Here is a 48,796-nt window from a genome sequence, read left to right as displayed (position 1 = left end):
CGCGGTGCCCCGTGGACCGCGGTTTCACCGCTTTGCGGGGTGGGTGGGGCGGGCCGGGCGGCGCGCCCCACCCGGGCATCAGCTCGCGTTCACGTCGACGCAGGCGTAGAACGCGTTCGCGGTGTCGCCGATGTTCCAGATGGCCAGCACCGTCTGCCTGCCGGACGACGGCAGGATAACAAAAATCCAAAATTAGTCGGCCGGTTGCTGGTTGTTGAATTTTAAGGTGTCGATGCGCTGGCCGCCCACGTAGTACTCGTAGTTGGCCGTGCGGTGCCGCGCGGTGAAGACCCAGGTGAACGTGACCGTGCGGCCGGTGTTGCTGACCCGCCAGCCCTTGTTGTTGTCGTTCAGCTCGGCGAACCCGGCGACGCCGCCGTTGCAGCTGCGCAGGCCCTTCGGGCCCTCGACGCTCTGCGGCTCCCACTGGATGGAGCCGCAGGACACCGTCTTGGCGGCGCACTGGGCCTGGCGGCTGGGCGGGGACGAGATGTAGCCGTGGGCGAAAGCGGGTGCCGACGGCAGGGCGACGGACACCAGCGGCGCGGCGAGAACACCTGCCGCCACCGCTGCGATCCTACGGCGGAGTGACATGGGGACTCCTCTGGTCGGATGGGCGGAAACGCTTGTGGCGAACGCCAACCCGATAGCGCGTGGGTGGAGTGCAGGGCGTTCACCCAAACGCGGCGGCCGGTCTAGACCATACTCTGTGTGATTGGCCGGTGACAACTACTGGCTCGACGGGCGGGTTCGGGAAGCCCGCCACATCGTGTGCTCCCGGCTCACCGCCTCCTCCGCGTCCGCGACCTCGCCGGCCCACCCCGCCTCGTCGTCGACCAGCTCCAACCGGCCGCGCACGATCGCCAGCTCGTTGGCCGCGAACGTGTAGGCCCGCGCCAGCGTCGACAGCTGCCGCAGGCTCACCCAGGCCGTGCCGGCCGCGATCACCGCCGCCACCACGCCCGCCAGGTCGAACCGCACCAGGCCCAGCGCCTTGGCCAGCGCCGCGCAGATGCCCGCCACCTCGATGGTCAGCAGGCCGGCCCGCCACCACCCGGCCTGCCGCTCGTTGCGCGCCGCCCGCGCCGCGTACCAGCGCTGCTGGTCGGCGATGCGCGACTCCAGGTAGGCGGCCTTGCGGGTGGCCAGCGGCGCCGCCCGCAGCGCCCGCATCGCCTCGGTCACCACCGGTCGCCCCGAGGGCCGGATGCTCGTCTTCGGCGCGTCCTCCAGCAGCTTGTGCAGCTGCTCGATGAACCGGCGCTCGGTCGCCTGCTCGTCGCCCGCCCTGGCGAACGGCTTGCCGCCCGCGCTGAACTTCCACGCCAGGCTCTTCGCCGACTCCGCCAACGCGCGCCCGTCGTACCAGCGGTCCTCCGGCCGCGCGGACTTCAGGTTCAGCTCGGTGACGGTCACCGCGGCCAGCGCGATCGCCGTGCCGATCGCGGCCACGTCGAACCGGCCGAAGGGCAGCTGGGCCGCCCCGGTCGCCGCGGCCAGCACGGCGAGCAGCAGCCGCAGCCGCACCGCCCGGACGTAGCGCCGCTGGCCGTCCAGCGACGCGCTGTCCGCGGCCTCGAACAGCCCCGGCAGGTCCTCGTCCCGCAAACCCCTCGCGGTCATCCGGCGAACACCCCTTCGACGTGCGCGCGCAGGTCACCCGGGTCGAGGACGGTGGTCAGCGCCGAACCGGCCAGGGCGGCGGCCCGCCCGCCCGCGCCCGCCGCGATCTCGTCGGCCGTGCGCCCGGTGCCGCGCAGCACCACCAGCGGCCGGTCGCGGCGCACGCTGTGCTCGGCGTCCTCCCACGCCACCGCGCCGCCGTTGGCCAGCACGGTCAGCGACGGCGCGGCCCCCGCGACCACCCCGGCCAGGTCCGCCAACCACGGCGCCTCGTCACCCCACCGGCGCCCCGGCACCAGCACCAGGCCCGTGTGGTTCGGCTCCGGCACCGCCGAACCGGCCAGTTCCTCCACGACCACGCCGACCAGCGGGAACCGCCCGCCCGCCGCCGCCCGCGCCCGCCCGGCGGCCCGCATCACGCCGCTGTCCGTGCCGCCGTCCAGCACGACCGCGCCGCACGCGTCCAGCACCGGCACGAGGTCGCGCAGCACCCGCTCCAACCCCGCCACCCGCGACCGGTCCATGAGGTCCGCGCCGCCCACCACCACCAGCACCGGCCGCCCGGACGGCAGGCCGAGCCCGCCCAGTTCCGACCTCGACGAGACCCGCGTCGTCTCCATGATCGACGACCGTACCGGCGCGCGCCCGCCCCGCGAGCCGGTTCCGGAACCCCGGTCCCGCGGGGTGGACCTGTTGGCCGTCATCGGAATATCCGGCTGGCCGCTGCCGGACATGTGCGGGTTCGGGCATCATGGAATCGGGCGGAATCGGGGAGGCGGTCGACATGGCTGTGGAAACACCTGGAGAACTGTCCTCGGACTTGTTGGACCTGACCGCGACGTCGTTGTTCGAGATGAGATCGCTGCACGACCCCGCGCTGGACCTGGCGGTGCGTCGGACGTTGGACCGGTTCCGGTCGGGCGACTTCGGCGATTCCGTCCAGGAACAGGTCAACTTCAGCAGGTAGGCGCGTGAACTCCGTCGGGGCCGGCACGCACCGCTTGCCGCGCTTCGTGTTCGAAGAGGTCTGCGCCGGTGCGGTGTCCGCCGCCGGAATGGCAATTTTGCGGACAACCCAGTACAGCGTTCGCCGGTTGCGCCTGCGCGCTTTCCTGGAAGCCGCTTCCGAGGTCACCGCCAGGCTCGGCCCTTTCGCCGACCTGGACCACGCGTGGACGGTGCTCGCGGAGGCCGAGCAGGTCTCCCCGGAGGTGGTCGAGGACGTCCTCATGCACCACTCCGTGGGCGTGTGGCTGAGCCGGGCGCTGCGCCAGGTGCTGGGCGCCGCGGTGGACGCCACGCCGCTGTGGTCCGAGGCGGGCTGGTTCCACTCCGTGGCGGCCGCCGCGGCTGTCCGGAGTGGACTGACCTGCGCGGTGGAGGTGCCGGTGGTGCACGGTGCGGTGGCGCTGCCGACGGTGGGCGTCCACCGGCTGGCGCAGCGCTTCCCCGTCGGGCACGCCACGCTGCGCAGCTCGCCCGCCGGAACGGTGCTGGAGGCCGCCGGGCGGGTCGCCGCGGTCCACTGGCGGTCGGCCCCGCGGCAGCGGAGCACCTCCCGCGGCAGCACCCTGGAAGTCCTCCTGGACGACCTCGACCCCTACCGGGAGTTCGGGGAACCCGTGCCGCCGGCCCCGCTGGACGCGGTCGAGCGAGCCGAGTGGGGCAAGTTGCTCGGTGAGGCGTGGGACCTGTTGACCGCGCGGCTCCCCGGTCCGGCGGAGGAGTTGTCGGCCGGGTTGTCGGCGGTGGTACCGCTGGAGGCCCGCCGGGAGGTCTTCGCCGCGTCCTCGTCCTCGGCGTTCGGCGCGATCGCCATGTCGCCCAAGCGCTCCGCGGTCGAGTTCGGCGAAGCGCTGGTGCACGAGTTGCAGCACTCCAAGGTCAACGCGCTGCTCGACGTGGTCAAGCTGCACGTCGACGGCGGCGAACCCGTGCACTACGCGCCGTGGCGCGATGACCCGCGACCCCTCGAAGCGCTCTTGCACGGCGTCTACGCCTTCGTCAGCGTCGCCGAGTACTGGGACGCGCAGGGCGACGACCTGCCCGCGCCCCTGGTCCGGCCCGCCGAGTTCCACCGCGCGCACCGGGCCCGGCAGGTCGGGATCGCGGTGGCCGGCCTGCGCGGCGCGGCCGGGTTGACCGACCTGGGGCGCGAGTTCGTCGCGGCGGTGGCCGTGCGGCTGGCCTCGTGCGACTCGACCGCGCGCACGCCCGAGGTCGCCGCGGCGGTCGAGGGCATCACCGGCGAACACGCGATCACCTGGCGGCTGCGGCACGCCCGGCCCGCGGCCGGCGTGGTCGAGGCGGCCGTCGCCGCCTGGCTCGACCGCGGCGAGGCGCCGGCCGACCTCGGCGGGAGCCGCGTGGTCCCCGGCAGGGGCTCCGGCGAATCGCTGCTGGCGGCCCTGCTCAGGTTGCGCGCCCTCGACCCGGCCGAGTACGACCGCGTCACGCGTCGGCGCAGCCCGGAGTTCGCCCACCTGAAGGGTGATCGCCGCACGGCCGTCGACGGGTACGCCGCCAGGCTGCGCGTCGCGCCCCACGACACCGCGGCCTGGGCGGGCCTGGGGCTCGTGCTGGGTTCCGCCGCGCTGCGCCGCGCGCCCGAGGTGGTCCGCGCCACCTACCGCGGCGTGGCCGCGCGCACCGGTTCCGCGCCGGCCCCGCGGGAACTGGTGGCCTGGTTCGACCGGGGTGCCCGCGGGGGCCTCACCGCCGCGTCATGACCACCGCGAGCCGGTGGGCGGACGGCCGATCCACAGCCACGCGTCGCCGCGGTAGTTCCTCGAGGTCACGTGGTGGCGCGTGAACGCGGGGGTGGGCGCGTCCACCGCCAACGAGTACAGCGGATCCGTCACCAGCACGGCCAGGTCGACGTCCGGGTTGTCCTCCATCGCGGCCCGCAGGACGTCGCTGTCGAGCAACCGGCCCAGGGTGGTCGCGGTGGGGCCGGAGAACCCGAGGGCGCCGAGCTTGGCCGGGCCCAGCGCCACCGCCATGCGCAGCCGGAGCCTGTCCGCGTAGACCTCGTTGTCCGCGTGCAGCAGGTCCCTCCAGGTCAGGAGGATCAGGGACAGGGCCCGGGAGACGTCCAAGCCGTCGGCGAGGAAGACCAGCACCCCGTCGCCGGTTCCCCAGTGGTCGACGGCGGCGGTGTCGGGACCGATGCGGCCCACCACGGAACCGGTGAGCCTGAGCACCCGTTCCTGCACCAGGTCGCGGAACCGCTCACGGCGCTCGCTGTAACCGACCACGTCGACGCCGAACCCCACCCGCAAGGGGCCGGACACCCTCTCGACGGCGGCCTGGGGCTCGCCGACGCCGCCCACCCCGTGCGACGCCTGGGGCAACGCGGCGGAGGGGTGCGACTTGCCCGACCGTCGGCGCGGCCGGGCGGGGGGTTCGCCGCGTCCGACGAAGTCGGGGTCGCGCGGCGGCACGTGGCCCCGCACCGGGGGTCGTGCGGCGTCGGGAGCGGTCACGTCGTCTCCTTCGGGCGGTGGGGGCCGGGCTCGGCTGTTCGGGAGCCGCGGCGACGGGATCGGAGCCCGGTGTCCGGGGCGTTCTCCTCGCGCACCGACGAGCCCGTCGGCCGAGCCGGTCGCGTCGGCTCGGCCGCGGGTCCGGTGTCGCGGCTCGATCGGTGGTTCGGTGCTGTGCCCGCGGGGTCGGAGGCCCGGTTCGACCGGGCCCTCCGCCGACCGGGGCTACAGCTGCATCGTGTCGGTGTCGCAGTTCGCCCGGACGTACTGGGTGGCCGCGATGGTGGCCGGGTGCTCCTCGCCGAACACCCGGCGGAAACCGTCGACCGTGCGGGCGTGCCGCAGCGCGGCCTCGCCCTCGTCCCCGAGGCTGCGCAGGTCCAGCGACAGGTTCAGCGCGATCGCGAGCGTCGTCGGGTGCTCCTCGCCGAGCTTCCGCGCCGCGCGGTCCAGGTTCTCCCGGTCCAGGTCCGCCGCCGCGTCGAAGTCGCCCGCCGCCGCCAGGTCGCTGGCCAGGTTGGCGGCCGCCACCAGGCTGTACGGGTGGTCGGCGTCGAACACGGAGACGAGCTTGTCGTACGTCCGGCGGTCCACGTCGAGGGCTTCGGCCACGTCGCCGCGCAGGCGCAGGGTGACGCCCATGTTGATGGCCGCGACCAGGGTGTACGGGTGGTTGGGGCCCCAGCTGCGCTCGAACGCCTCGAAGCTCTCGCGCGCCAGCCGGAGGGAGCCGTCGAGGTCGTCGAGGTGGCGCAGGTCGGTGGACAGGTTCATCATCGCGGTGATGGTGTCGACGTGCTCCTGGCCGTGCCGGCGGCGGTAGTGCTCGACGCACCGCTCGGAGAGCTCCTTGGCCCGCAGGTGCTCGCCGGCCTTCCGCAGCGCCACCGACAGGTTCCGCATCGCGCCCAGCACCTGGGGGTGCTCCTCGCCGACCGCCTGCTGCTGCCGGGTCAGGCGTTCCTCCTGCAACCTGGCGGCTTCCGTGTACCGGCCCAGCTCGCGGAGGTCCATGAAGAGGCTGTTGTACGACGAGAACGTGAGCCGGTGGTTGGCGCCCAGCACCTGGTTCCGCCGACCGAGGGTCATCTCGTCGATCTCGTGGGCCTTCCGGTAGTCGCCCATGAGGCGGAACGAGCTGGCTAGGTTGTTGGCGTAGTTCAGGGTCGTCGGGTCGTCCTCGCCGAGGATCGTGACGGCGCGGTCGTACACCTGCTGCCGCATGTCCAGCTCCGCCGCGAACCGGCCCTGCGCCCGCCGGTCCAGCGCGATGGTGTCCAGCATGTTGAGCATGGCCTCGTGCTCGTCACCGAGGATCTTCCGGAACTCCTCGAAGGTCCGCTCGTTGACCTGCGCGGCCTCGTCGTTCAGGCCGAGGCGGCGCAGGGAGATCCCGTACCGCCGGGTCATCTCCAGCGTGTCGAACTCCCGCTCGCCCAGCGCCTGCCGCCAGTCCTCCGAGGTCTGCTTGGCCAGGTCGTGCGCCCCGCCGAAGTCGCCGACGTTGGTCAGGTAGCGCACCAGGTTCAGCATCAGCTGGCGCACCCAGCGGTCCGAGCACCGCGACGCGTTGGAGGCGAGGGCGTGGGGGAGCAGCTCGGCGTAGCGGGGCCAGTTGTCGGAGTTCTCCGGGTCGCCGGGGTCGCCGTTGACCAGCAGGACGTGCACCGAGTGGCGCATGCGGTCCTGCTCGTCCTTGTCGAGCTGGTTCTTGAGCACCGCCTGGACCAGTCGGTGCAGCTGGAGGGCGTTGGCGCGGTGGTCGATCTTGGCGAGGCTGTAGCGGCTGATCTCGCGGACCGCGCGGCTGAGCCGGATGGGGTCGCGCAGCGCGGCGGCCAGCGCCTCGGGCACGGGCGCCTCGCGCACGCCGCGGAACAGCTGCTGCGAGATCGGGTCCGGCCCGAAGAAGGCGCACACCTGGAGCAGTTGGAGCGCGGCGCGGTGGTCGTTCTTCAGGCGGTTGAGGGGCACGTTCCACGCCGCCGCGACCGGGAGCTGGTCCTCGCCGGTGGTGCCGGTCTCCAGCAGCTCGGTGCGGTTCTGCTCCAGCAGCTCCAGGTACTCCGACACCTGCATCCCGGTCTGGGCGCGCCAGGCGGCGGCCTGCTCCACGGCCAGCGGCAGGTCGCCGAGGGCTTCGGCCAGCGCGTCGGCCTCGGCGTCGTCCAGGTCGCCGCCGCGGCGGTGGAGCAGCTCGACGCTCTCCTCGCGGGTGAACAGGTCCACCTCGACGGGCCGGGCGTAGCCGCCCCACTCGGAGTTGCGGGAGGTGACCACGATGTGGCCGACGCCCGCGGGGAAGTAGCGGCGCACGTCCTGGGGCCGGTCGGCGTTGTCGAACACCAGCAGCCACCGCGCGTAGGGCTCGCCGCGGCGCAGGGACTCCAGCACGGCGGGCACCGCGGTCTCGGCGGAACCCGCGACCGCCACGCCGAGCCGCTTGGCCAGCTCGACGAAGCTCTGCTTGATCTGCTCCTGCCGTTCGGCCGAGATCCACCAGATCACGTCGTACTCGGAGGCGTGGCGGTAGATGTACTCGACGACGGTCTGGGACTTGCCGACGCCGCCCATGCCGTGCAGCGCCTCGGGCAGCACGGCCGTGGGCCCGGTCTCGCCCAACCGCTGCTGGAGCCGGCGGAGCAGCTCGCCCCGGCCGACGAAGTCGGGGTTGCGCAGCGGCACGGGCCCCCACACCTGGGGCTGTGTGGTGCCGGCCCGCCGCTCGCCCGTGAACAGGGGGGTACCGGGAGCGGTCACGTCGTCTCCTTCGGGCGGCGGCGACCCAGCCCCGCGGTCCAGGGGCTGGGCGTCGATGATCTTCAAATCTGGCTCCGGGTCGGTTCGGGTGTGCGGGCTCCCGCCGTCCGGGCCCCGGCCCTGCCGCAGCGACCTGCGGATGCGTTGCGACCTCTTGGCGTAAGGGCCGGACAGGGCCTTGAACACCGCCTCCTGCACGCGCAGGTAGGGCAGGTTCTCGGAGGAGGCATCGAGTTCCCGGGTCTGTTCGGGGTCGTCGAGCGCCAGGCGGAAGACTCGGAGGGCCTCGTTGCGGTCGCCCGCGTACTCGTCCAGCACGCGGGCGACGCGGGCGGTGTCCGCGCGGCGCGAGTGCGCCAGCAACTCCTCCCGGACGCCGGCGTGGAACTCGTACGCGACGGCGTCGCCGTCGCCGTCGGCGCCGGGCAGCCTGGACATCAGGCCGCCGAGCATCACCTCGGCCAGGGTCGAGAGGGTGGAGCCGGGCAGCAGGACGCGCTGCACCAGGCCCATCAGCCGCGGGCTCAGCGGGGTCGCGGCGAGGAGCCCGGCGAGCTGGAAGCCGTCGGTGGAGGCGTGGGTGCGGAACCGCAGCACGCTCTCGGCGGCGCCGAGCGGTTCGTCGGGCTCGGGCTCGGGCGCGGGTCCGGTGCGCGGGCCGACGAGGGCGGCGGTGGTCTCGACCCACTCCGAGCCGGGCGCGGTGAGCAGGCGCGCCCAGCCGGACATCCACTCCGCCGAGAGGCCCAGCACCGGCACGGGCGTGGCGTCGGTGCGCGCGCCGGCGATGCGCAGCCGGGCGTTGGGCGCGCCCGGGGCCGGTGCGGACAGCCTCAGCCGGCGGGTGGGCAGGCCGCCCCAGGACCACAGTCGTTGCGCGAGGGTCTGCACCACGGCGACGGGCATGCGGCAGCCCCAGTGGTGCAGGACGTGGCCCGCCGCGCCGGCGTGCCACGCCCGGCCGACGGTGTCGGTGAGCACCACGACGATCCGCGTCCCGGCCGGTTCGACCAGGTACTGCCACGGGTGCTCCGCGCCGCCCTCCGAGCGCAGCGTCACGTCCCGCGGGTCGGACCGGGAGCTGTCCAGGACGTAGGTCCGCACGTCGCGGAACGCGCCCTGGCGCTCCAGCAGCCGCCGGAACTCGCGGACGGTCTGCTGCCAGAGCTCCGCGGCCACGGTCGTGTCGACCACCAGGGCCATGTCGAAGCGCCGCCACGGCGCGGCGCGCCACTCGGGCAGCCACAGGCCGTCGCGGGCCGCGCGCACCGCGGTGGCCTCCTCGTCCAGCAGGCGCGCGCGGGGCGAGGGCTGCCTGCGCCCCAGCGGTCGCAGGGCGCGGCTGATCCGGCGGCGTTCGGGCAGGGCGGGCACGGTGGGCCAGGCCGAGACCGCGCCGACCGACCCGTTCGCGTCCGGTCCGCGGTGGGCGCGGGCCACCGTGGTCGGGGTCGGGGTCCAGCCCCGGGTGTCCGCCGGCTCGGGCGGGGGGTGGTCGACCCCGGGTTCCGAGGGCTCCGCGGGTTCCCCGGGCCCCTCGGGCTCCTCGGGCTCTTCCGGGGGCGGCGGGTCGCGGTGGTCGGTCCCCGGCGGCGGTCCGGGCTCCGGGGGCGCGGCCGGCGGGTCGGCCGGGCGCAGGGCGCCCGCGAGCCACAGCGAATCGCGGACCTCGCGCAGCGTCAGGTCCGCGGTGCGCAGTCGCCGCACGCGCTGCTCGGCCGCGTCGAGGTGCTGGAGGAGCACCTCGACCAAGGCGGGGTCGCCCGGTCGCGTCATCCAGCCTCCGTGAGCGGGTGCCAGATGGCCTTGAGCAGCTCGGCCCAGTCCTCGTCGGGCTGGTAGGCGCCCGAGGTGGCCAGGTGCACGGCGTTGAGCAGCTGGTCGGCGGACACGGTGCCGACCTGGTCCCGGTGGGCGAGGAAGTCGGAGATCAGGCGGGCCAGGTCCACGCCGTGGGTGTCGCGGAAGTGCACGGCGACCATCTCGCCGAGCTGCTCGCGACCGGGCTGGGCGACGTGCAGGCGCAGGCAGCGGCGCAGGAAGGCGGGCGGGAACTCGCGCTCGCCGTTGCTGGTGATGATCACGATCGGGAACTCGCGGCAGCGCACGGTGCCGTGGCCGATGGCGGCGGTGTGGCCGCGGTCGGCGGTCAGCACCCGCACCTCGGGCTGGTGCTTGGCGTAGCGGACCAGCTCCGGGATCTCGTACTCGCCTTCCTCGAAGACATTGAGCAGGTCGTTGGGGAGGTCGATGTCGCCCTTGTCGAGTTCGTCGATGAGCAGGACCCGGGGCAGGTCGTAGGGGAGCAGGGCGGTGCCCAGCGGGCCGAGGTGGACGTAGTCGCCGATCCCGGACTCCGGGTCGCCCGCGCCCACGGCCTGCACGCGCGCGATGGCGTCGTAGAGGTACAGGCCCTCCTTGAGGGTGGCGCGGCTGGTGATCGGCCAGCGCAGCACCGGGCCCAGCCCCAGCTCGCGGGCGACCAGGTACGCCAGGGACGACTTGCCCGTGCCGGGCGCGCCGGTGACCAGCAGGGGGCGGCGCAGCCGGATGGCCGCGTTGACCATCGCCACCTCGTCCGGGTTCGGGGTGCGGCGGATCGAGCGCACCCCGCCCACCCGGCGGTCGCCCTCGCCGCCGTCGTCGTCGGGTCTGGTCGCGTCGCCCCGACCGGTGAACGTCCGCCAGGGCGGGGGTGGTGGCAGGTCGTCGATCGGACCCCGTGCCACTTCACCGGTGCCGTGGTAGACGTGACCACCGTTCATGCGACCGCAACCCCGCTCTCCGCCGGAGGCCCCGGTTGACCGGGCACGACGAGCCGCGTGGGGTCGTCGTACAGGACCGTGAGAGCCTCTCCGACGTGACGCCGCGCGGGGCCTTCCGCGAACGCCGTGGTCCGCGCGAGGCGAACGCGTTCGAGCAGGTGGTTCTCGTCCTCGTCGTGCAGGAGCGCCTCGACCAGGTCGCCGAACTCGGGCGAGGAGCAGTCGTGGCGGTGCCACAGGATCAGCGGGACGCCGGCCTTCACCCCGGCGGCCACCGCGTCCTGCCCCACGGACTCGGGCCGGGGCGGCGCGGACAGCACCATCGACACCAGCTCCCGCTCCCGGCTGAACAGCGACAGCAGCTCGCGCAACCCGTCGCCGCCCGTGGCGCCGCGGCACGCCGAGCCGCGCGCGATCCGCCGCGCCTGCTCCAGCTGGCGGGCCAGCCGCTCCCACCGCTCGTGCCACTCGCGGTGGTAGCGCCGGGTGGTCATGCGCTCCAGGCTGCGCACGACCACCGGGTACTTGCAGCCGATCGGCTGGACCAGGTGGGGGTCGTTCTCCCACGGCCACTGGTCCACGTCGAGGTTCAGGTTCTCGTAGTCGAGCACGAACTCGACCCGGATGTCCGGCCGGTACCGGCCCCAGTCGTCCTCGACCTGCTCGACCAGCACCGCGACCTGCCGCTTGACCTGCGCCAGCGGGCCGGTGACGTCGCGGCCGGGCAGCGGCGCCCACTGCTGCGGGTTGCCGAGCTGCCGCCACGACGAGAGCCGGTAGCGGTCCCCGGTCGGGCCCTCCGAGCTGATCCGCACCACCAGGTAGGCGGGCGAGCCCGGCGGCGGGGTCAGCGCCTCGGCCCGCTCCGAGCGCAGCCCCTCGCGCACGGCGACCAGCTCGTCGGCCAGGCCGATCGCGTGGGCCTGGGCGTAGGTCCAGCGCTGGAGCTCGATCGACAGCTCGGTGCGGACCCTGGTGGCCAGGTGCTCCAGGAACACGAGGGGGCGCGGCAGCCCGTCCGAGCCGGCGTTGAGGGTCTCCAGCACCCGGAAGACCTCGATGCAGCTCATCGGGCCGTAGAGGTTGGGCGCGGAAGGGCCGGCGACCACCCGGTACAGGTCGGGCACGTCGGGGTCGGTGACGCCGGCCAGCAGGCGGAACAGCGCCGCGCGCTCCGAGGTCGGGAACAGGTCCAGCGGGGTCAGCTCGGCCACGAACCGGCGCAATTCGGCCATGGCCCGCGAATCCTGTTCGAAGCGACTTACTATGCGAACGAGGGCCGATAGGCGTTCCGGGCTCCGCAGGCACACCTCGGCGAGGCTGAACAGGTGACCGACGGTGTTGGCGTGTTCGTCCACCACCAGGGTTTCCCGCAATTCTGCGGACATCATCCGGATCACCAGGTTGCGCCCCGCGCGATCGGCCAGCGCGGGCACGCGGTTCAGCACGTCGACAAGAGGTATCAGCAACCTCCTGCCGTCGCCATCGTCCGCATGGACCATCGGAGGTACCCCGTTCGTGCAGTGAGCGCCCAGAGTCCAACCTCCTCCTGAATCCTGAATCGCGCGAGCTTCGTTACCGATTCATGGCCACTGCGTTCAGTCGAAAGTGTCAGTAGTCCTGCAATAGCGACGTAAGTAGTACCATTGATGTGGAATCCTCGCTTTCCAGGACCCTCAATGCGCGGAGCAGCGCGTTCAGCCCGTCGCGGTGCTCCAGGCAGCGGTGGAGCAGGGCGCCCACGTGCAGTGCCGCGTTCGGGTGGTGTTCCACGCCGTTCGCCAGGCCCGGCGGCAGCAGGTCCAGCACCAGCCGCCGCCCGTCCGCGTCGCGCAGCGACGGCACCGCCATCAGCGCGTGGAACAGGGCGTCGACGTCCGGCACGCGGTCGGCCAGCAGCCACACCGGCTCGTCCAGCCCGGGTACCCGCACCACGCGGTGGTCACCGGACCGGGCGACGGGGTGGGAGCGCAGGCAGCGCTCGGTGACCGCGATGACGGCCGGTCGCCCGCCGCGCCACGCGTCGGAGGCGAGCACGGCCAGCGCGGTGGGCACGTCGTGGGCCAGCGCCACGCGCAGCCGCAGGTCCACGCCGGCGTCCCGGGCGTACCGGCGCACGGCGTCGGCCAGCCGCACCGGCAGGCGGTCGACGGGCAGGTGGGGCGGCGGCACCAGGAGCGCGGCGGGGTGGTCCGAGGCCCACGCCGGCCCGTCCAGGACGGCGCGCAGCAGCCCGAGGCCGGCCTCCCGCAGCCCGGCCGGTGCCGTGCCCACGGCGGCGACCACCACGCCCCGAGCATGGGGGCGTGGTGGCACGCGGTCAACGCGGTCCTAGAACTCCAGCCCGGTCAGCACCAGCACGCGCTGCTCGGTCAGGTCCTCCATCGCCGCGCGCACGCCCTCCCGGCCGCTGCCCGACTCCTTGACGCCCCCGTAGGGCATCTGGTCGGCGCGGAAGCTGGGCACGTCGCCGACGATCACCCCGCCCACCGCCAGGCGGGCCGAGGCCCGGAACGCCAGGCGCACGTCGTGGGTGAACACCCCGGCCTGCAACCCGAAGCGCGAGGCGTTGACCCGGTCGAACGCCTCCTCGGTCGAGTCCACGGCCTCCAGCACCACCACGGGCCCGAAGACCTCCTCGTCCACGACCCGGCACCCCGGCGGCACGTCGGCCAGCACCGTGGGCTCGAACGCGGTCCCGTCGCGGCGGCCGCCGGTTAGCACCCTCGCCCCGGCCGCCACCGCCTCGTCCACCCACTCCTGGACCCGGCGCGCGGCGGCCTCGTTGATGAGCGGCCCCACGTCGGTGGCCGGGTCGGCGGGGTCGCCGACGCCGAGCTTGCGCACGTGCGCCACCACGGCCTGCTCCAACGCCGGGTAGACCTCCCGGTGGGCGTACACGCGCTGCACCGAGATGCACGACTGCCCGCCCTGGTACATGGCGAACGTGGCGATCCGCGAGGCGGCGAAGTCCAGGTCGGTCCAGTCCGGGCACACCACCGCCGCCGCGTTGCCGCCCAGCTCCAGCACCACGTGCTTGCGCGGCACCCGTTCCTGGATCGAGTAGCCCACCGGACCCGAACCGGTGAACGACACCACCGGCAGCCGGGGGTCCTCGGCCAGCGCCCCCGCGGCCTCGTTGGGCACCGGCAGGACCGACCACGACCCGGCCGGCAGGTCGGTCCCGGCCAGCAGCTCGCCGAGCAGCAGCGCCACCAGCGGCGTCGCGGGCGCGGGCTTGACCACGATCGGCGCGCCGACCGCCAGCGCCGGCGCGACCTTGTGCGCCACCAGGTTGAGCGGGAAGTTGAACGGCGCGATGCCCAGCACCGGGCCGCGCGGCACCCGTCGCACCAGCGCCAACCTGCCCGCGGCCGCCGGGTCGGTGTCCAGCCGCTGCAGCTCGCCCGAGAACCGCCGCGCCTCCTCGGCCGCCCACCGGAACACCGACACCGCCCGCGAGACCTCGACCCGAGCCCACTTCGCCGGCTTGCCCGACTCGGCGGTGATCAGCGCCGCGACCTCGTCGGCCCGTTCGGCCAGCCGGCGCGACACGTGGTCCAGCGCCGCCGCGCGGGCGTGCGCGGGCAGCACGGCGAACTCGCCGGCCACCGCGTGCGCGGCCGCCACCGCCCGTTCCACGTCCTCCGCCGAGGCGTTCGACGTCACCCCCGCCACCCCGCCGTCGTGCGGGGTGCGGACCTCCACCAGGTCCTCGCTCGTCGCGGGCTGCCCCGCGACCCAGTACGGCACGGTCACTCCACGGCTCCTTCCAGCACGTCCAGGCCCTCGGCCAACAGCTCGTCCGGGATGGTCAGCGGCGGCAGCAGGCGGATCACGTTCCCCCGCGTGCCGCAGGTCAGCACCACCACGCCGGCCGCGTGGCAGCGCGCCGCGACCCGACCCGCCACCTCGGCCGACGCCAGCTCGACGGCCAGCATCGCGCCCCGGCCGCGGGCCTGCGCCACGCCCGGCAGCGCGGCCAGGCGGGGCAGCGCGACGGCCTCGATGCGCCGGGCGGCGGCGTTGAGGTCCAGCTCGCGCATGGTGTCGATGGCGCCCAGCGCGGCGGCGCAGGCGATCGGGTTGCCGCCGTAGGTGCCGCCCAACCCGCCCGCGTGCACGGCGTCCATGACCTCGGCGCGCCCGGTGACGGCCGACAGGGGGAGGCCGCCCGCGATGCCCTTCGCCGTGGCCACCAGGTCCGGCACCACGCCCTCGTGCTCGCACGCGAACCACGACCCGGTCCGGCAGAACCCGGTCTGGATCTCGTCGGCGACCAGCAGCACCCCGTGCGCCCGGCACCACGCCGCCAGCTCCGGCAGGAACCCCGGCGCGGGCACGACGAACCCGCCCTCGCCCTGGATCGGCTCGACCACCACGCACGCCACCTCGTCCGGCCGTTCGACCGCCGCCACCGCGCGCCGCGCCGCCTCCGCCCCGTCCAGCCCGTCGTGCAGCGGGTAGGAGCCGGGCACCCGCCGCACCGCCGGCGCGAACGGCCCGAAGCCGTGCTTGTAGGGCATCTCCTTGGCGGTCAACGCCATCGTCAGGTTGGTGCGGCCGTGGTAGGCGTGGTCGAACACCACCACCCCGGGCCGGCCGGTGGCGTACCGCGCGACCTTCACGGCGTTCTCCACCGCCTCCGCGCCGGAGTTCAGCAGCACCGAGCGCTTGTCGTGCGAGCCCGGCGTCAACTCCGCCAACCGCTCGCACACCTCCACGTACCCCTCGTACGGGGTGACCATGAAACACGTGTGGGTGAACCGGTCCACCTGGTCGTGCACCGCCGCCGCCACCCGCGGCGCGGGGTTGCCCACCCCGGTCACCGCGATGCCCGAAGCCAGGTCGATCAACCGGTTGCCGTCCACGTCCACCAGCAGGCCGGGCTCGGCGTGGTCGACGAACACCGGCAGCGTCGAACCCACGCCCGCCGCCACGGCGGCCTTGCGGCGCTCGCCCCACTCTCGCGAGCGGGGGCCGGGGATCTCGGTGCGCAGTCGTGCCATGGCTCCAGGATCGTGCTCCCGGGGCGAGGGCGACAGTAGCCAGACTGGCCAACGCGTTGTACACAGTGTCCATGTCGTTGACGGTGGGCGCGCTGGCCCGCAAGGTCGGCCTGCCGGTGCTGGTCGACGCCGGGCTGGACCGGCCGGTGGCGTGGGTGCACAGCACCGAGCTGACCGACCCGACGCCGTTCCTGGAGGGCGGCGAGCTGCTGCTGACCACCGGCATCGCGCTCGGCCGGCACGGGGACTACGCGCGCCGGCTCGTCGCGGCGGGCGTGGTCGGCTTGGGGTTCGGCACCGGCCTGAGCCACGACGAGGTGCCGGCGGACCTGGTCGCGGCGGCGCGCGAGGCGGGGTTGGCGCTGCTGGAGGTGCCCAGGGCCACGCCGTTCATCGCGATCACCAAGGCGGTGGCCGCCGACGCGCACGCCGCCCTCACCCGGACCAACGAGGCGCAGCACGCGCTGACCCGCGCCGCCGTCACGGGGGGTCCCGCCGGCGTGGTGCGGCGGCTCGCCCGGCTGCTCGACGGCGCCGCGGCCCTGCTGGACGAGGCGGGCGCGCCCGTCCACGCCGCCGGCGACCCCGGCGTGCCCGACCTCGTCGAGCAGGCACGCCTGCTGGGCGCGTCCGGCGGACCGGCCGGCGCCGCGTGGCGGGTGGGGGAGCGGCACGCCGCGATGCAGGTGCTCGGGCGGCGCGGGTTCCTGGCCGTGCTGGCGCCGGGGCCGCTGGAGGCGGGCGTGGTCAACACCGCCGCGTCGCTGCTCACCCTGGCGCTGGCGCGGTCCGACGAGGTGGACCGGGCGCACCGGGAGCTGCGGGCCGAGCGGTTCCGGCTGCTGCTGGCGGGGGAGGCGGTGGCCGGGCTGCCCGAAGCGCCGTTCCGGGTGTTCCTGCCCCTCGCGCCGGTGCCCGACCCGCCGGGGTTCTGGGCCGAGGTCGACGGGCGGCTGGTCGTGCTCGCCCACGACCTCGACGTCCCGGCCGCCGCGTCGAGCCCGGTGGACGCGGCGGGCGTCGCGCGCGGCCACCGGGAGGCGCTGCGGGCGCTGGAGGAGGGCGTGACCAGGTTCGAGGAGGTGGCCGCCGCGCGGCTGCTGGCGCCCGACGCGGCCGAGCACGCCGAAGCCCTGCTGGCGCCGCTGGACGAGGTGCAGCGCGAGACGGTGCGGGTGTGGCTGTCGTGCCACGGCCAGTTCGACCCGGCCGCCACCAGGCTGGGGGTGCACCGGCACACCGTGCGCAACCGCTTGCGGCGCGTGGAGGAGCTGCTCGGGCGCTCGCTGGAACCTGCAGGGACGCGCGCGGAACTCTGGCTCGCCCTGTACGCCGCGCCTTAGGCTCGGCCGACACCGCCACGACCATCCCTGATGACGAGGGGGATACATTGGCGCGCTCACGTCTGCTCGCCCACTCGGCCGGTGCCCTGATCACCACCGCCGTGCTGCTCACCGCCGTGTTCACCAGCCCCGCCGCCGCCTGCAGCTGCGTGCCCAGCACCGAGGGCGAGCGGTTCCAGCGCGCGACCCACGTGTTCACCGGCACGGTGGTCGCCTCCGCGGTCGAGGAGAACGACCCGTCCACCGTCGGCGACGACAGGTACCGCTACCGCGTCCAGGTCGGCGTGGAGCACAAGGGCGACGTGCCGCCCATGGTGGACGTGCTGACCTCGATCCACGGCGGCACCTGCGGCATCACCCTGTCCGCGAACGCGGAGTACCTGGTGTTCGCCACGGGGGACTCGTCCGACGCGCGCGTCGAGACGGGTTACTGCAGCGGCACCCGCCCGGCCTCCGGTGGGCCACCGGTGACCACCCTGCCGACCGGGTCGACCACCACGACGCCCTGCGCGACGCCCGTGCCGTGACGGGCCGTTCGTCCAGGGGCCGAACTCACTCGAACGGACCTTCGAAATTCCGAAGATCGGGTGGTTTGTGACAGAAATATTGCGGGTAGGTGTCGCCGACAAGACGGGCGGGGTGACCACCGCGGCATGAGACCGGGTACCTTCCGGCGTCCGGCCGGCTTCGTCAACGCAGCGGAGGGACGACCTGGATGTGGGAAGGTGACTTGACCGGAAAGGTCGTCGGCAGCAGGTACGAGCTGGGCGACCTCTACGGCTCGGGCGGCATGGCCGAGGTGTACCGGGCGTTCGACACGCGGCTCGACCGCAAGGTCGCGATCAAGTTCTTCCAGGGCGAGGCCACCCCCGAGGACCGCATCCGGCTCGAGCGCGAGGCGGAGGTGCTGGGCGCCCTGCGCTGCCCGGGCCTGGTCGAGGTCTACGACACCGGCGTCCACCGGGGGCGGCCCTACTTCGTGATGCAGCCGGTCGAGGGCGGCACGCTGCGCCGCCGCATGCGCGAGCCGCTGGCGCCCTCGGTGGTGGCCCACCTGGGCGCGCAGGTCGCCGAGGTGCTGGCCCACGTGCACGCCAACGGCGTGGTGCACCGCGACGTCAAGCCCTCCAACATCCTGCTCGACACCGGCGGCAGGCGCGCCTACCTGGCCGACTTCGGCCTGGCGCTCCAGGCGCAGGTCACCCGGGTCACCCGCTCGGGCGTCCTGGTCGGCACCGCCGGCTACCTGTCCCCCGAGCAGGTCCGCGGCGCGGACGTGTCACCCGCCGCCGACGTCTACGCCCTGGGCCTGGTCCTGCTCGAATGCCTCACCGGCAAACCCGAGTACCCCGGCGGCGACACCGAGGCCGCCCTCGCCCGCCTGCACCGCGAACCCCGCGTCCCGGCCGACCTGCCCGGCGCGTTCACCACCGTGCTGGCCGCCATGACCGCCACCGATCCCGGGCGGCGCCCCTCCGCCGCCGAGTGCGCCCGGCTGCTCACCACCGCCGAACGCGCCGCGACCGGCCTGCCGCCGCTCGCCGAGCCGGCCGCGGTGGCGGCGAGACCCGAGCCCGCCCCGGCGCGCCGTCCGGGTGGTGTCGTGCTGCTGGGTGGCGCGGCGGCGGCCGCGGCGGCGCTGGTCCTGCTGACCGTGCTCAACCCGGGCTCCTCGACGACCGGTCCCGGCGGGAGCACCGGCGGACCCGCCGCGGAGGTCCCGTCCGGCGCGCCGCCCGCCACCACCGCCAGACCGGTCGTCGACCTCACCACCGCCGGCGCGCCGCCACCCGCGGGGCAGGACACGGTGACGGTGGTGCGGGAGGCCGCGGCGCCGTCGTCGGTGGGACGGGACCAACCGCAGCAGGACCAGACCCAGCCGGACCAGACCCAGCCGCAGCAGACCCAAACGCAGCAGACGCAGCCGCAACAGACCCAGCCGCAGCAGACGCAAACGCAGCAGAACTCGCCGCAACGCAGCCTCCCGCAGCAGGCGCAGCAGCCGGCCGACCCGAGCAAGGGCAGGAGCGGCAGGGGCTGACCGGTTCCCCGGGGGTCAGCGCAGGGCGGGCAGCAGCTCGCCCTTGGCGAAGTCCAGGAACTCGCGCTGGTGGTCGCCGCCGATCTGGACCAGGGCCAGGTCGGTGAACCCGGCGTCGCGGAACTTCGCCACCGCCTCCACGATCGGCCCCACCTCGGGGCCGCACGGGATCTGCTCGGCCACGTCCTCCGGCCGCACGAACTGCGTGGCGCCCGCGAACCCGGCCGTGCCGGGCAGCTCCGAGTTGACCTTCCAGCCGCCCGCGAACCAGCGGAACTGCTCGTGCGCCCGCTCGACGGCCTTGTCCCGGTCGGTGTCCCAGCACACCGGGAGCTGCCCGATCTTGCGCGACGAGCCGCCCTCGCCCTGGAAGACGTCCCACTCGCGGCACAGCGCCGCCTCCGGCTCGGTGGACACCATCGCGTCGGCCAGCGGCGCGAACGTGCGCACCGACTGGTTGCCCGACACCGCCACCGCGATCGGCACCCGCTGCTCGGGCAGGTCCCACAGCTTCGCGGAATCCACCCGGAAGTGTTCGCCGGAGTAGTTCACGTACCCGCCGTCGAACAGCGTCGAGATGATCTCCACGGCCTCCTTCAGTAGCTCGTGCCGCACGTTCACCGGAGGCCAGCCGCGACCCACCACGTGCTCGTTGAGGTTCTCGCCCGCGCCGAGCCCCAGCGTGAACCGGCCGCCCGACAGCAGTTGCACGGTCGCGGCCTTCTGCGCCACCACGGCCGGGTGGTAGCGCACCGTCGGGCAGGTCACGTAGGTCATCAGCTCCACCCGCTCGGTGGCCTGGGTGACCGCGCCCAGCACGCTCCACGCGTACGGCGCGTGACCCTGCTCGTCCAGCCACGGCGAGTAGTGGTCGCTCATGACCTCGAAGTCGAACCCCGCGCCCTCGGCGAGCGCCGCGTGCTCCACCAGTTGGCGTGGCCCGGCCTGCTCGGTCATCAGGGTGTAGCCGATCCGCACGATCGTCCTCCTACGCCATCGGCAGGTCGGTGAGGTCCGCCCGCAACTGGTCGAGTTCCTCGTAGACTGCCGACGCGCCGCGTTCCCGCAACTCGGCCTCGCCGAAACCGCCCGTGCGGAGGCCCACCACCGGCAGCCCCGCGCGCAGGGCGGCGTCGCAGTCCCACACGGAGTCGCCGATCATCACGGCCCGGCCGCCGTCGCGGTCCACCTGCCGCAGCGCGACCTCGACGAGGTCCGGCGCGGGCTTGCTCTCCTCCACGTCGTCCGACGACGTGGAGGGCACGTCCACCGCGTCGATGAGCTTGAGGTAGTGGTCCACGTGGTGGCGCTTGCCGGAGCTGGCCAGCACCACCGCGAAGTCCTGCTCCAGCGCCGCCGCCACCAGCCGGTGCGCGCCCTCCAGCGGCCGGACCTCGGCCAGCATCGGCTCGAACGCCGCCTCCCACGCGGTCCGCAGGTCGTCGCCGTGGTCGCGCTCGACGTGCTCGCCGGCCACGGCGGCGACCAGCTTGTCGCCACCCATGCCGATGGCGCGGTGCAGGCGCCAGGTCGGCACGGTGATGTCGAAGCGGCGGAACGCGCGGAACCAGGCCACGGCGTGGTGGTAGCTGGTGTCCACCAGCGTGCCGTCCACGTCGAGGACGAGCGTGTTGGTCATGGGCCGTGGTTAGCCCGGTCGGACGACCGGCAAACCGCCGGCGATCAGCCCAGGAACTCCTCGATCAGCCTGGCCCACTCGCGGGGCGCCTCCAGCGCCGGCGCGTGGCCGCTGTCCAGTTCCGCCCACTTCGCGCCGGGGACCAGGTCGGCCAGCGCGCGGGTGGAGCTGGGCGAGATCAGCCGGTCGTGCTTGGTGCCGATGACCAGGGTGGGCACGTGCACGCGCGGCAGCTCGTCGGTCAGGTCGGTGCGCAGCACCAGGTCGACCTGCTCGGGGCTGCCCGGCGGGATGGTCATGGCGACCAGCTCCAGGAACCCGGACTCCTGCTCGGCGGTCATCCGCCGGTGGAACGGCTCGCCCAGCACGGTCGACATCAGGTAGCGGGCCAGCGCGGTGCGGTCGCCCGCCCCCAGCAGCCTGGACCACTCCCGCAGCCGGGCCCGCGTCTCCTCGTCGGCGCGCGCGAACCCGGCGGTGAGCACGAGGGCCGTGACGCGTTCGGGGTACCGCAGCGCCGCGCGCACCGCGACCGCGCACCCCAGGGAGAAACCGACGATCGCGAACCGCTCGTCACCCTCGGCGGAGGCCACGAGCAGGTCGGCCAGGTCGTCGAGCTCCAGCGGCCCGGTGGCCCGGGGCGTGCTGCCGGAACCGGGGAAGTCCACCGCGTGCACCTTGCGCTTGCGGGACAGCTGGGGGATGAGCGGGCTGAAGTTCGCGCGGACGGCGCCGCCGGCGCCGTGGGCCAACAGGAGCGAGGGGGGAGTCACGTCCCCGATTCTGCCGGGCGAGCACCCCTCGTCGCCGCAGATCCCGGCGAACCCCGTCCCAACGGGCACTCCACCGCGTGTCGTACGCCCGAACCCCTCGTGTCGTACCCCCACCCCGCGCGAGTCGTACGCCCAGGTAGCGCGTGTCGTACGCCCGGGCCGCGCGAGTCGTGCGCTCCGGTCGCGCGAGTCATGCGCCCAGGACCCCTGAGTTCAACGCCCGGGACCCCTGAACCCGACACCCGGGGGACCCCGGGCCGAGGTCGGGGGTGGTCTACGGGGCATCAACCGATCGGTTGACCAGGAGTCCCACCCGCCGTGTGATCCACCGGGCGGCCCGGTCGGCGAGCCTTGGCCCATGGCGATCATCGAGGTGGTCGACCTCGTGAAGAGGTACGACCGGAAAGTCGCGGTGGACGGGGTGTCGTTCACCGTCGACGAGGGGGAGATCTTCGGGATCCTCGGTCCCAACGGGGCGGGCAAGACCACGACCGTCGAGTGCGTCGAGGGGTTGCGCTCGCCGGACGGGGGCACCATCCGCGTGGACGGGCTCGACCCCCGGCGCGACCGGGCCGAGCTGCGCACCAGGCTGGGCGTGCAGCTCCAGCAGAGCGAACTGCCCGACCGCATCCGGGTCGGCGAGGCGCTGGACCTGTACTCGTCGTTCCACCGGGACCCGGCCGACTGGCGGGAGCTGCTGGAACGCCTCGGCCTGGGCGACCGCGCCCGCACCGAGTACCGGCACCTCTCCGGCGGCCAGAAGCAGCGCGTCTCCATCGCGCTCGCGCTGATCGGCAAGCCGAGGGTGGCCGTGCTCGACGAGCTGACCACCGGCCTGGACCCGCAGGCCCGCCGCGACACGTGGAGCCTGGTCGAGCAGGTCCGCGACTCCGGCGTCACGGTCGTGCTGGTCACGCACTTCATGGAGGAGGCCGAGCGCCTCTGCGACCGGTTGGCCCTGATCGACGCGGGCCGGCTCGTCGCCGTGGACAGCCCGGCCGGCCTGGTGTCCCGCGTGAGCGACGAGCAGACGGTCCGGTTCCGGCCCGCCGGCCCGCTGGACCTCGACCTCCTGCGGGAGCTGCCCGAGGTGTCCCGCGTCGAGCGGCACGGTCCGCGGGTCGTCGTCACCGGCGAGGGCAACCTGCTGCACGCCGTCACGTCGGTCCTCGCCCGCAGCCACGTCGTCGCCGCCGACCTGCGCATCGAGCAGGTGGGCCTGGACGACGCCTTCATCCGCCTCACCGGCCGCGCGCTCACGGAGTGAAACCAGAGATGCTGAAGATCGTCCAGATCGAGTGGAAGCTGTTCCTGCGCGACCCGGTCACGGTCGTGTTCGCCATCTTCTTCCCGACCATCCTGCTGCTGGTCCTCGGCGCGATCCCGGCGCTGCGCACCCCCGACCCCCAGTTCGACAACCTCCGGTTCGTCGACGCCTACGTGTCCACGCTGGTGGTGATCGCGCTGGCGTTCCTGGGCCTGAACAAGCTGCCCTCCACCGTGGCCACCTACCGGGAGAAGGGCGTGCTGCGCCGCTTCTCCACCACGCCCGTCAGCCCGAGCCGCCTGCTGCTCGCCCAACTGGTGGTCAACCTGATCGCCGGCGCGCTGTCGATCGCGCTGCTCATGACCGCGTGCCGGGTCGTGTTCGCCATCGACCTGCCGCACCACGCGCTGGGCTTCCTGGTGACGTGCCTGCTCGGCATGCTCTCGCTGTCCGCGCTGGGCCTGCTGGTGGCCGCGTGGGCGCCGACGGCCCGGTCCGCGGGCGGCTGGGCGACCGTGGCGTTCATGCTGGTCATGTTCTTCGGCGGCGCCTACCTGCCGCGGTTCCTCATGCCCGACTTCCTGGCGCGCGTCGGCGAGTACCTGCCGCCCGGCGTGGAGGCGTTGCAGCAGTCGTGGCTGGGCGCCGCGCCGGACCCCGTGCACCTCGGTGTCCTGGCCCTGGTCACGGTGGTGGCGGGTACCGTCGCGGCGAAGTCCTTCCGCTGGGAGTAGCGATGACCGACAAGCTCGAAGTGTGGGAGCACCGCCTACAAGCGGCGGAGCACGCCATCCCGTACCTCGTGCTCGCGCTGCCGACGCTCATGTACGTGCTGATCATCCCGGACCCGCCGGTGACGAAGGCGGTGAACGTCGGCATCGCGGCCGTCGCGGCCCTGTGGATGCTCTGGTGGTTCACGCTGCACCCGGGGTGGCGCGGTCGGCACGGCCTGATGGCGGTGTTCTACGTCGGGGTCCTGGTGGCCTACGCCGTGCTGGGGCTGCGGCACTCCATCTTCGGGTTCTACTCGTTCGCCGGCTACATCTACGCGTTCGCCGTCCTGCCGGGCCGCTGGAAGTTCGCGGGCGTGGTCGCCACCGGTGTGCTGGCGGCGACCTCGCTGAACGGCGGCCTGCCCGCGCCGGACCCGGTGTCCGTCGGCGTCTACCTGGCGATCGTGTTCGTCATCGTCACGATCGCGAGCACCTTCACCCTGCTCGGGCACTTCACCGACGAGCAGTCCCGGCGCCGCAAGGAGATGGTCGCCGACATGGCGGCGATGATGGAGGAGAACGCGGGCCTGCACGCCCAGCTGCTCATCCAGGCCCACGAGGCGGGCGTGCTGGACGAGCGGCACCGGTTGGCGCGGGAGATCCACGACACCCTCGCCCAGGGGTTCGCCGGCATCATCACGCAGCTCCAGGCCGACGAGAACCCGCCCCGGCACGTCGAGACGGCGTTGCGGCTGGCCAGGGAGAACCTGGCCGAGGCGCGCCGCTCCGTGCACGCCCTGCGCCCGCCCGCGCTGGTGGACGCGAACCTGCCCGACGCGCTGGCCGAGGTCGTGACCGGGTGGACGGACCAGACCGGTGTCGCGGCTACCGTCGCCACGACGGGGCCGGCGCGGCCCCTGCACCCGGAGGTGGAGGTGACGTTGCTGCGGGCCGCGCAGGAGGCGCTGTCCAACGTCGCCAAGCACGCGGGCGCGTCGCGGGTCGGTTTGACCCTGTCGTACATGGAGGACGTGGTGACGCTGGACGTGCGGGACGACGGGGCCGGGTTCGACCCCGCCCGCGAGACGGACGGCTTCGGCCTGGTCGGCATGCGCCAGCGCGTGTCCCGCCTGGCGGGCGCGCTGGTGGTGGAGTCCGAGCCGGGCGGCGGCACGGCGGTGTCGGCGTCGGTGCCCGCGATACCGGCGTCGGCGGCCCCGGCGCCCCCGTCCCCGCCGGTCTCCCCGGCTCCGGCCGAGGTGGCCCGGTGATCCGCGTGGTGGTGGTGGACGACCACCCGGTGGTGCGGGACGGGTTGCGCGGGATGCTCGCCACCGCCGGTGACGTCGAGGTGGTGGGCGAGGCGGCGGACGGCGCGGAGGCGGTGGCCGTGGTGCGCGCCGTGCGGCCGGACGTGGTCCTGATGGACCTGCGGATGCCCGGGGTGGACGGCGTGACCGCGATCGAGCGGCTGCGGGGCTCCTCGGCGCGCGTGCTGGTGCTCACCACCTACGACACGGACAGCGACGTGCTGCCCGCGATCAAGGCGGGTGCGACGGGGTACCTGCTCAAGGACACGCCGCGCGACGAGCTGTTCCGGGCGGTGCGCTCGGCGGCGCGGGGCGAGGCGGTGCTGTCGCCCTCGGTGGCGACCCGGCTGGTGGGCCAGGTGCGGCAGCCCGCGGCGGAGCCGCTGAGCGACCGCGAGGTCGAGGTGCTGGGCCTGATCGCGCGCGGCTGCACCAACCGGGAGGCGGCGGCGAAGCTGTTCATCAGCGAGGCGACCGTGAAGACGCACCTGGTGCACGTCTACGCCAAGCTGGGGGTGAAGGACCGCGCCGCCGCGGTCGCGGTCGCCTACGAGCGGGGGCTGCTGGGCGCCTAGCCGGCTGGGTTGTCCACAGCCCAGCCACTCGAACGGGGGACGTTTCGGGCCTCTCGCCGGTCACCGCGGCGAAGTTGTCCACAGCCCCGGCGGAAGTCGTTGTGCCCCCTGGACGACCGGCGCAACCTGGCCCCATGAACACCGCTCCCCCCACCACCCGCTCCCCGCGCCGCGACCACCTCGACGTGCGCCCGCGATCAGTAGTCGACGCGGTCCACCCGGGACAGCCACGCCTTGAACGGCGCGTCGTCCGCGCCCGTGGGGACTCGGCGCACCGGCAGGTCCCAGGAGTCGCGCGGCCTCTCGAACAGCTCGTGGAACTCGAGGTCGTCGAACCCGGCCGCGGCGGCGTCGTGCCGGTCCGCGGCGTAGACGACCCGGTCCACCCGCGCCCACAGGGCGGCCGAGAGGCACAGCGGGCACGGCTCGCACGAGGACACCAGGACGCAGCCGGTGAGCCGGAAGTCGCCGATCGCCCGGCAGGCCGCGCGGATCGCCACCACCTCGGCGTGGGCGGTCGGGTCGAGCGCGGTCGTCACCTGGTTGGTCCCGGTGGCGACCACGGCGCCGTCGCGGACGACGACCGCGCCGAACGGGCCGCCGCCCGCCGCGACGTTGCGGGTGGCCAGCTCGACGGACTCGCGCAGCCAGGCCTGGTCGGGGGAGGTGGTCGTGGTCATGGGTGCGGTGCCTCTCGGCGCGGGCGGGTTCGCCGCGGGTCGGTGGGTCGGGTCGTGCGCCCGGCGCCGTGGCGGCGCCTGGGCGAGCTGGTCCGGTGGCTGCTCGGGTCGTGCGCGTCACGGCGCGGGTGGTCAGGTGCCGGTGATGTGCTCCGGTCGCACGGGCACGCGGGGCAGGTCCCGGCCGGTGGCCGCGCGGACGGCGGCGACGATGGCCGGGGTGGAGGAGATCGTGGGCGGCTCGCCGACGCCCCGCACGCCGTAGGGCGCGTGGGGGTCGGCCAGCTCCAGCACGTCGATGGTCATCGGCGGCATGTCCAGCACGGTCGGGATGAGGTAGTCGGTGAACGACGGGTTGCGCACCCGGCCGCCCTCGGTCTGGATCTCCTCCATCACCGCCAGCCCCAGGCCCTGCGCCGAACCGCCCTGGATCTGGCCGAGGACGGCCTGGGGGTTGAGCGCCCGGCCCACGTCCTGGGCGCAGGCCAGCTCGACCACCTTCACCAGGCCCAGCTCGGTGTCCACGTCGACCACGGCCCGGTGCGCCGCGAACCCGTACTGCACGTGCGCGTTGCCCTGCCCGGTCACCGGGTCGATCGGCTCGGTGGCCCGGTGCCGCCACTCCGCGGTCTCCTCGACCACCTCGTCGCCGAGCAGCGCGGCCAGGTCGAGCGACGCGGGGTCGCGGCCGCCCGCCAGCTCGGCCAGCCGCACCCGCACCGCCGCGCAGGCCGCCTTCACCGCGCCGCCGGTCACGTAGGTCTGGCGGGACGCCGACGTGGAGCCGCCGTTGCCGATGCCGGTGTCCATGGGCAGGATCGTCACCCGCTCCACGCCCAGCTCGGTGCGCACGATCTGCTGCACGATCGTCACCAGGCCCTGGCCGACCTCGACCGCGGCGGTGTGCGCCAGCGCGACCGGTTCGCCGTTGATCACCTGGAGCCGGACCCGCGCGGTGGAGTAGTCGTCGAAGCCCTCGGAGAAGCAGATGTTCTTGATGCCGACCGCGTAGCCGACACCGCGCACCACGCCCTCGCCGTGCGTGGTGTTGGAGACGCCGCCGGGCATGTCGCGCAGGTCGACCGCGGCGGGCTTCGCGGGGAGCGGCTTGTCCCTGACCAGCTCCAGCAGCCGCGCCACCGGTGCGGCGGAGTCGACCACCTGGCCGGTCGGCATCACCGAGCCCTCGCTCATCGCGTTGGCGATCCGCAGGTCCACCGGGTCCACGCCGAGGGCGGCGGCGAGCTTGTCCATCTGGGACTCGTAGGCGAAACCGGCCTGCACCGCGCCGAACCCGCGCATCGCGCCGCACGGCGGGTTGTTGGTGTAGACGCCCCAGCAGTCCACGGTCACGTTGGGCACCTCGTACGGGCCGATGCCGAGCGTCGCCGCGTTCGCCACCACGGCGCCGGTGCTGGACGCGTACGCGCCGCCGTCGAGGTGGATCCGCGCCTTGACGTACACCAGCTTGCCGGTGCGGTCCGCGCCGTGCTCGTAGTGCAGGACCGCGGGGTGCCGGTGCACGTGCCCGTAGAACGACTCCTCGCGGTTGTAGACCATCTTGGTCGGCTTGCCGGTGTGCAGCGCGAGCAGGCACGCGTGCACCTGCATCGACAGGTCCTCGCGCCCGCCGAACGCGCCGCCGACACCGGAGAGGGTCAGCCGCACCTTCTCCAGCGGCAGGCCGAGCGCCGCCGCGACCTGGGCCTGGTCGACGTGCAGCCACTGGGTGGCGATGTAGAGGTCCACGCCGCCGTCCTCGGCGGGCACGGCCAGGCCCGACTCGGGGCCGAGGAACGCCTGGTCCTGCATCCCGACCTCGTAGCGGCCGGTGACCACGACCTCGGCGCGCGCGTCCTGGTCGCCGCGCCGGATCGGCACGTGCCGCACGAGGTTTCCGCCGGGGTGCAGCGGGGTGTCGTCGACCGCGGTCTCCATGTCCACTACGGGCTCCAGGACCTCGTAGTCGACCTCGATGCGCTCCATGGCGCGCCGCGCGGTCTCGGGGTGGTCGGCGCCCACGAGCGCGACCGGTTCACCCTGGTAGCGCACGACGTCCTCGGCCAGCACCGGCTGGTCCTTGTGCTCGAGGCCGTAGAGGTTCAGCCCCGGCACGTCCTGGTGCGTCAGCACGGCGTACACGCCGGGCACCCGCAGCGCCGCCGTGATGTCGACCGACCGGATCCTGGCGTGCGGGTGGGGACTGCGCAGCGTCGCGCCCCAGATCATGTCCTCGTGCCACAGGTCCGAGGCGTAGGCGAACTCGCCGCGGACCTTGAGGTTCCCATCGGGCCGCTGCGGGCTGGCCCCGATGCCACCGGCCACGGAGGAGGTCAGTTCGGCGGGCGTCAGGCTCATCGCGTCCTACCGTCCTTCCTGGTGCGCACCGGCGCTCTCGTCCTTGCCCTGCGGCACTCCTGCCACCCCGCGCGCCCGGGCACCGCACCGCGCCGGCCCTGCCGACGCGCCCGCGATGGCGGACGACCCGAACGCGCTCCCCGGCCCGTCCTCCCACCCGCGTGCCAGCGAGCCGCCGAGCCGCTGCCCCGCCACGAGCCAAGGCATGTCAGTCGGCTGGGTGACCGCCTGCCGCGCGACCAGCCACGGCGTACCCGACCGTTGGGTGACCGCCTGCCCCACCACCAGCCACGGCACGACCGATCGTCGTGTGGCCGCCGGTCCTGCCATCGGGCGCTGCGCGATCAGCCGCCGACCGACCAGCCGCCTCGCCACCAGCAGCCCGGTGACCACCCGCCTAACTACCGGCCGGCTTGCTACCAGCCACCCTGCCACCGGCCGACTCGTCACCAACCGCGCTCTCACCGGGCAGCCTCCTTCAACCGTCCGGCAGCGGCTCGCAGGTCACGCGCGAGTTCGGTCTCCGAGGCGGTGCGCAGCTCTCCGTCGTCCACCACGGTCCGGCCGCCCACGAGCAGGAGCCTGAGCTTCGGCAACGGCCCCAGGACCAGGGCGGCGACCGGGTCGTCGATGCCCGCGTGGTCGAGGCCGTCGAGCCGCCACACAGCGAGGTCGGCGAGCTTGCCGGGTTCGATCGAGCCGATCTCGTCGTCCCGGCCGAGGCACCGCGCGCCGCCCGCCGTGCCCAGCCGCAGCGCCTCGCGGGCGTCCAGCGCCCGGGGGCCGCCGCGCTGGCGGGCTTGCAGGAGCGCCTGGTGCAGTTCCTCGACCATGCCGCAGGACTCGTTGGAGGCGGCGCCGTCCACGCCCAGGCCGACCGGCGCGCCGGCGTCGAGCAGGTCGCGGACCGGGGCGATGCCGGTGCCCAGGCGGCCGTTGGAGGTGGGGCAGTGCGCCGAGCCGGTGCCGGTGGCGCCCAGCCGCTTCACCGCGTCGGGCGACAGGTGCACGGTGTGCGCGAGCCACACGTCGTCACCGAGCCAGCCGAGGCGTTCGGCGTACTCGGTGGGCGTGCAGCCGAACTCGGCCAGGCACTGCTCCTCCTCGTCGGTGGTCTCGGCGAGGTGGGTGTGCAGGCGGACGCCCTTGGCGCGGGCCAGTTCGGCGGCGCCGGTCATCAGCTCCCGGCTGACCGAGAACGGCGAGCACGGGCCGACCGCGACGCGGACCAGCGCGTCGGGCGCGGGGTCGTGGTGGTCGTTGACGGCGCGCTCGGTGGCGATGAGCGCGGCCTCGGTCTCCTCGACCAGGTTGTCCGGCGGCAGGCCGCCCTGCGACCGGCCGCGGTCCATGGAGCCGCGCACGGCGTGCAGGCGGACCCCGACGCGGCGGGCGGCGGTCACCAGCGCCTCGAACTGGTCCCCGCCCTCGCGGGGGAAGACGTAGTGGTGGTCGGCGGCGGTCGTGCACCCGGTGATCGCGAGCTTGGCCAGGCCCGCGGCCGCCGCGGCGTGCGTGATGCCGGCGTCCAGGCCGCGCCACACCGGGTACAGCGCGGTCAACCACTCGAACAGCGTGGCGTCCTGGGCGATGCCGCGCGTGGCCCACTGGAAGAGGTGGTGGTGCGTGTTGACCAGACCGGGGGTGACCAGGCAGCCGCTGCCGTCGACCCAGGTGTGCGGCCCGGTGGGCTTGGGCGCCTGGCCCGGACCGACGGCGGTGATCCGGCCGTCCTCGACCACGACGTGGCCGAAGGCGTGCTCGGTGCCGGCGGCGTCGACGGTGGCCACCGCGGCCCCGTCGATGATCGTCGGGGTCATGGGCGCTCGCCCGCCCGGGTGGCGGCCGCCAGCCGCACCGCGTCCAGGATCTTCTCGTAACCGGTGCAGCGGCAGAGGTTCCCGGCCAGCGCCTCGCGGATCTCCGGGTCGCTGGGTCGCGGGACGCGGTTGAGCAGGTCGTGGGTGGCGACGACGAGACCGGGGGTGCAGAAGCCGCACTGGACCGCGCCCGCCTCGACGAACGCCTCCTGCACGGGGTCGAGCGCGTCGGCGCGCCCGGCGTGGTCGCCCTTGGCGAGCCCTTCGACCGTGCGCACCTCGCGGTCCTGGGCCTGGCCCGCGGCGACCAGGCACGCGCACACCGGCACGTCGTCCAGGTACACCGTGCACGAGCCGCACTCGCCCTGCTCGCAGGCGTTCTTGGAGCCGGGCAGGCCCAGCCGCTCGCGCAGCAGGAACAGCAGGCTCTCGCCCTCCCACACGTCGTCGGCCTGCCGCCGCTCGCCGTTCACCGTCACGTCCACGCGCATGGTCAGGCCGCCTTCCCGGAGTAGTCCTGCCAGGCCCAGCCGAGGGCGCGGCGGGCCAGCACGGACAGGGCGTGCTTGCGGTACGCGGCCGTGCCGCGCACGTCGTCGATGGGGCTCGCGGCCTCGGCGACCAGCTCGCCGAACCGCCGCTTCACCGAGTCGAGCAGCGGCCGGGGCGATTCCCACTGACCCGAGGAGGTGAGTTCACCGGACAGGAAGTCCTCGGCCGCCGACGCGCGGCGCGGGGTGGGAGCGGCCGAGCCGACGGCGGCGCCCACCCCGCCCCGTGACGGGTGCAGGGCCAGCGCGAACGAGCACACGGCGATGACCATGGCGTTGCGCGTGCCGACCTTGGCGAACTGCTGGGGCGCCCCCGTGACGGGCACGCGCACCGCGGTGATCAGCTCGTCGGGCTCCAGCGCGTTGCGCTTCACGCCCAGGTAGAACCCGGTGGCCGGGATGAGCCGGGTGCCGCGGGTCGAGGCGACCTCCACGGTCGCGCCCGCGGCCAGCAGCACCGGGTGCGTGTCGCCCGCCGGGGAGGCCGCGCCGAGGTTGCCGCCCACCGTGCCCCGGTTGCGGATCTGCGGCGAGCCCACCGTGCGGGAGGCCATGGCCAGACCGGGCAGCCGGTCGCCCAGCTCCTCGATGATCCGCGTGTACGGCACGCCCGCCCCGACGTGCGCCGACCCGTCGGCCAGGTCCCACTCGCGCAGCTCGGCGACGCGGGTCAGGTCGAGCAGGGCGGCGGGCCTGCGGTGGTCGAAGTTCAGCTCGACCATCACGTCCGTGCCGCCGGCGATGGGCACGGCATCCGGTCGCTGGGCCTTGAGGCTCAGCGCCTCGGCCAGGGTGGCTGGGCGAAGGAAGTCCATCGGCTACCTCGGCGGTCGGCTGCGCGGTGCGGGTCGGCGCGGGGCCGTGCAGGTCGGTGCGGAACAGGACGGGTCGATGCGGAACAGGACGGGTCGGTGCGGAACCGGGCGGATGGGTGCGGGGGGTGAGAGGGCCAGTACACAGACCGGCGCGCATGATCGGCTACGGCGGCGGTGCATGAACCCACAGGCTCCTACAACGACGTGTTTTGTGCTTTCCTACGAACACGATCGGACGACGGTGAAGCGCGGAGATGTCCCCGGTGTAACGATCTGCTCGGCCGAGGCGAGGAGGGCGCGGTGCGGATCCGGGACCTGGTCGGGATGCCCGAGTTGCGGCTGCGCCCGGTCGTGGGCGCCGACCTGCTCGACCGACCGGTGACCAGGCTCTACGGCACCGAACTGCCGGACCCCGCGCGGTACCTGTCCGGTGGCGAGCTGGTGCTGTCCGGGCTCCTGTGGCACCACGCGGCAGGGGACTGCGAGCGGTTCGTCTCCTCGCTGGCCGCGTCCGGGGTCGCCGCGCTGGCGGCCAGCCCGCCCGAAGCCGAGGAGCTGCCCGCCGAACTCGTCGAGGCGTGCGAGCGGCACGGCGTGCCGCTGCTGGAGGTGCCGGTCGACCTGTCGTTCGCGACCATCACCGAGCGGGTGGTGCTGGCGCTGGCGGCCGAGCGGGTCGGCGACGCGGGCGCCCAGCTGGGCAGGCACCGGCGGCTGCTGACCGTGGTCGCCGAGGGCGGCGGGCTGTCGGAGCTGGTCGAGGTCGGGGCCGCGGAACTGGGGGCGTCGTGCTGGGTGCTCTCGTGCACCGGGCACGTGGTCGCGGGCCCCGACCTGCCGGGGGCGACGGCCCTGGTGCGGGAGTTCCTGGTGGCGGACCGGCTGCCGCGGGCCGTGCGCGGGGTGACGCTGCTCCCGGTGACCGCGCGCGGCGGCGAGCGGCTGACCGCGTGGATCCTGGTCGTCTCCGGCGACCGCGCGGACGACGAGGCGGCCGTCGAACTGGCCAGCCTGGTCGGCGTGGAGCGGGCGCGGGTCGTGCAGGGGCGCCGGATCGAGAACCGCGCCGCCGGCCCCCTGCTGCGGCAGGTCCTGGCCGGAGGCGACGTGGCGGCCCGCATCGCGGCCGTCGGCTGGGACCCGGGCGCGCCGCTGCGGGTGGTGGCGGCCTCGGCGTCGGACGGGCGGGTCGACCGGGTCGAGGCGCTGCTGGAGGAGGCGCTGGCGGCGGTCGCGCCGGGGGTCCTGCTGACGACCGTCGAGGACGAGGTGTACGCGCTGGCGCCGGCCGGGCCGTGGGTCGAGGACGTGCGGTCGGCCCTGCGGACCGCGGAGCCGGGGCTGGGGACCACGCGCGTGCTGGTGGGCATCTCGTCCCCGGCGGGGCACAACGGCCTGCGCGGCGCGGCGGAGGAGGCGTCCCACGCCCGGCGGCTGGGCGAGCGGCGCGAGGGCCGGACGTGCGTGGTGGCCGGCGAGGAGATCGCGCTGCACCAGCTGCTGCTGGCCGGCGTGCCGGAGGACCTGCGCGGGTCGCTGCGCCGCCGGCTGCTGGGCCCGGTGCTGGACTACGACGCCGCGCACGGCTCGGACCTGGTCGGCACCCTGAGGGTCTTCCTCGACTGCTCGGGCTCCTGGACCACGGCCGCCGCCCGGCTGCACGTCCACGTCAACACCCTGCGGTACCGCGTGGGCCGGGTCGAGGAGCTGCTGGGCGTGGACCTGTCGAACTTCGCCGAGCGCGTGGACCTCTACCTCGCCCTGCAAGCGGGGTAGGAGCGCACGCGGAGTCCGGGCACTGAACCTCGCCCTCGTCGCCGGGCAGTTCGTCTCGTGTCCGTCACCGTTCTCCGCTGCGACCGCTCGGGCGCGAGCCGAACCGGTCGGCCGCGTCGGCGATGCGCCCGGTGGCGGCGGTCCCCTTGTCCCGCGCCGCGACCTTCCCGCGGCCTCTCCGCCATCCGGCGTGAACCCCGGGACCTGTGCCGGCGGCCAAACGGCCGCACGAGACCACCCGGTAGTCACGTGATGGATCATGTCATTTCTGTGACACTCGAATCACGGTGAGTGCACGGGAGGGCACGCGTGATTCGTCGGGATGGGGAAAACGTGGTGTCCGGGACGGCGCACGGACCCGTGGTGCAGGCGGGCAGTATCGGTGACCTGCACTTCCACGCCCCGCGCGCCGAGCCGGTGATCCCCTACCAACTGCCGCCCGCCCCCAGGCTCTTCACCAGCAGGCACCACGAGCTGGCGGCGTTGGACGGCTGGCTCGCCACCGAGGAGGCGCCGGTCGTGGTGGTCAGCGGTCCCGGTGGGGTGGGGAAGACGTCCCTGGCGCTGCGCTGGCTGCACGTCAACCGATCGCTCTTCCCCGACGGCCAGCTCTACACCGACCTCGGCGCGCACCCCGCGGACGGCCCGGCCACACCCGAGGCGGTGCTGGAGTGGTTCCTGGTGGCGCTGGGTGTGCCCGCCGGTGAGGTCCCGCCGGGGCTGGCCCGGAGGCAGGCTGCGTTCCGCAGCGCCACAGCCGACCGCGCCATCGCGCTGATGCTGGACAACGCCGTGTCCGCCGCGCAGGTCCGCCCGCTCCTCCCGGCATCGTCCCGCAGCGCGGTCGTGGTCACCAGCAGGTGGCGGTTGAGCGGTCTGGCGGTCGACGGCGCCAGGTTCGTGGAGGTGGAAGCGTTCGACGAGTCGGCGTCGTTGGAACTGCTGGAACGTGCTGTGGGACCGCGGGTCAACTCCGAGCCCGACGCGGCCCGGGAACTGGCGAGCCTGTGCGCGGGCCTGCCCATCGCGCTCTCGGTGATCGGGGCGCGCCTGTCCACCCACCCCAAGCGTTCGTTGTCCAAGGAGGTCGGCTTGCTGCGGGCGGAGCGCCTGGCCACCCTCACGCTGGACGAGGTGTCGGTCGAGGCGGTGCTCGACCTGTCCTATTCGGACCTGTCGCCCGCCCACGCCCGGATCTACCGGCTGTGCGCCGTGCACCCCGGCGCGTTCTTCGGCGTCGAGGCAGCCGCCGCGGCCGCGGGCGAGCCGGCACCCGAGGTCGGACCCGTGCTGGAACACCTGGTGGAGAAGAACCTCCTGGCCGAGGTCGGCGACGAGCGGTTCCGCTTTCACGACCTGTTGAAGCTGCACGCCCGCCGCCAAGCGGACCGGACCTCGCCCGCAGAACGCGACGCCGCCCTCCGCCGCGTCGTCGAGTGGTACCTGGACCGCCTGGTGGACGCCGACTTGGTCCTGCGGCCGAGCAGGCACCGGGTGGGGCCTCGGTACCGGGATCGGCGCTCGCAGTTCAGGACGCGGCAGGACGCGCTGGCGTGGCTGGAACGCGAGCGGCCCAACCTCCGCGAGGCGTGCCGAGCCGCGGCCGCGCTCGGCCTCGACGACGTCGTCTGGCAGTTCTGCGAAGCGATGTGGGGTTTCTTCCTGCACGCCCGGCACTACGACGACTGGTTCGCGGTGCATGAACTGGGTGTGCCGGCCGCGGTCCGCAGCGGTCACCGCGCGGCCGAGGCGAAGCTGCGCGCGCAACTCGCGTACACCTACGGAGGGCTGCGGATGTTCCCGGAGGCCGAGCGCGAGGGCCTGCGCGCGTTGGACATCGCCGAGGTGGACGGCGACCGCCAGGGCGTGGCGGTGGCGCTGACCGAACTCGGCGGAGTGGCCCAAGGCGCAGGTGACCTGGAGCGCGCACTGGCCCACCTGACCCGGGCGAGGGACATTCGACGTCACATCGGCCCGCCGCGTGCCGAGGCGCTGTGCGCCCGGCGGATCGGCGAGGTGCTGGCCCAACTGGGCCGGACCGACGAGGCCATGGCCGAACTGCTCGCGGCGGCCGAGGCGATGGGCCGGTTCGGCGACCACGTCGGCAGGGCGAGGTGCCTGATGTCCGCGGGCGCGGTCGCGGCGCGCCGGGGCGAGGTCGCGGCCGCCGAGGCGCGCCTGGCGACCGCGCTGGACCTGCTCCGCCAGGTCGGCTCACCCCACTACGAGGCCGAGGCGCTGCTGTTGTCGGGGGAGGTCGCCGAAGCCCGCGGCGACCTCCCCGCGGCGCGTGAGCGCTACGCCGAGGCGCGGCGCCTGTTCACCCACGCGGGAAACCCGAAGGCCACCGCGATCGGCGTCACGCTCGCCCGGCTCGACCCGTGAGGGAACTCGACCACCAGGTCGGCCAGTCCCAGCGCCGCCGGTCGGGCGCGACCGACCTCGCCGATCACGACCTGGTCGGGTCGATGACCGGGGGTGGCGACGACCAGCCGGTGCAGGCCCGGACCGAGACCGTCCACCACCAGCCACGCCATCACGTCGGCTCCGGTCGCAGCGGCTCGGGGACGGGCACGGCCTCGGCAACGGCCGGTCCCGGCGGCTCGGGCAACCCCAGCAGTCGGTACATGGTTCGGCGCAGTTCGGCCGCCGCGGCGCCGGGGCGCGACGACACCAGGCCGGCCAGGTGGCTCGCGCCGTCGCCGGGGATGGCCGAGGGCAGCTGCGGCTGCAGCGGCAGCGCCGGGTCGACCAGGCGGCAGTACCGGCGGACCGCGTCGGCCAGGCTGCCGGGACGGACGTTGTCGTCCGGGAACGACGCCAGGGCCACCGGCTTCCCGATCGCGGCGGCGTACTGGGTCGTGGAACCGTGGTCGCCCAGCACGTGGTCGCTGGCGACCACGGTGGCCCGCCAGCCCTCCTCCGGGGGGATCACCAGCAGCCCGGCGTCGATGCAGTCGTGCAGCCAGGCCCGCACCTGCCACCGCCCGTGTACGGCCCACACGTTGGGGTGCAGCACCAACGCCACCCGGTACCGCTCGACGGGCAGCTGCTCCAGCAGAGCCCGGCACAGCGAGGACCGGCTGCCGAAGGCCGAGTCGGGCGCCCAGGTCGAGCTCACCGTCACCAGCCGCCCGTCCGCCGGCACCCCCAACGCCTCGCGGTAGCGGGACCGCAAGGGCAGGCTCGCGACCATGCGGTCCAGGCACGGGTCGCCCACGACGACCGCCGTGTGCAGCGCTTCCGGGCAGGACGACCGCAGCGCGACCACCTCGTCCTCGTGGCTGAGGCCGATCGCGGCAGGCAGCACCCTGCCCCGCCTCGTGAGCGATTCCCGGCTCAGACCGGCGTGCGGCAGGGCGCCGCGACCCGCGTGCCTGCTGAACTTGCGCGACGCGAGGGCGCCCGCGCCGTGCGGCAGCAGCAGCACCGGACCGCGCACTTGGTCGAGGTCGTTGTAGCCGGCCGCCAGCACCAGGTCGAAGTCGTGCTGCGTGGCTTGGTGCCAGGGCACCACGAGTCCGCCGCGTGCGTGCACCTGCGCCTCGGTGCCATGCCACCACCTCCCGGTGTCGGTGACGGAGAACACGACCTGCACCCGGGGGTCGTTGCGCAGCAACGGCACCACGTCCGAGATCAACCGCGTGCCCGCCGCCGGGTGCGGGACCATGACCAGTACGGTCCGGCACCCGGCCACCGTGACCCGCCGGTCGGCGTCCGGTCCGATGGGTCCTCTGATCCACTGATCGCTCACGCCGCCGCCTCGGCTCGCGCGACGACCAAATGCGGCTCCCCGCTCGTGCAGTCGAACACCGGTAGGTCCCGGTGCGGCAGGTCGTCGTAGTGGCGGTGGGGCGTCATCAGGACCGCGAAGTCGAAGGCCCGGTCGTCGAAGTCGGCCCGGCGCAACCGGGTACCGTCGGACAGCACCAGTTCGGGCACGTAGGGGTCGTGGTAGTCGACCGACGTCTCTCGGCGCAGCTCCTCCAACGCCGCCACGGCGGCCGACTGCCGAACGTTGGGCGTGTCGGCCTTGTAGGTCACCCCGAGCACCAGCACCCGACAGTCGCGCAGCGGCTTCGCGACGATGCTCGCGACGGCTTCGCGCAGGCGGTGGACGGTGTGCGCGGGCATCGCGTCGTTGACGGCCAACGCCGCGTCGACCAGCGGGCTCAGCAAACCGCGGCGGCGCGCGGCGGTGGACAGGAACCTCGCGGACACGGGCACGCAGTCGCCACCCGCTCCCGCGCTGGGGTGGTGCCCCAGGAAGCCGAACGGCTTGGTGCCCGCGGCTTTGAGCACCTCCGCCACGTCGACCCCGTACGCCCGGCACACGCCCGCGAATTCGTTGACCAGGGAAATGTTGACCATCCGGAAGGTGTTCTCGAACAGCTTGGCCAGCTCCGCGGCGCGCGTGCTCGTCACGTGCACGACGTCCTGCGCCATCGTCGAGAGGAACTGGGCCGCGCGGTGGGCGCACCGCGTGGTGTGACCGCCGACCACCCGCGGGATGGAGGTCAGCGCGTGCACCCGGTTGCCGGGGTCGATCCGCATCGGGGCGCACGCCACGTGGAACGCCGAGCCGGCACGCAACCCGGAGAGCTTCTCCAGCAGGGGGACGAGGGACTGCGCCACCGTGCCGGGAGGGCACGTGCTCTGGAGAAGCACCAGGTCACCCCTGCGCAGGACGGGGGCGACCGCCCGCAGCGCCTGGGTCAGTGGGCGCAGGTCCACCCCGCCGCGACGGTCCGGGGGAGTGGGCAGGCACAGCACGTGGACGTCGCCCTCCGGCACGCCGGAGACGATGTCGCGCACCACCAACCGCCCGCTCGCCAGCACGTCACCGAGCACGTCCTCCGAGACCGTGCCCAACCCGGAGCCCGGCCGCGCGTCGAGCACGTCCGCGACCCGCCGCGCGCAGTTGTCCAGGCCGACGACGCGCATCCCGGCCCTGGCCGCCGCCACCGCGGTCGGCAGCCCGGTGAACCCGAGACCGACCACCACCACCTCGGGAGAAGCCATTGAAACCTCCAGCGCGGCCCGTGCGGGTCCATCCCGCCGGGCGGCTGGTGCCAGCGTGCGGGCGGCCGTTGTCGGATCCGGTTCACCGGACGGACGGATAGGCAAAACGCTTGCTCAGCGCGGTTGCCTTGATCATTTCCCTGAATGTGGTTGCACGTGCACGTGCACGGCCCTCGGTGGACTTTCATCGGTCTTTCAGGACACTTTCGTGGCAGTGGCGGCCCAGGGTTACGCCGACTGGACTACGGATTGTCACATCGAGGTATCGGAACGTGATGAAGTGCTGGCTCGGGCAGGTGGTCGCAGGCAGACTCTGGGGTGAATCATTGCCTCCAGCGAGGGGTGGCGCTGGTGACCATGGATTTCAAGATCCTCGGGCTGACGCGTGTGCGCACGGCTGGTGGTTTTACCCACAAATGGGGCACGCGGAAAGAGCGAGGAGTCCTCGCCGTCCTGCTCCTGAACGTCGGTCGGGCGGTTTCGGTCCGCAATCTGGCGGAATGGGTTTGGGGAGATGGCAAGTCACCCCGAGACCCGGCTGCCACCCTGTCCACCTACACCACCCGAATACGGGCGGCGTTGAAACAGCTCGACCTGCCCGGACAGCTCAAGACCGAGGACGGCGCGTACCGCTTCGTCGTGGACGAGACGAGCATCGACTACCACTCCTTCCAGCAGAGCGTGCGCGACGCGCGGCGGATGGGCAGGGCGGGAGACGCCGAAGGCGCGTGCGCGTTGGTGGAATCCGCGTTGCGGTTGTGGGAGGAACGCCCGCTGGCCGACCTGGAGACCGAACGGGCCGAGAACTGGCGCCGGGTGGCGACCAGGGACGACTGGCTCTCGGCGCACGACGCCCTGCTCTACGGGCTGCTCGGCCTGGGCGAGTACGAGGAGGTGCTTCGTCTCGCGAAAGCGGCGCAGGTGGACCACGACGCGGACGTGTTGCTGGCGAAGCGCAGGCTCCAGGCCCTTTTCGCCCTGCGGCGCAAGGAAGAGGCGGTCCAGTACTTCTACGACTACTACCAGCGCGCGAAGGCCGGCGGTGCGCCGGAACGCGCCGAGGAGCTCCGCGAGTTCCACAACGACCTGCTCGGTGCGGCCAACGGCAGGAAGCCGGAGCCGCGGGCCGCGGACCGGATCGTCATCTCGCCCCGCCAGTTGCCTTACGACGTCGACGGGTTCACCGGGCACGCCGACCTGATCGCCGACTTGGACGCCTTGGTCACGACCCGGCCGAAACCCCGGCTGATCGCCTTGGACGGCCTGCCGGGCGTCGGCAAGACCGCGTTGGCGGTGCACTGGGCGCACCGGGTGCGCGACCGCTTCCCGGACGGTCAGTGGTGCATCAACCTCAACGGGTTCGGCGACGGGCCCTCGGTGACCGAGGAGGAGGCGGTCATCCGGTTGCTCGACGCGTTGCAGGTGTCGGCGGACTGCCCGCCCACGGCGGAGGCACGTCGGAACAAGCTGCGGGACGTGCTGTCCACGCGGCGGCTGCTCGTGCTGCTGGACAACGCCGCCGACGCCGACCACGTGCGCGGCCTGCTGCCGATCCTGTCGGGTTCCGTCGTGGTGGTGACGAGTCGGCTGCGCCTGAGCGACCTGGCGCTCGGCCACGGTGCCCGCTGCTTCACGGTCGCGCCCCTGGACCTGGAACTCGCGGTCGGCTGGTTGCGGGACAGGTTGGGCTCCCGGGCGTCCGCCGAACCCGACGCGGTGGACGAGATCGCCGCTCTCGCCGGTGGCATCCCGCTCGCCCTGGGGGTCATCGGCGAGTACATCGCCGCGCAACCCGGCAAACCGCTCGGCGACTTCGCCGTCCAGCTGCGCGCACGCGGTGCGGTGCTCGGCCTGAAGGCCGGCAGGTCGTCGGCGATCGTCCCGCTCAGCGCGGTGTTCGACTGCTCGTACCGGGCGTTGAGCGCGGATGTTCGCAGGCTCTTCCGCCTGCTGGGGCTCTACCCGGGGCTGGTGCTCCAGCGCGAGGCGGCGGCGGCGCTGGCGGGTCTGCCCGAACGGGAGGTGCGCGACCAGCTCGAGCAGTTGGTGTGGGCCAGGTTGCTGGAAGCCCGCGAGGGCAACAGGTACGCGTTCCACGACCTGCTGAGGGATTACGCCGGCGAACGCGTCGAAGAGGACGAGAGCGAGGACGAGCGCGACCTCGCGGCCCGCCGGCTCCTGGACTGGTACCTGCACACCTGCGACCGCGCCGACCGGATGATCTTCACCTCGCGGCTGCGGGTCCCGATGCTCGCGGCGTCGAGCGACATCGACCCGCTGGAGTTCACCGACGTCGAGGCCGCCGTGGACTGGTGCGGTCGGGAGCGGGCCGAGTTGGCGGCCGTCATCCAGTTCGCCGGAGCCCGCGGTTTCCAGGAGCACCTGTGGCGACTGCTCAACTGCATCGGCGAGGTCATGATGCGGCTGGGTTTCAAGGAAGAGGTCCTGCAAGGGATGCGGGTGGCAGTCGATGCCGCGATCTCGGTCGACGACGAGTTCGCCGCGGCGGGGACGCTGTGCAACCTGGGCCTGGCTCACGCCCGTTTCCACGAGTACGACGAGGCCGAGCAGTGCTACCGCAGGGCGCACCGGATGTTCGTCGAGATGGGCAGCGCGATCGGCATCGCGACGGTGTTGCGCAACATGGGTGAGCGCCGCGCCGCGATCGGTGACGTCCCCGGCGCCCTGAGGACCCTGGAGGAGGCGCTGACGGTCGCCGAGGAGCTGGGCAGCGCGGACACGGAGGCCGGGATCCTGCACCGGATGGGCGAGGCGATGCGGCTGGGAGGCCGACTGGAGGACGCGATCGCCAAGTTCCACCAGGCGTGGTCGTTGCGGGAACGCATAGGGGACATCGGCGGCATCGGCACCTCGATCGCCTCCCTCGCCGCGGCCCACCGCGAGCAGGGGGACCACTTCGGCGCGCTGACCCTCGCGCACCGCGCCCTGGTGATGCTGCGCCAGGCAGGGGAGATCGCCCTGGAGGGGCAGACGAGCACCACGCTCGCCGCGGTGCACCGCGACCTCGGGGACCTGGAGAAGGCGGAGTTCCACGCCGAGAGGGCCGTCGCGTTGACCAAGCAGGCCCGAGACTTCCTCCGCCAAGCGGGCGCGCAGGACATCCTGGGGCAGGTGCGGTGGGCGCAGGGCCGGCACGGCGCCGCACGCGAGTGCTGGACAGCGGCCTACGAGTTGTACTCTGACCTCAAGGATTCGCGTGCGAGTGGAATCCGGGCACACCTGGATGAATGGGTTGAACCCGACTTGCCGCAGAGCAGGTCATCCGATATTGCATCTCACCCATCCCTCGTTCGTGGTGTTGATACACCCAGGACATGAGCGGGCATCTCGGGGACTGCACCGCGGCTTACACGCCGGGATGACGGAGTCACCTGGTTCAAGTGGATCGGTGCACGTGGAGTAGGGGCGCTCGTCCGGTCGTCGTCCCGCCCTGACATGATCACGCCGTGCACAACAACGAAAATGAGGTGGTGCGAGCGGTACCGGAGGGGCGGCGCGCCAAGCGCCTGGTCGCTTTCACGGTGCTCGCACTCACATTGATGACGGCGGTGGCCACGCCTGCATGCGCGACCACCGCCTTGAAGCAACCGACCAGCACCCCGGCGACCGTCTCTCAGTCCGGACCGAGTTCCCAGTCGATGTTGTGGGGTTGAATATTCAGTGAGCCGCTGATCATCGATCGGCGGACCCTCCCACATAGCACATAGTGCCCGGTTCGGGGCTAACCCGAACCGGGCACACTTATGTGCATTTGCAGCATGGCTTGATGGACGCGCCGCGTACAAGGGGCGCGCCGCGTTACTGCTGTCACACTTTAGGGTGATGTTTGGTCGAAGGTATCCCCGACGGTATGGAATTTGTGCTTTCCGCCTGGTCACAGCGGGTCTCCTATTGAGACGATTTGCTGGCGTGTCAGGTAGTGCTCGCGCGTTGCCGAGGAGTGCCGGGAACCCGGGGTCCCGGCGCCGGGTGGAACGCGGGAACGGGGTCGTTCGGCGCCGGCCACGCCGGTTCCGGCAGGTCGAGCAGGCGGTACGCGGTCCGCCGCACCAGCGTGGCCGCCTGCCCGGGGCGTGAGCTGATCGCGCCCGCCAACTCCCGGTGGTCGTCGGGCGCCCGGAGCAGTTGCCGCCTCGGCGAGGTGCCCGGGTCGAACCGCGACGCCGTCCCGAGCAGCAGGTCGGCGAGACCCCCGGGCCGCAACTCCTCCAGCGGTGGGACGAGCGCCGTGCGCCGACCGAGGGCGGCGGCGTACTGGGTGGTGGAGCCGTGGTCGCCCAGGACCGCGTCGCTCGCCACGACCACCGCCCGCCAGCCCTCCTCCGGCGGCACCAGCACGAGGCCGGCGCGCAGGCTGTCGGCCAGCCACGAGCGGATCTGCCAGGGGCCGTGCACGGCCCAGGCGTTCGGGTGCAGCACGGCGGCCACCCGGTCGCCGTGCTCGGCCGCCTCGCGCGTCAGCGACCGGTACACCCCGGGGTGCGCGCCGAACACCGAGCGGGTGGTCCACGTCGAGCTGATCGTGAACAGCGACCGGTCGTCGGGCACGCCGAGGGCGCGTCGGTACTCCGCCCGGTGCGGGGCGCTCGCCACCATGCGGTCCAGGCAGATGTCGCCGGTCACCACCGCCTTCGGGACGGCTTCCGGGCAGGACCCGCGCAGGAGGTCCAGCTCGGTGTCGTGGCCCAGGCAGAGCGCCGCAGCGACCACGCGCCCGTCGCGGACCAGCAGGCTCCGGTCGAGGCCGTGCACCGGCGCGGGACCGCCCCGCCGGGGGCGCAGGCGGGACTTGGCCAGGCCCGCTCCGTGCGGCACGACCAGCACGGGGCCGCGCACCCGGTCCACGGACCGGAAACTGGCCGCCAGCACCAGGTCGAACTCGTGCCGGACCGCCTGCGACCACGGCACGACCAGCCCGCCGAGGTCCCGCGCGTACTCGGCGGCGCCGGACCAGGCGCCGTCGTCGTCGGGCACGGTGAACAGCACCTGCACCCTCTCGTCACCCTCGAACAGCGCGAGCAGGTCGGCCAGCCTGGTGCCCGCCACCACGTGCGGCACCAGGACCAGCGCCGTTCGAGCCGCCTCCCTGGTGATCCGGCGGGACGCCCCCGCGCCGATCGGCCCGTTGATCCACCGGTCGCCACCCATCGGCCCTCCCTGTCGGTTCGCTGTGGGGCCTTCTCCCGGCCCGCCGGAGCGCGGAACACTCCGGCGACGGACTCGAACCGTAAGGAGTGGTCATGTCTCGCACCCTCGGTGCGCTGGCCGCCGTGGTGCTGGGGGTCTCCCTGGTCACCGCCGCGCCCGCCGCCGCAGCGCAAGCGCACCCGTTCCCGACCCGATTCCCCCTGCCGGACGGCTTCCTGCCCGAGGGCATCGCGATCGGCGCGGCGCCCACCGCCTACTTCGGTTCGCGCGCCGACGGCGACCTGTTCCGCGTCGACCTGCGGACCGGGCGCGGCGAGGTGTTCAGCCAGGGGCCCGGCACGGCGTCGGTCGGGTTGAAGGTCGATCGGCGCAAGAGGTTGTTCGTGGCCGGCGGCGCCGGGGGCGACGGGCGCGTTGTCGACGCGAGAACGGGAAAGATCCTCAAGTCTTATCGGTTCGCGGAGGACGCGAACACGTTCGTCAACGACGTCGTGATCACCGATGACGCCGCCTACTTCACCGACTCGCGGAAGGCGGTGCTCTACAAGATCCCGTTCGGCCGGCACGGCGACTTGCCCGAGTCCCACACCGCCATTCCGCTCAGCGGGGACTTCGCCTTGACGCCGGGTGTGAACAACGCCAACGGCATCGCCGAGACGCCCGACGGCAAAGCGCTGCTGATCGTGCAGAGCAACACCGGTCAACTCCACCGGGTCGACGAGCGCTCCGGCGCGACCCGCGTGGTGGACCTGGGCGGCGAGGTGCTGACCAACGGTGACGGCCTGCTGGTCGAGGGCCGCACCCTCTACGTGGTGCAGAACCGCCTCAACACGCTGGCCGTCTTCACGCTGGCCAGGGACGGCGCCCGCGGCGCGCTGGTGACCAAGATCACTGACCCGCGGTTCGACGTGCCGACCACGGTGGCCTCGTTCGGTCACCGCCTGTACCTGCCGAACGCCCGCTTCACCACCCCTCCCACGCCCACGACGACGTACGACGCGGTTTCCGTTCCCCAGGCGTGAAAGTCAGGGGGCCGATCAAGAGAAGTTCACATCGGCCCCCTGTTCGGGGTGTCACTCGACTAGGTAACCTCATCGTCGCGTCGCGCGAGTGATCGCTGTCTCTTCGTAATAATGATCTTCTAGTGTTACCGTTCCGTGGCCGGATCGGGTGAACGAAGAGACAGCGCCCCTAGTGCTGCGCCTGACCTGGTACCTGGACGAGGCTGCGGAGTGCTGTGAAGCAGAAGAGCACCACGGAGACGAACTACAAGACGATCCGCTCGCGACTCACCGGCGTCGTCGTCGTCCCCAGCATCGTCCTGCTCATCATGTGGGCCCTGTTCTCCTCTTACACCGTCTTCGACGGCTTCTACCTGCGGGCGGTGGCGCAGGGCGTGCGGGACGCCTCGATCCCGGCCGTCCAGACCTTCGCCTCGCTCCAGAAGGAACGCGAGCTGAGCATGACGGCGCTGGCCCTGCCGGACGCCGGCACCAGCGACCTGGAGGCCCAGCAGCGGAACACCGACCGCGCGGTCACCGAGATGCGGGCCGCGTTCACCGAGCTGGCCTCGCAGGCCCCGCCGGAGATCGTCGAGCGGATCAACGCGCTGAACGCGCTGGTGGACCAGCTGCCGCAGCGCCGCTCCGCGCTGGCGGCGGGCCGCGCGTCGAAGGCCGAGATCTACACGTACTACAACAGCGTGCTCGACGCCGGTGACGCGCTGTTCAGCGTGCAGGCGCGCGTGGTGCCCGACGCCGAGTCGATGAAGGGCGCCATCACCGCCTCCGACTACTTCAAGGCATCCGACTGGATGTCCCGGGCCACCTCGCTGGCCTCGGGCGCGCTGGCCGCCGGGCGGTTCGCGCCCGAGGAGCACGTCGAGTTCGCCAGCCTGGTCGGCGCCTACCACTCCTCCTTCGAGTCGAACGAGCCCCACGCACGTCCCGAGGTGCGCGAGCACTACCGGTTCATGGTCGAGGGCGACGAGTGGAAGCGCCTGATCGAGTTCGAGGGCAGGCTGGTCCAGAACGGCGACCGGCCGCTGGAAGCGGGCTCGCTCCAGGAGTGGCAGAACGTCAGCGGCCCGATCTCGGCCGAGCTGACCGCGCTGGTCAGCGAGCAGGCCACCAGCGCCGTCGGGGTCACCATGTCGCGCGGCGAGAGCAAGTTCCGGACCGTGATCGTCGGCAGCCTCATCGCGCTGCTCGCGGTCATCATCGGCATCCTGATCGCCATCCGCACGTCGAACCGCCTGGTCAACAAGGCCCTGATCACGCGCCTGGCGTCGCTGAAGAAGGACTCGCTGACCCTGGCCCACGAGCGCCTGCCCGACATCGTCGACCGGCTGCGCGAGGGCAAGCACGTGGACGTCGAGGTCGAGGTGCCGCCGCTGGACTACGGCAGCGACGAGATCGGCCAGGTGGCCGACGCGTTCAACGCCGCCCAGTACACCGCCGTGGCCGCGGCCGTCAAGGAGAGCCAGGCCCGCGAGGGCGTGAACCGGGTCTTCCTCGACATCGCGCACCGCAACCAGGGCCTGGTGCACCGCCAGCTGAAGATCCTGGACAAGCTGGAGCGCGAGGAGGAGAACCCCGAGCAGCTCGACGCGCTGTTCCAGCTCGACCACCTGGCCACCCGCGCCCGCCGCAACGCCGAGAACCTGATCATCCTGGCGGGCGAGCAGCCGGGCAGGCAGTGGCGCAAGCCCGTGCGGCTGCTCGACGTGCTGCGCGCCGGCGTGGCCGAGACCGAGCAGTACGTCCGGGTCAAGGTCAACCCGGTGCCGGACACCGCGCTGGTGGGCGCGGCCGTCGCCGACACCATCCACCTGATCGCCGAGCTGGTGGACAACGCCACCGCGTTCTCCTCGCCCCGGTCCCAGGTGCAGGTCCACGCCAGCGAGGTGCCGCAGGGCATCGTGGTGGAGATCGAGGACCACGGCCTCGGCATCAACCCGGAGGACCGCGACCAGCACAACGCCATGCTGGCCGACCCGCCGGAGTTCGACGCGATGCGCCTGCGCGGCGAGTCCCGCCTGGGCCTGTTCGTGGTCGCCAGGCTGGCCGCCCGCCGCGGCATCCACGTCGAGCTGCGCGAGTCGCCCTACGGCGGCACGCTGGCGCTCGTGCTCATCCCGTCCTCGATCGTCGCGGGCCCCAGCACGGTGACCGAGCCCGCCGAGACGCGGCAGCTGCCCCGCCGCCCCTATCACGACATCCCGGAGCAGGGCGACGACCCAGTGCGAGACGCCGGCTTTCCCGACACCTCCCGAGACCTCGAAGGCTTCTGGGCCCAGGCGGAGGCCGCGGCCAACGCCGGTGCCACGACCAACAACAACCACGTCAACACCGCGCCGCCCGCCCCGGATCCCCTCCCCGAGGTCGAGCGGATGAGCGGCGGGCTCGACCTGTCGCAGCGCAGTGGCGAGCTGGAACTGCCGCAGCGCAACCGGGCCGAGGCGTGGCCCGACGCCGAACCGAAGCCGACCGCCGGTGCCGCCGGCCGGCCCGAACTGCCCCGCAGGCGCAGGCAGCAGAACCTCGCGCCGCAACTGGTGCGCAACGATTTCCACCCTTCGCCCGAACCGCTCGCCGAGGTCGATCCCGAGAAGTCCGCAGACCGGGTCCGAAAGGGCCTGTCGGCGTTCCAACGGGGCACGCGCGACGCCCGTCGCACAGGTGAGGACCTCGAACCCTGACCAGCAGCAGTGGCCGGACGACTGGAAACCGGAAAGGCATACCGATGAACGACATGGCCAGCCAGCACAACGAACTGAACTGGTTGTTGGAGGACCTGGTCACACGCGTGGTCGGAGCCCGGCACGCCGTGGTCCTCTCGGCGGACGGTCTGCTGCTGGGCCGCTCGGCCGGTCTGTCGAAGGACGACTCGGACCACCTGTCGGCCATGGCCTCGGCGTTCCAGAGCCTCGCCCGCGGCACCGGGCGGCACTTCGGCGGCGGCGCGGTGCGGCAGACCATCGTCGAGATGGAGCACGCCTACCTCTTCGTCACCGCGGCGGGGCACGGCGCGTGCCTGGCCGTGCTCGGCGAGGAGGACTCCGACATGGGCATGATCGCCTACGAGATGAACATGCTGGTCAAGCGGGTCGGCACCTACCTGTCGTCCGCGCCGCGCGGCACCGCCGCGGCGAGCCTGCCCGCTGCCCGCAGGTCGTCCTGATGAACGGCCGCGAGGACTGGTGGTACGACGAGGCGGCCGGCCCGCTGGTCCGGCCGTACGCGATGGTGCGCGGCCGCACCCGGCCGCTGCGCCCGGAACTGCACCTGGTCACGCAGGTGCGGGCGATGCCCTCGCCGTCCGACCCGGACTCGTTGTCGGTCGAGCACCTCGAAATCATGGAGCTGTGCCGGCGGCCGCTGTCCGTGGCGGAGGTCGCCGCCTACCTCGACGTGCCCCTGGTGGTCGTCAAGGTGCTGTTGAGCGACCTCATCCAGCGCGGTGACGTCGTGATCCGAGACCCCTCCCGAGCTCCGGTGGTACCGGACCGGAACCTGTTGCAGGCAGTGCTGGATGGTGTCCGTGGAATCTGAGCGGCCGGGTGGGGAACTGCTGGTCCCCACCCCTGTCAAGATCGTCATCGCCGGTGGTTTCGGCACCGGCAAGACGACGCTGGTCAACTCGGTCAGCGAAATCCCGCCGCTGCACACCGAGGAACTGCTCACCGAGGCCGGTGTCGGCGTCGACGACGTCGTCGGCCTGGAGAACAAGGAGACCACCACGGTCGCCCTGGACTTCGGGCGCATCACGATCAACCCCGAGGTGGTGCTGTACCTGTTCGGCACGCCGGGCCAGAACCGCTTCTGGTTCATGTGGGACGAGCTGGCCTACGGCGCGATCGGCGCGGTGATCCTCGTGGACACCCGCCGGCTCGACAGCAGCTTCCCGTCGATCGACTTCTTCGAGCGGCGGGGCATCCCGTTCATCATCGCGGTGAACTGCTTCGAGGGCGCGCACCAGTACGGCGTGGAGGAGGTCCGGCGGGCGCTGGACGTCGACGACGCCATCCCGCTGGTGCTGTGCGACGCGCGTGACCGCGAGTCGTCGAAGACCGTGCTGGTCAGCCTGATCCAGCACACGATGGACCGGCTCGACGCGATGGCCTGAGAGGACCGCCGGGCGCTCCGGGCCGCACCGCGGCGCCCGTCGGCGGGGAACGCCTGCCGGCTTGGCGCACCGGGGACCGGGACAGGAACTCGGAACCGACCGCGAACCCAGTGGCGAAACCCGCGCCCGGGCGGGGCACGTTCCAGCGGAAGAAATCGGGCCCGCGACCCCCGAG

39 protein-coding genes and 1 pseudogene are annotated in these 48,796 nt (G+C 73.3%); 18 read left to right on the top strand and 22 right to left on the bottom strand.

What is annotated here, in order from left to right; translation table 11 throughout:
* Window positions 1–78 precede the first annotated feature (78 nt).
* The 3 genes and pseudogenes from ACFV4N_RS12295 to ACFV4N_RS12285 all read right to left on the bottom strand — a co-directional run bounded on the left by ACFV4N_RS12295 (window position 79) and on the right by ACFV4N_RS12285 (window position 2,243).
* A pseudogene (locus tag ACFV4N_RS12295) lies at window positions 79–594 on the bottom strand (lytic polysaccharide monooxygenase auxiliary activity family 9 protein).
* Between the two features lie 135 nt (window positions 595–729).
* Window positions 730–1,623: a DUF4231 domain-containing protein gene (locus tag ACFV4N_RS12290; RefSeq protein ID WP_499672566.1), complete on the bottom strand. Its 894-nt coding sequence runs from the start codon at window positions 1,621–1,623 to the stop codon at window positions 730–732.
* Window positions 1,620–2,243: a hypothetical protein gene (locus ACFV4N_RS12285; protein WP_499672565.1), complete on the bottom strand. Its 624-nt coding sequence runs from the start codon at window positions 2,241–2,243 to the stop codon at window positions 1,620–1,622. Before ACFV4N_RS12285 ends, ACFV4N_RS12290 begins: the two co-directional genes overlap by 4 nt.
* A 164-nt stretch (window positions 2,244–2,407) precedes the next feature.
* On the opposite strand from ACFV4N_RS12285, the gene ACFV4N_RS12280 reads away from it, so the two are divergent.
* Together ACFV4N_RS12280 and ACFV4N_RS12275 are read left to right on the top strand one after the other, a co-directional pair.
* The gene (locus ACFV4N_RS12280) at window positions 2,408–2,590 is read left to right on the top strand and encodes a hypothetical protein (RefSeq protein ID WP_499672564.1); all 183 of its coding nucleotides are present in this window, start codon (window positions 2,408–2,410) and stop codon (window positions 2,588–2,590) included.
* Window positions 2,591–2,717: 127 nt separating this feature from the next.
* Window positions 2,718–4,352 (top strand): aKG-HExxH-type peptide beta-hydroxylase, encoded by a 1,635-nt coding sequence (locus ACFV4N_RS12275; protein ID WP_499672563.1) that lies wholly within the window; start codon window positions 2,718–2,720, stop codon window positions 4,350–4,352.
* Here the strand turns inward: ACFV4N_RS12275 and ACFV4N_RS12270 are convergent.
* From ACFV4N_RS12270 to gabT, 7 genes are all read right to left on the bottom strand, one after another.
* Window positions 4,347–5,108 (bottom strand): hypothetical protein, encoded by a 762-nt coding sequence (locus tag ACFV4N_RS12270; protein WP_499672562.1) that lies wholly within the window; start codon window positions 5,106–5,108, stop codon window positions 4,347–4,349. The genes ACFV4N_RS12275 and ACFV4N_RS12270 overlap by 6 nt on opposite strands.
* A gap of 225 nt (window positions 5,109–5,333) precedes the next feature.
* Window positions 5,334–9,644, bottom strand: coding sequence for an FxSxx-COOH system tetratricopeptide repeat protein (gene fxsT / locus ACFV4N_RS12265; RefSeq protein WP_499672561.1), 4,311 nt, complete (start codon window positions 9,642–9,644; stop codon window positions 5,334–5,336).
* On the bottom strand, window positions 9,641–10,633 hold the full coding sequence (locus tag ACFV4N_RS12260; RefSeq protein ID WP_499672560.1) for an AAA family ATPase: 993 nt from the start codon (window positions 10,631–10,633) through the stop codon (window positions 9,641–9,643). The genes fxsT and ACFV4N_RS12260 overlap by 4 nt, the downstream gene beginning before the upstream one ends.
* The gene (locus ACFV4N_RS12255) at window positions 10,630–12,081 is read right to left on the bottom strand and encodes a VMAP-C domain-containing protein (RefSeq protein ID WP_499672559.1); all 1,452 of its coding nucleotides are present in this window, start codon (window positions 12,079–12,081) and stop codon (window positions 10,630–10,632) included. Before ACFV4N_RS12255 ends, ACFV4N_RS12260 begins: the two co-directional genes overlap by 4 nt.
* A 163-nt stretch (window positions 12,082–12,244) precedes the next feature.
* Complete coding sequence (locus tag ACFV4N_RS12250; protein WP_499672558.1) at window positions 12,245–12,922, bottom strand: effector-associated domain 2-containing protein; 678 nt, start codon at window positions 12,920–12,922, stop codon at window positions 12,245–12,247.
* 42 nt (window positions 12,923–12,964) lie between these two features.
* Window positions 12,965–14,392 (bottom strand): aldehyde dehydrogenase family protein, encoded by a 1,428-nt coding sequence (locus ACFV4N_RS12245; protein ID WP_499672557.1) that lies wholly within the window; start codon window positions 14,390–14,392, stop codon window positions 12,965–12,967.
* Entirely contained in the window at window positions 14,389–15,642 is a 1,254-nt protein-coding gene (gene gabT, locus ACFV4N_RS12240) for a 4-aminobutyrate--2-oxoglutarate transaminase (protein ID WP_499672556.1), read from the bottom strand. Before gabT ends, ACFV4N_RS12245 begins: the two co-directional genes overlap by 4 nt.
* 71 nt (window positions 15,643–15,713) lie before the next feature.
* Here gabT and ACFV4N_RS12235 point away from each other — a divergent pair, with 71 nt between their 5' ends.
* From ACFV4N_RS12235 to ACFV4N_RS12225, 3 genes are all read left to right on the top strand, one after another.
* Window positions 15,714–16,985 carry a PucR family transcriptional regulator gene (locus ACFV4N_RS12235; RefSeq protein WP_499672555.1) on the top strand — a complete coding sequence of 424 codons (1,272 nt, stop codon included), beginning with the start codon at window positions 15,714–15,716 and terminating at the stop codon, window positions 16,983–16,985.
* A gap of 47 nt (window positions 16,986–17,032) precedes the next feature.
* Window positions 17,033–17,512 carry a hypothetical protein gene (locus ACFV4N_RS12230; RefSeq protein ID WP_499672554.1) on the top strand — a complete coding sequence of 160 codons (480 nt, stop codon included), beginning with the start codon at window positions 17,033–17,035 and terminating at the stop codon, window positions 17,510–17,512.
* Window positions 17,513–17,715: 203 nt separating this feature from the next.
* Window positions 17,716–19,026, top strand: coding sequence for a serine/threonine-protein kinase (locus tag ACFV4N_RS12225; RefSeq protein ID WP_499672553.1), 1,311 nt, complete (start codon window positions 17,716–17,718; stop codon window positions 19,024–19,026).
* 15 nt (window positions 19,027–19,041) lie between these two features.
* Here ACFV4N_RS12225 and ACFV4N_RS12220 read toward each other — a convergent pair whose 3' ends face one another.
* Genes ACFV4N_RS12220 through ACFV4N_RS12210 form a run of 3 tightly spaced genes read right to left on the bottom strand, consistent with a single transcriptional unit; the run spans window position 19,042 to window position 21,438 of the window.
* The gene (locus tag ACFV4N_RS12220; RefSeq protein WP_499672552.1) at window positions 19,042–20,004 is read right to left on the bottom strand and encodes an LLM class F420-dependent oxidoreductase; all 963 of its coding nucleotides are present in this window, start codon (window positions 20,002–20,004) and stop codon (window positions 19,042–19,044) included.
* Window positions 20,005–20,014: 10 nt separating this feature from the next.
* The gene (locus ACFV4N_RS12215) at window positions 20,015–20,665 is read right to left on the bottom strand and encodes an HAD family hydrolase (RefSeq protein WP_499672551.1); all 651 of its coding nucleotides are present in this window, start codon (window positions 20,663–20,665) and stop codon (window positions 20,015–20,017) included.
* A gap of 44 nt (window positions 20,666–20,709) precedes the next feature.
* Window positions 20,710–21,438, bottom strand: a complete 729-nt coding sequence (locus ACFV4N_RS12210; RefSeq protein ID WP_499672550.1) for an alpha/beta fold hydrolase — start codon at window positions 21,436–21,438, stop codon at window positions 20,710–20,712.
* A gap of 358 nt (window positions 21,439–21,796) precedes the next feature.
* On the opposite strand from ACFV4N_RS12210, the gene ACFV4N_RS12205 reads away from it, so the two are divergent.
* The 4 genes from ACFV4N_RS12205 to ACFV4N_RS12190 are packed head-to-tail and all read left to right on the top strand — an operon-like array spanning window position 21,797 to window position 25,303.
* Window positions 21,797–22,705 carry an ABC transporter ATP-binding protein gene (locus ACFV4N_RS12205; RefSeq protein ID WP_499672549.1) on the top strand — a complete coding sequence of 303 codons (909 nt, stop codon included), beginning with the start codon at window positions 21,797–21,799 and terminating at the stop codon, window positions 22,703–22,705.
* Between the two features lie 8 nt (window positions 22,706–22,713).
* A complete protein-coding gene (locus tag ACFV4N_RS12200) occupies window positions 22,714–23,439 on the top strand; it encodes an ABC transporter permease (RefSeq protein WP_499672548.1) in 726 nt (241 codons plus the stop codon).
* A gap of 2 nt (window positions 23,440–23,441) precedes the next feature.
* Window positions 23,442–24,689, top strand: a complete 1,248-nt coding sequence (locus tag ACFV4N_RS12195; protein ID WP_499672547.1) for a sensor histidine kinase — start codon at window positions 23,442–23,444, stop codon at window positions 24,687–24,689.
* A complete protein-coding gene (locus tag ACFV4N_RS12190; RefSeq protein ID WP_499672546.1) occupies window positions 24,686–25,303 on the top strand; it encodes a response regulator in 618 nt (205 codons plus the stop codon). The genes ACFV4N_RS12195 and ACFV4N_RS12190 overlap by 4 nt, the downstream gene beginning before the upstream one ends.
* Before the next feature lie 197 nt (window positions 25,304–25,500).
* Here ACFV4N_RS12190 and ACFV4N_RS12185 read toward each other — a convergent pair whose 3' ends face one another.
* The 6 genes from ACFV4N_RS12185 to ACFV4N_RS12160 all read right to left on the bottom strand — a co-directional run bounded on the left by ACFV4N_RS12185 (window position 25,501) and on the right by ACFV4N_RS12160 (window position 31,527).
* Entirely contained in the window at window positions 25,501–25,983 is a 483-nt protein-coding gene (locus ACFV4N_RS12185; RefSeq protein ID WP_499672545.1) for a nucleoside deaminase, read from the bottom strand.
* A 132-nt stretch (window positions 25,984–26,115) separates the two neighbouring features.
* Window positions 26,116–28,341: a molybdopterin cofactor-binding domain-containing protein gene (locus ACFV4N_RS12180; protein ID WP_499672544.1), complete on the bottom strand. Its 2,226-nt coding sequence runs from the start codon at window positions 28,339–28,341 to the stop codon at window positions 26,116–26,118.
* Window positions 28,342–28,347: 6 nt separating this feature from the next.
* Complete coding sequence (locus tag ACFV4N_RS12175) at window positions 28,348–28,776, bottom strand: hypothetical protein (protein WP_499672543.1); 429 nt, start codon at window positions 28,774–28,776, stop codon at window positions 28,348–28,350.
* 26 nt (window positions 28,777–28,802) lie between these two features.
* Window positions 28,803–30,161, bottom strand: a complete 1,359-nt coding sequence (locus tag ACFV4N_RS12170) for an 8-oxoguanine deaminase (RefSeq protein WP_499672542.1) — start codon at window positions 30,159–30,161, stop codon at window positions 28,803–28,805.
* Window positions 30,158–30,652 (bottom strand): (2Fe-2S)-binding protein, encoded by a 495-nt coding sequence (locus ACFV4N_RS12165; protein ID WP_499672541.1) that lies wholly within the window; start codon window positions 30,650–30,652, stop codon window positions 30,158–30,160. Before ACFV4N_RS12165 ends, ACFV4N_RS12170 begins: the two co-directional genes overlap by 4 nt.
* Before the next feature lie 2 nt (window positions 30,653–30,654).
* Complete coding sequence (locus ACFV4N_RS12160) at window positions 30,655–31,527, bottom strand: FAD binding domain-containing protein (protein ID WP_499672540.1); 873 nt, start codon at window positions 31,525–31,527, stop codon at window positions 30,655–30,657.
* A gap of 300 nt (window positions 31,528–31,827) precedes the next feature.
* Between ACFV4N_RS12160 and ACFV4N_RS12155 the strand changes: the two genes are divergently transcribed.
* Together ACFV4N_RS12155 and ACFV4N_RS12150 are read left to right on the top strand one after the other, a co-directional pair.
* The gene (locus ACFV4N_RS12155) at window positions 31,828–33,303 is read left to right on the top strand and encodes a PucR family transcriptional regulator (RefSeq protein ID WP_499672539.1); all 1,476 of its coding nucleotides are present in this window, start codon (window positions 31,828–31,830) and stop codon (window positions 33,301–33,303) included.
* Between the two features lie 336 nt (window positions 33,304–33,639).
* The gene (locus tag ACFV4N_RS12150) at window positions 33,640–35,688 is read left to right on the top strand and encodes a tetratricopeptide repeat protein (protein WP_499672538.1); all 2,049 of its coding nucleotides are present in this window, start codon (window positions 33,640–33,642) and stop codon (window positions 35,686–35,688) included.
* 151 nt (window positions 35,689–35,839) lie between these two features.
* Here the strand turns inward: ACFV4N_RS12150 and ACFV4N_RS12145 are convergent, their stop codons facing one another.
* Window positions 35,840–36,973 carry a hypothetical protein gene (locus ACFV4N_RS12145; RefSeq protein ID WP_499672537.1) on the bottom strand — a complete coding sequence of 378 codons (1,134 nt, stop codon included), beginning with the start codon at window positions 36,971–36,973 and terminating at the stop codon, window positions 35,840–35,842.
* A gap of 80 nt (window positions 36,974–37,053) precedes the next feature.
* Window positions 37,054–38,325: a nucleotide sugar dehydrogenase gene (locus ACFV4N_RS12140; protein ID WP_499672536.1), complete on the bottom strand. Its 1,272-nt coding sequence runs from the start codon at window positions 38,323–38,325 to the stop codon at window positions 37,054–37,056.
* Between the two features lie 579 nt (window positions 38,326–38,904).
* Between ACFV4N_RS12140 and ACFV4N_RS12135 the strand changes: the two genes are divergently transcribed.
* Both ACFV4N_RS12135 and ACFV4N_RS12130 read left to right on the top strand, forming a co-directional pair.
* Complete coding sequence (locus ACFV4N_RS12135; protein WP_499672535.1) at window positions 38,905–41,664, top strand: ATP-binding protein; 2,760 nt, start codon at window positions 38,905–38,907, stop codon at window positions 41,662–41,664.
* 128 nt (window positions 41,665–41,792) lie between these two features.
* On the top strand, window positions 41,793–41,999 hold the full coding sequence (locus tag ACFV4N_RS12130; RefSeq protein ID WP_499672534.1) for a hypothetical protein: 207 nt from the start codon (window positions 41,793–41,795) through the stop codon (window positions 41,997–41,999).
* Window positions 42,000–42,258: 259 nt separating this feature from the next.
* Here the strand turns inward: ACFV4N_RS12130 and ACFV4N_RS12125 are convergent, their stop codons facing one another.
* On the bottom strand, window positions 42,259–43,494 hold the full coding sequence (locus ACFV4N_RS12125; protein ID WP_499672533.1) for a hypothetical protein: 1,236 nt from the start codon (window positions 43,492–43,494) through the stop codon (window positions 42,259–42,261).
* Window positions 43,495–43,586: 92 nt separating this feature from the next.
* Between ACFV4N_RS12125 and ACFV4N_RS12120 the strand changes: the two genes are divergently transcribed.
* The 5 genes from ACFV4N_RS12120 (at window position 43,587) to ACFV4N_RS12100 (ending at window position 48,621) form a co-directional block, all read left to right on the top strand.
* Window positions 43,587–44,516 carry an SMP-30/gluconolactonase/LRE family protein gene (locus ACFV4N_RS12120; RefSeq protein ID WP_499672532.1) on the top strand — a complete coding sequence of 310 codons (930 nt, stop codon included), beginning with the start codon at window positions 43,587–43,589 and terminating at the stop codon, window positions 44,514–44,516.
* A 215-nt stretch (window positions 44,517–44,731) separates the two neighbouring features.
* Window positions 44,732–47,194 (top strand): sensor histidine kinase, encoded by a 2,463-nt coding sequence (locus ACFV4N_RS12115; protein WP_499672531.1) that lies wholly within the window; start codon window positions 44,732–44,734, stop codon window positions 47,192–47,194.
* 44 nt (window positions 47,195–47,238) lie between these two features.
* On the top strand, window positions 47,239–47,676 hold the full coding sequence (locus ACFV4N_RS12110) for a roadblock/LC7 domain-containing protein (RefSeq protein ID WP_380645755.1): 438 nt from the start codon (window positions 47,239–47,241) through the stop codon (window positions 47,674–47,676).
* A complete protein-coding gene (locus ACFV4N_RS12105; protein ID WP_033431917.1) occupies window positions 47,676–48,047 on the top strand; it encodes a DUF742 domain-containing protein in 372 nt (123 codons plus the stop codon). Before ACFV4N_RS12110 ends, ACFV4N_RS12105 begins: the two co-directional genes overlap by 1 nt.
* Window positions 48,028–48,621, top strand: a complete 594-nt coding sequence (locus tag ACFV4N_RS12100) for a GTP-binding protein (protein WP_499672530.1) — start codon at window positions 48,028–48,030, stop codon at window positions 48,619–48,621. The genes ACFV4N_RS12105 and ACFV4N_RS12100 overlap by 20 nt, the downstream gene beginning before the upstream one ends.
* The last annotated feature ends 175 nt before the right edge of the window (window positions 48,622–48,796 follow it).

The sequence above is a fragment of the Actinosynnema sp. NPDC059797 genome (genome assembly GCF_042732085.1).
Classification (GTDB): domain Bacteria; phylum Actinomycetota; class Actinomycetes; order Mycobacteriales; family Pseudonocardiaceae; genus Actinosynnema.
Note: the sequence above shows the minus strand (reverse complement) of the source record. Positions and strands in the feature narration are given on the sequence as shown.

Bases quoted from the DNA above. Each gene is read 5' to 3' on its own strand.
- ACFV4N_RS12290 (WP_499672566.1), bottom strand. From the start codon at position 1,623: ATGACCGCGAGGGGTTTGCGGGACGAGGACCTGCCGGGGCTGTTCGAG.
- ACFV4N_RS12285 (WP_499672565.1), bottom strand. From the start codon at position 2,243: ATGGAGACGACGCGGGTCTCGTCGAGGTCGGAACTGGGCGGGCTCGGC.
- ACFV4N_RS12280 (WP_499672564.1), top strand. From the start codon at position 2,408: ATGGCTGTGGAAACACCTGGAGAACTGTCCTCGGACTTGTTGGACCTG.
- fxsT (WP_499672561.1), bottom strand. From the start codon at position 9,644: ATGACGCGACCGGGCGACCCCGCCTTGGTCGAGGTGCTCCTCCAGCAC.
- ACFV4N_RS12260 (WP_499672560.1), bottom strand. From the start codon at position 10,633: ATGAACGGTGGTCACGTCTACCACGGCACCGGTGAAGTGGCACGGGGT.
- gabT (WP_499672556.1), bottom strand. From the start codon at position 15,642: ATGGCACGACTGCGCACCGAGATCCCCGGCCCCCGCTCGCGAGAGTGG.
- ACFV4N_RS12235 (WP_499672555.1), top strand. From the start codon at position 15,714: ATGTCGTTGACGGTGGGCGCGCTGGCCCGCAAGGTCGGCCTGCCGGTG.
- ACFV4N_RS12215 (WP_499672551.1), bottom strand. From the start codon at position 20,665: ATGACCAACACGCTCGTCCTCGACGTGGACGGCACGCTGGTGGACACC.
- ACFV4N_RS12205 (WP_499672549.1), top strand. From the start codon at position 21,797: ATGGCGATCATCGAGGTGGTCGACCTCGTGAAGAGGTACGACCGGAAA.
- ACFV4N_RS12200 (WP_499672548.1), top strand. From the start codon at position 22,714: ATGCTGAAGATCGTCCAGATCGAGTGGAAGCTGTTCCTGCGCGACCCG.
- ACFV4N_RS12195 (WP_499672547.1), top strand. From the start codon at position 23,442: ATGACCGACAAGCTCGAAGTGTGGGAGCACCGCCTACAAGCGGCGGAG.
- ACFV4N_RS12185 (WP_499672545.1), bottom strand. From the start codon at position 25,983: ATGACCACGACCACCTCCCCCGACCAGGCCTGGCTGCGCGAGTCCGTC.
- ACFV4N_RS12180 (WP_499672544.1), bottom strand. From the start codon at position 28,341: ATGAGCCTGACGCCCGCCGAACTGACCTCCTCCGTGGCCGGTGGCATC.
- ACFV4N_RS12170 (WP_499672542.1), bottom strand. From the start codon at position 30,161: ATGACCCCGACGATCATCGACGGGGCCGCGGTGGCCACCGTCGACGCC.
- ACFV4N_RS12165 (WP_499672541.1), bottom strand. From the start codon at position 30,652: ATGCGCGTGGACGTGACGGTGAACGGCGAGCGGCGGCAGGCCGACGAC.
- ACFV4N_RS12160 (WP_499672540.1), bottom strand. From the start codon at position 31,527: ATGGACTTCCTTCGCCCAGCCACCCTGGCCGAGGCGCTGAGCCTCAAG.
- ACFV4N_RS12145 (WP_499672537.1), bottom strand. From the start codon at position 36,973: ATGGTCCCGCACCCGGCGGCGGGCACGCGGTTGATCTCGGACGTGGTG.
- ACFV4N_RS12140 (WP_499672536.1), bottom strand. From the start codon at position 38,325: ATGGCTTCTCCCGAGGTGGTGGTGGTCGGTCTCGGGTTCACCGGGCTG.
- ACFV4N_RS12125 (WP_499672533.1), bottom strand. From the start codon at position 43,494: ATGGGTGGCGACCGGTGGATCAACGGGCCGATCGGCGCGGGGGCGTCC.
- ACFV4N_RS12120 (WP_499672532.1), top strand. From the start codon at position 43,587: ATGTCTCGCACCCTCGGTGCGCTGGCCGCCGTGGTGCTGGGGGTCTCC.
- ACFV4N_RS12110 (WP_380645755.1), top strand. From the start codon at position 47,239: ATGAACGACATGGCCAGCCAGCACAACGAACTGAACTGGTTGTTGGAG.
- ACFV4N_RS12105 (WP_033431917.1), top strand. From the start codon at position 47,676: ATGAACGGCCGCGAGGACTGGTGGTACGACGAGGCGGCCGGCCCGCTG.
- ACFV4N_RS12100 (WP_499672530.1), top strand. From the start codon at position 48,028: ATGGTGTCCGTGGAATCTGAGCGGCCGGGTGGGGAACTGCTGGTCCCC.